The 55,777-nt window shown below is 69.6% G+C and carries 61 protein-coding genes, 3 tRNA genes and 1 riboswitch (2 of these 65 only partly in view); of the genes, 61 read left to right on the forward strand and 3 right to left on the reverse strand.

Annotated elements, in window-relative coordinates; genetic code table 11:
- The 56 genes from ACTWLT_RS02435 to truA form a co-directional block, all read left to right on the forward strand.
- Positions 1 to 2,336, forward strand: the 3' portion of a protein-coding gene (locus tag ACTWLT_RS02435; protein ID WP_445316956.1) for a putative bifunctional diguanylate cyclase/phosphodiesterase. It extends 193 nt beyond the left edge of the window; 2,336 of the gene's 2,529 nt are visible here — the last part of the coding sequence; its start codon lies beyond the left edge, outside the window; its stop codon occupies positions 2,334 to 2,336.
- Positions 2,337 to 2,429: 93 nt separating this feature from the next.
- Positions 2,430 to 2,502, forward strand: a tRNA-Thr gene (locus ACTWLT_RS02440).
- A gap of 24 nt (positions 2,503 to 2,526) precedes the next feature.
- Positions 2,527 to 2,599, forward strand: a tRNA-Met gene (locus ACTWLT_RS02445).
- 132 nt (positions 2,600 to 2,731) lie between these two features.
- Entirely contained in the window at positions 2,732 to 2,899 is a 168-nt protein-coding gene (rpmG, locus tag ACTWLT_RS02450; protein WP_007073056.1) for a 50S ribosomal protein L33, read from the forward strand.
- Between the two features lie 127 nt (positions 2,900 to 3,026).
- Positions 3,027 to 3,473, forward strand: coding sequence for an FAS1-like dehydratase domain-containing protein (locus ACTWLT_RS02455; protein WP_445316957.1), 447 nt, complete (start codon positions 3,027 to 3,029; stop codon positions 3,471 to 3,473).
- 1 nt (position 3,474) lies between these two features.
- Positions 3,475 to 3,867 carry a MaoC family dehydratase gene (locus ACTWLT_RS02460; protein WP_252418858.1) on the forward strand — a complete coding sequence of 131 codons (393 nt, stop codon included), beginning with the start codon at positions 3,475 to 3,477 and terminating at the stop codon, positions 3,865 to 3,867.
- Positions 3,868 to 3,996: 129 nt separating this feature from the next.
- A tRNA-Trp gene (locus ACTWLT_RS02465) sits at positions 3,997 to 4,069 on the forward strand.
- 212 nt (positions 4,070 to 4,281) lie between these two features.
- Positions 4,282 to 4,674: a preprotein translocase subunit SecE gene (gene secE / locus ACTWLT_RS02470; protein ID WP_252418859.1), complete on the forward strand. Its 393-nt coding sequence runs from the start codon at positions 4,282 to 4,284 to the stop codon at positions 4,672 to 4,674.
- A 41-nt stretch (positions 4,675 to 4,715) separates the two neighbouring features.
- Positions 4,716 to 5,438 carry a transcription termination/antitermination protein NusG gene (gene nusG, locus ACTWLT_RS02475; protein ID WP_252418860.1) on the forward strand — a complete coding sequence of 241 codons (723 nt, stop codon included), beginning with the start codon at positions 4,716 to 4,718 and terminating at the stop codon, positions 5,436 to 5,438.
- Between the two features lie 187 nt (positions 5,439 to 5,625).
- The gene (gene rplK, locus ACTWLT_RS02480) at positions 5,626 to 6,057 is read left to right on the forward strand and encodes a 50S ribosomal protein L11 (protein ID WP_053653970.1); all 432 of its coding nucleotides are present in this window, start codon (positions 5,626 to 5,628) and stop codon (positions 6,055 to 6,057) included.
- Positions 6,058 to 6,135: 78 nt separating this feature from the next.
- Complete coding sequence (gene rplA / locus ACTWLT_RS02485) at positions 6,136 to 6,852, forward strand: 50S ribosomal protein L1 (protein WP_074314628.1); 717 nt, start codon at positions 6,136 to 6,138, stop codon at positions 6,850 to 6,852.
- Between the two features lie 80 nt (positions 6,853 to 6,932).
- The gene (locus ACTWLT_RS02490; protein WP_445316958.1) at positions 6,933 to 7,736 is read left to right on the forward strand and encodes an ABC transporter ATP-binding protein; all 804 of its coding nucleotides are present in this window, start codon (positions 6,933 to 6,935) and stop codon (positions 7,734 to 7,736) included.
- On the forward strand, positions 7,733 to 8,422 hold the full coding sequence (locus ACTWLT_RS02495; RefSeq protein ID WP_445316959.1) for a hypothetical protein: 690 nt from the start codon (positions 7,733 to 7,735) through the stop codon (positions 8,420 to 8,422). Before ACTWLT_RS02490 ends, ACTWLT_RS02495 begins: the two co-directional genes overlap by 4 nt.
- Positions 8,423 to 8,767: 345 nt before the next feature.
- Entirely contained in the window at positions 8,768 to 9,313 is a 546-nt protein-coding gene (rplJ, locus tag ACTWLT_RS02500; protein WP_074314622.1) for a 50S ribosomal protein L10, read from the forward strand.
- Between the two features lie 54 nt (positions 9,314 to 9,367).
- Positions 9,368 to 9,751: a 50S ribosomal protein L7/L12 gene (gene rplL / locus ACTWLT_RS02505; protein ID WP_007465324.1), complete on the forward strand. Its 384-nt coding sequence runs from the start codon at positions 9,368 to 9,370 to the stop codon at positions 9,749 to 9,751.
- 571 nt (positions 9,752 to 10,322) lie between these two features.
- The gene (gene rpoB, locus ACTWLT_RS02510; protein ID WP_252418863.1) at positions 10,323 to 13,754 is read left to right on the forward strand and encodes a DNA-directed RNA polymerase subunit beta; all 3,432 of its coding nucleotides are present in this window, start codon (positions 10,323 to 10,325) and stop codon (positions 13,752 to 13,754) included.
- A gap of 80 nt (positions 13,755 to 13,834) precedes the next feature.
- The gene (locus ACTWLT_RS02515; RefSeq protein ID WP_252418864.1) at positions 13,835 to 17,725 is read left to right on the forward strand and encodes a DNA-directed RNA polymerase subunit beta'; all 3,891 of its coding nucleotides are present in this window, start codon (positions 13,835 to 13,837) and stop codon (positions 17,723 to 17,725) included.
- 93 nt (positions 17,726 to 17,818) lie between these two features.
- On the forward strand, positions 17,819 to 18,187 hold the full coding sequence (locus ACTWLT_RS02520) for a hypothetical protein (protein ID WP_445316960.1): 369 nt from the start codon (positions 17,819 to 17,821) through the stop codon (positions 18,185 to 18,187).
- 611 nt (positions 18,188 to 18,798) lie between these two features.
- Positions 18,799 to 19,179: a hypothetical protein gene (locus ACTWLT_RS02525; RefSeq protein ID WP_445317048.1), complete on the forward strand. Its 381-nt coding sequence runs from the start codon at positions 18,799 to 18,801 to the stop codon at positions 19,177 to 19,179.
- 520 nt (positions 19,180 to 19,699) lie between these two features.
- The gene (gene rpsL, locus ACTWLT_RS02530; protein WP_014440718.1) at positions 19,700 to 20,074 is read left to right on the forward strand and encodes a 30S ribosomal protein S12; all 375 of its coding nucleotides are present in this window, start codon (positions 19,700 to 19,702) and stop codon (positions 20,072 to 20,074) included.
- A 1-nt stretch (position 20,075) separates the two neighbouring features.
- Positions 20,076 to 20,546 (forward strand): 30S ribosomal protein S7, encoded by a 471-nt coding sequence (rpsG, locus tag ACTWLT_RS02535; RefSeq protein ID WP_030489583.1) that lies wholly within the window; start codon positions 20,076 to 20,078, stop codon positions 20,544 to 20,546.
- Between the two features lie 76 nt (positions 20,547 to 20,622).
- Positions 20,623 to 22,719 (forward strand): elongation factor G, encoded by a 2,097-nt coding sequence (gene fusA / locus ACTWLT_RS02540; protein ID WP_308209584.1) that lies wholly within the window; start codon positions 20,623 to 20,625, stop codon positions 22,717 to 22,719.
- Positions 22,720 to 22,932: 213 nt separating this feature from the next.
- Positions 22,933 to 24,126, forward strand: coding sequence for an elongation factor Tu (gene tuf, locus ACTWLT_RS02545; protein ID WP_252418866.1), 1,194 nt, complete (start codon positions 22,933 to 22,935; stop codon positions 24,124 to 24,126).
- A 350-nt stretch (positions 24,127 to 24,476) separates the two neighbouring features.
- A complete protein-coding gene (rpsJ, locus tag ACTWLT_RS02550) occupies positions 24,477 to 24,785 on the forward strand; it encodes a 30S ribosomal protein S10 (RefSeq protein WP_007073037.1) in 309 nt (102 codons plus the stop codon).
- Between the two features lie 11 nt (positions 24,786 to 24,796).
- Positions 24,797 to 25,462, forward strand: coding sequence for a 50S ribosomal protein L3 (rplC, locus tag ACTWLT_RS02555; protein WP_252418867.1), 666 nt, complete (start codon positions 24,797 to 24,799; stop codon positions 25,460 to 25,462).
- A complete protein-coding gene (rplD, locus tag ACTWLT_RS02560; protein WP_053653946.1) occupies positions 25,459 to 26,109 on the forward strand; it encodes a 50S ribosomal protein L4 in 651 nt (216 codons plus the stop codon). Before rplC ends, rplD begins: the two co-directional genes overlap by 4 nt.
- On the forward strand, positions 26,106 to 26,408 hold the full coding sequence (gene rplW, locus ACTWLT_RS02565; RefSeq protein ID WP_007465304.1) for a 50S ribosomal protein L23: 303 nt from the start codon (positions 26,106 to 26,108) through the stop codon (positions 26,406 to 26,408). Before rplD ends, rplW begins: the two co-directional genes overlap by 4 nt.
- 12 nt (positions 26,409 to 26,420) lie before the next feature.
- On the forward strand, positions 26,421 to 27,260 hold the full coding sequence (gene rplB / locus ACTWLT_RS02570; RefSeq protein WP_252418868.1) for a 50S ribosomal protein L2: 840 nt from the start codon (positions 26,421 to 26,423) through the stop codon (positions 27,258 to 27,260).
- A gap of 12 nt (positions 27,261 to 27,272) precedes the next feature.
- Positions 27,273 to 27,554 carry a 30S ribosomal protein S19 gene (gene rpsS, locus ACTWLT_RS02575; protein WP_007465299.1) on the forward strand — a complete coding sequence of 94 codons (282 nt, stop codon included), beginning with the start codon at positions 27,273 to 27,275 and terminating at the stop codon, positions 27,552 to 27,554.
- A 41-nt stretch (positions 27,555 to 27,595) separates the two neighbouring features.
- Positions 27,596 to 28,054 (forward strand): 50S ribosomal protein L22, encoded by a 459-nt coding sequence (gene rplV / locus ACTWLT_RS02580; protein WP_007465297.1) that lies wholly within the window; start codon positions 27,596 to 27,598, stop codon positions 28,052 to 28,054.
- Positions 28,054 to 28,926, forward strand: coding sequence for a 30S ribosomal protein S3 (rpsC, locus tag ACTWLT_RS02585; RefSeq protein WP_109817184.1), 873 nt, complete (start codon positions 28,054 to 28,056; stop codon positions 28,924 to 28,926). Before rplV ends, rpsC begins: the two co-directional genes overlap by 1 nt.
- Positions 28,927 to 28,929: 3 nt before the next feature.
- Positions 28,930 to 29,355, forward strand: coding sequence for a 50S ribosomal protein L16 (gene rplP, locus ACTWLT_RS02590; RefSeq protein WP_007465292.1), 426 nt, complete (start codon positions 28,930 to 28,932; stop codon positions 29,353 to 29,355).
- Positions 29,355 to 29,591: a 50S ribosomal protein L29 gene (gene rpmC / locus ACTWLT_RS02595; protein ID WP_007465283.1), complete on the forward strand. Its 237-nt coding sequence runs from the start codon at positions 29,355 to 29,357 to the stop codon at positions 29,589 to 29,591. The genes rplP and rpmC overlap by 1 nt, the downstream gene beginning before the upstream one ends.
- Entirely contained in the window at positions 29,588 to 29,866 is a 279-nt protein-coding gene (gene rpsQ / locus ACTWLT_RS02600; protein ID WP_252418869.1) for a 30S ribosomal protein S17, read from the forward strand. Before rpmC ends, rpsQ begins: the two co-directional genes overlap by 4 nt.
- Before the next feature lie 101 nt (positions 29,867 to 29,967).
- Positions 29,968 to 30,336 carry a 50S ribosomal protein L14 gene (gene rplN, locus ACTWLT_RS02605; protein WP_015619002.1) on the forward strand — a complete coding sequence of 123 codons (369 nt, stop codon included), beginning with the start codon at positions 29,968 to 29,970 and terminating at the stop codon, positions 30,334 to 30,336.
- Entirely contained in the window at positions 30,333 to 30,653 is a 321-nt protein-coding gene (rplX, locus tag ACTWLT_RS02610) for a 50S ribosomal protein L24 (RefSeq protein ID WP_204942100.1), read from the forward strand. The genes rplN and rplX overlap by 4 nt, the downstream gene beginning before the upstream one ends.
- Entirely contained in the window at positions 30,653 to 31,219 is a 567-nt protein-coding gene (gene rplE, locus ACTWLT_RS02615) for a 50S ribosomal protein L5 (protein WP_074314595.1), read from the forward strand. Before rplX ends, rplE begins: the two co-directional genes overlap by 1 nt.
- Before the next feature lies 1 nt (position 31,220).
- Entirely contained in the window at positions 31,221 to 31,406 is a 186-nt protein-coding gene (locus tag ACTWLT_RS02620) for a type Z 30S ribosomal protein S14 (RefSeq protein ID WP_007465272.1), read from the forward strand.
- 116 nt (positions 31,407 to 31,522) lie between these two features.
- On the forward strand, positions 31,523 to 31,930 hold the full coding sequence (gene rpsH, locus ACTWLT_RS02625) for a 30S ribosomal protein S8 (protein ID WP_007465270.1): 408 nt from the start codon (positions 31,523 to 31,525) through the stop codon (positions 31,928 to 31,930).
- A gap of 16 nt (positions 31,931 to 31,946) precedes the next feature.
- Complete coding sequence (gene rplF / locus ACTWLT_RS02630) at positions 31,947 to 32,489, forward strand: 50S ribosomal protein L6 (RefSeq protein ID WP_124860508.1); 543 nt, start codon at positions 31,947 to 31,949, stop codon at positions 32,487 to 32,489.
- Positions 32,486 to 32,875, forward strand: a complete 390-nt coding sequence (gene rplR / locus ACTWLT_RS02635) for a 50S ribosomal protein L18 (RefSeq protein ID WP_030329901.1) — start codon at positions 32,486 to 32,488, stop codon at positions 32,873 to 32,875. The genes rplF and rplR overlap by 4 nt, the downstream gene beginning before the upstream one ends.
- 33 nt (positions 32,876 to 32,908) lie before the next feature.
- Positions 32,909 to 33,523 carry a 30S ribosomal protein S5 gene (rpsE, locus tag ACTWLT_RS02640; RefSeq protein WP_074314587.1) on the forward strand — a complete coding sequence of 205 codons (615 nt, stop codon included), beginning with the start codon at positions 32,909 to 32,911 and terminating at the stop codon, positions 33,521 to 33,523.
- A complete protein-coding gene (rpmD, locus tag ACTWLT_RS02645) occupies positions 33,523 to 33,705 on the forward strand; it encodes a 50S ribosomal protein L30 (protein ID WP_074314584.1) in 183 nt (60 codons plus the stop codon). The genes rpsE and rpmD overlap by 1 nt, the downstream gene beginning before the upstream one ends.
- Positions 33,705 to 34,148: a 50S ribosomal protein L15 gene (rplO, locus tag ACTWLT_RS02650; RefSeq protein ID WP_252418870.1), complete on the forward strand. Its 444-nt coding sequence runs from the start codon at positions 33,705 to 33,707 to the stop codon at positions 34,146 to 34,148. Before rpmD ends, rplO begins: the two co-directional genes overlap by 1 nt.
- Positions 34,149 to 34,382: 234 nt before the next feature.
- Positions 34,383 to 35,711 (forward strand): preprotein translocase subunit SecY, encoded by a 1,329-nt coding sequence (gene secY, locus ACTWLT_RS02655; RefSeq protein WP_252418871.1) that lies wholly within the window; start codon positions 34,383 to 34,385, stop codon positions 35,709 to 35,711.
- Positions 35,712 to 36,365: an adenylate kinase gene (locus ACTWLT_RS02660; protein WP_030329911.1), complete on the forward strand. Its 654-nt coding sequence runs from the start codon at positions 35,712 to 35,714 to the stop codon at positions 36,363 to 36,365.
- Positions 36,366 to 36,448: 83 nt separating this feature from the next.
- Positions 36,449 to 37,300: a type I methionyl aminopeptidase gene (gene map, locus ACTWLT_RS02665; protein WP_252418872.1), complete on the forward strand. Its 852-nt coding sequence runs from the start codon at positions 36,449 to 36,451 to the stop codon at positions 37,298 to 37,300.
- 92 nt (positions 37,301 to 37,392) lie between these two features.
- Positions 37,393 to 37,968: a DUF1707 SHOCT-like domain-containing protein gene (locus ACTWLT_RS02670; protein WP_445316961.1), complete on the forward strand. Its 576-nt coding sequence runs from the start codon at positions 37,393 to 37,395 to the stop codon at positions 37,966 to 37,968.
- 301 nt (positions 37,969 to 38,269) lie between these two features.
- Positions 38,270 to 38,491, forward strand: a complete 222-nt coding sequence (gene infA, locus ACTWLT_RS02675; RefSeq protein WP_007073013.1) for a translation initiation factor IF-1 — start codon at positions 38,270 to 38,272, stop codon at positions 38,489 to 38,491.
- Between the two features lie 91 nt (positions 38,492 to 38,582).
- Positions 38,583 to 38,696 (forward strand): 50S ribosomal protein L36, encoded by a 114-nt coding sequence (rpmJ, locus tag ACTWLT_RS02680; RefSeq protein WP_043965539.1) that lies wholly within the window; start codon positions 38,583 to 38,585, stop codon positions 38,694 to 38,696.
- Positions 38,697 to 38,961: 265 nt separating this feature from the next.
- Positions 38,962 to 39,342 (forward strand): 30S ribosomal protein S13, encoded by a 381-nt coding sequence (rpsM, locus tag ACTWLT_RS02685; RefSeq protein ID WP_007465236.1) that lies wholly within the window; start codon positions 38,962 to 38,964, stop codon positions 39,340 to 39,342.
- A gap of 86 nt (positions 39,343 to 39,428) precedes the next feature.
- Positions 39,429 to 39,836 carry a 30S ribosomal protein S11 gene (gene rpsK / locus ACTWLT_RS02690; protein WP_030329919.1) on the forward strand — a complete coding sequence of 136 codons (408 nt, stop codon included), beginning with the start codon at positions 39,429 to 39,431 and terminating at the stop codon, positions 39,834 to 39,836.
- A 13-nt stretch (positions 39,837 to 39,849) separates the two neighbouring features.
- Positions 39,850 to 40,476, forward strand: coding sequence for a 30S ribosomal protein S4 (rpsD, locus tag ACTWLT_RS02695; protein ID WP_179781028.1), 627 nt, complete (start codon positions 39,850 to 39,852; stop codon positions 40,474 to 40,476).
- 99 nt (positions 40,477 to 40,575) lie between these two features.
- Positions 40,576 to 41,598, forward strand: coding sequence for a DNA-directed RNA polymerase subunit alpha (locus ACTWLT_RS02700; RefSeq protein ID WP_089018953.1), 1,023 nt, complete (start codon positions 40,576 to 40,578; stop codon positions 41,596 to 41,598).
- Positions 41,599 to 41,632: 34 nt separating this feature from the next.
- Positions 41,633 to 42,193, forward strand: a complete 561-nt coding sequence (gene rplQ / locus ACTWLT_RS02705; RefSeq protein WP_445316962.1) for a 50S ribosomal protein L17 — start codon at positions 41,633 to 41,635, stop codon at positions 42,191 to 42,193.
- 70 nt (positions 42,194 to 42,263) lie between these two features.
- Positions 42,264 to 43,094: a tRNA pseudouridine(38-40) synthase TruA gene (gene truA, locus ACTWLT_RS02710; RefSeq protein WP_445316963.1), complete on the forward strand. Its 831-nt coding sequence runs from the start codon at positions 42,264 to 42,266 to the stop codon at positions 43,092 to 43,094.
- Positions 43,095 to 43,168: 74 nt separating this feature from the next.
- On the opposite strand, the gene ACTWLT_RS02715 is transcribed toward truA, so the two are convergent.
- Entirely contained in the window at positions 43,169 to 44,269 is a 1,101-nt protein-coding gene (locus tag ACTWLT_RS02715) for a hypothetical protein (RefSeq protein WP_445316964.1), read from the reverse strand.
- A 101-nt stretch (positions 44,270 to 44,370) separates the two neighbouring features.
- On the opposite strand from ACTWLT_RS02715, the gene ACTWLT_RS02720 reads away from it, so the two are divergent.
- The 3 genes from ACTWLT_RS02720 to ACTWLT_RS02730 all read left to right on the forward strand — a co-directional run bounded on the left by ACTWLT_RS02720 (position 44,371) and on the right by ACTWLT_RS02730 (position 47,726).
- The gene (locus tag ACTWLT_RS02720; RefSeq protein ID WP_445316965.1) at positions 44,371 to 44,976 is read left to right on the forward strand and encodes a class I SAM-dependent methyltransferase; all 606 of its coding nucleotides are present in this window, start codon (positions 44,371 to 44,373) and stop codon (positions 44,974 to 44,976) included.
- Positions 44,977 to 45,016: 40 nt separating this feature from the next.
- A complete protein-coding gene (locus ACTWLT_RS02725) occupies positions 45,017 to 46,696 on the forward strand; it encodes an ABC-F family ATP-binding cassette domain-containing protein (RefSeq protein ID WP_445316966.1) in 1,680 nt (559 codons plus the stop codon).
- A gap of 67 nt (positions 46,697 to 46,763) precedes the next feature.
- On the forward strand, positions 46,764 to 47,726 hold the full coding sequence (locus ACTWLT_RS02730) for an aldo/keto reductase (protein WP_445316967.1): 963 nt from the start codon (positions 46,764 to 46,766) through the stop codon (positions 47,724 to 47,726).
- Positions 47,727 to 47,846: 120 nt separating this feature from the next.
- Here ACTWLT_RS02730 and ACTWLT_RS02735 read toward each other — a convergent pair whose 3' ends face one another.
- Together ACTWLT_RS02735 and ACTWLT_RS02740 are read right to left on the reverse strand one after the other, a co-directional pair.
- Complete coding sequence (locus tag ACTWLT_RS02735; protein WP_445316968.1) at positions 47,847 to 48,377, reverse strand: hypothetical protein; 531 nt, start codon at positions 48,375 to 48,377, stop codon at positions 47,847 to 47,849.
- A 71-nt stretch (positions 48,378 to 48,448) separates the two neighbouring features.
- Positions 48,449 to 54,295: a ThuA domain-containing protein gene (locus tag ACTWLT_RS02740; RefSeq protein ID WP_445316969.1), complete on the reverse strand. Its 5,847-nt coding sequence runs from the start codon at positions 54,293 to 54,295 to the stop codon at positions 48,449 to 48,451.
- Between the two features lie 311 nt (positions 54,296 to 54,606).
- A riboswitch (TPP riboswitch) is annotated at positions 54,607 to 54,716 on the forward strand.
- Here ACTWLT_RS02740 and thiE point away from each other — a divergent pair.
- A complete protein-coding gene (gene thiE, locus ACTWLT_RS02745; RefSeq protein ID WP_445316970.1) occupies positions 54,711 to 55,337 on the forward strand; it encodes a thiamine phosphate synthase in 627 nt (208 codons plus the stop codon). (Overlaps the previous riboswitch by 6 nt.)
- Positions 55,331 to 55,777: the 5' portion of a glycine oxidase ThiO gene (gene thiO, locus ACTWLT_RS02750; protein WP_445316971.1), read on the forward strand. It continues 753 nt past the right edge of the window; 447 of the gene's 1,200 nt are visible here — the first part of the coding sequence; it begins with the start codon at positions 55,331 to 55,333; the stop codon falls past the right edge of the window. The genes thiE and thiO overlap by 7 nt, the downstream gene beginning before the upstream one ends.

A 55,777-nucleotide genomic window follows, 5' to 3' on the forward strand; every position in this document is an offset into this window, starting at 1 on the left:
TCGTCCGTCGCCAGTCCGTCGGTGTGACGCTCACCGAGATCCCTCTCGTGGTGGCGCTGTTCTTCCTGCCACCACTGACCGTGGTCCTGATCTACACGCTCGCCTCGCTGATCTGGAGCGCCTCGCAGCGCTTCCCGCCGGCGAAGTTCTGGTTCAACGTCGCGAAGGCCGCGGCGGCCACGTCGCTGGCCAGCCTGCTCCTTCTGCAACTGCCACCGTTGCAGGGTGTGGGCCCGGGGACGTGGGGCAGCCTCTTCCTCGCGGTCAACACCATCACCCTGGTCAGTCTCGTCTCCGTCGTCGGCGTGCACGTGCTGCTGCAGGGCTGGCAGGCTGGCCGGGAGGCTCTGCGGACCACCCCGTCGGTGTTCCTCACCACCTCGATCAACGCCTCGGTCGGTCTGCTCGTCCTGATCGCGCTGGAAGCGACCTGGTGGTCCGCGTTGCTGCTGGCGGCCCTCTTCGCCGCCCTCGCCCTGGTCTACCGGTCCTACGCCCAGTTCTTCCGGCAGCACCGCACCCTGACCGGGATGTACGACCTGGCCCGGCTGATCACGACCAGCGGCGCCGACGGCTCCCTCGCCGACGTCCTGCTCGACCGTGTCCGTGCCCTCATGCAGGCGGAGTCCGCCACCCTCTGGCTGCCCGCCCAGGGCCGGCACCCGGAGGTGCTGTTGACCGCCCGGGTCGACACGCCGGGGCTGCTCGACGTCGCGCCGACCCCGGCGATCCTGCGGGAGCGGGCGCGGGACCTGGCGAAGACGTTGTCGATGGGGCGTCTGCTGGGCGACGAGAGCGCCCTTCGCGGCGAGATCAGCGCCCGCCAGATCAAGGACGTCATCGTGGTGCCGTTGCGCTCCGGGCAGGCGGTGATCGGCACCCTGGAGGTGGCCAACCGGCTCAGCGACATCGGCCACTTCGCCCCCGGCGACATCCCCATCTTCGAGACCGTGGCCGCGCACGCGGCGGTCGCGCTGGAGAATTCCCGGCTGGTCGACCGGCTACGGCACGACGCGTACCACGACGCGCTGACCCGGCTGCCCAACCGCCGCCGCATCACCGGGGCGCTGGACGAGTCGGTCAAGATCGCCGCGCCCGGCGAGGTGGTGGCGCTGCTGCTGTTCGACGTGGACGGGTTGCGCCAGGTCAACGAGTCCCTCGGCCACGCGGCCGGGGACAAGGTCCTCGCCGAGGTCGCCAACCGGTTGCGGGCCAGCGCGCCGTCGTCGGCCCTGGTGGGCCGGGTCGGCGGCGACGAGTTCCTGGTGACGCTGCGGTTGGAGAGCGCCGACGCGGCGCTGGAGTTGGCCGGCCAGTTGCGCGACCAGATCCGCGACGAGATGGTCTTCGACGCCCTCACCCTCGATGTGGACACTGCCGTCGGGGTGGCCGTACACCCGGATCACGGCAGCGACGCGGCGACCCTGCTGCTCCGGGTCGACCTGGCCGCCACGGCCGCCAAGTCGGTGCCGGGCAGCGTGCAACTGTTCAACCCGGCGCTGGAGTCCCGGTCGCTGCGCCGGCTGGGCCTCGCCGGCGACCTGCGCCGGGCGTTGGACCAGGACGAGCTGGAGGTCTACTTCCAGCCCAAGGTGACGCTGCGGGAGCGTCGGCTGGTCGGTGTCGAGTGCCTGGCCCGGTGGGAGCACCCGACGCACGGCACGGTCGCCCCGGAGGACTTCGTCGCGGTGGCGGAGCACACCGGCCAGTTGAGCCGGCTCACCGAGGTGGTGCTCCGGGAGGGGCTGCGGCGTAGCCGGGACTGGGCCCAGGCCGACCATCCGCTGCCCGTCGCCGTCAACCTGTCCGCGCGGACGCTCACCGACCAGCATTTCCCGGACCGGGTGCAGGAGCTGCTGACCGAGTACGGGGTGCCGGCGCAGAGCCTCACCCTGGAGATCACCGAGGCGGGGGTGCTGGACGGCACCGACCGGCCCATTCCAACCCTGCACCGGCTGCGCGATCTCGGCGTCCGGCTGTCGGTGGACGACTTCGGCACCGGTGACTCGTCGCTGGCGCACCTGCGGCGGCTGCCGGTGCACGAGGTGAAGGTGGACCGCTCCTTCGTGCAGGGCATGGCGACCGACCCGGGGGACCTGGCGATCGTCAACGCGGTGGTGACCCTGTCCCAGCAGTTCGGCCTGGCCGTGGTCGCCGAGGGCGTGGAGAGCGAGCTGACCCTGGAGCTGCTCCAGGACATCGGCTGCGAGATCGGTCAGGGCTTCCTGTTCAGCCGGCCCCTGCCGTACGAGCGGCTGGCCGCGTGGTTCGGCGCCCAGGCCGACCCCGAAACGATCTCCGGTTCGGAGCTTCCGCGCCTTCGTGTCGTGCCCTGAGCTGGGCCTAGACGATCACCGGGGATCCGATTTCACCTGCCGAGCCCGGCCGTGTACTCTTACTTCTGCGCGCCCCACGGGGAGATCGCGCAGGCCCCCTTAGCTCAGTCGGCAGAGCGTCTCCATGGTAAGGAGAAGGTCTACGGTTCGATTCCGTAAGGGGGCTCGAGGGTTCAGCTGGACCCACCGCGGCGGTGTAGCTCAGATGGTAGAGCAAGCGGCTCATAATCGCTGTGTCGCCGGTTCAAGTCCGGCCACCGCTACTCTCGTCTTCCGGGCTTCAGTTCGGTGGTCGTGGGGATGGGCGCCACTGGCGCCCACTTTGCATGTCCGCGCAGTCAGCGACTAGGCTGACGCGTCGTAGTTGTTTCCGTTAGCGAGGAAGGCACTCCGCCGTGGCGAAGGCTACCGATGTCCGGCCGAAGATCACTTTGGCGTGTGTGGAGTGCAAGGAGCGCAACTACATCACGCGCAAGAACCGTCGTAACGACCCCGACCGCATCGAGCTGAAGAAGTTCTGCCCGCGCGACGGTCGGCACACGGTCCACCGCGAGACCCGCTGACCTGCGGCCGGCTCCACAGCCGGCCCTTTGTCGAAGCTTTCCGATCGCCGATCTGACCGGGCTGGCACGGCTTAACCGCCGCCGACCGAGCAGATCGGCGATTGTGTTGTCCGTGTAGGTTCGCGGCATGTCTCTGGACCCTTCCTTCGTCGGCCGGACGTATCCGCCGACCGCCCCCTACCAGGTGGGCCGAGAAAAGATCCGGGAGTTCGCCACCGCCATCGGCGCCACCGACCCGGCTCACCACGACCCGGCGGCCGCGCAGGCGTTGGGGCACCCGGACGTGGTCGCTCCGCCGACCTTCCCGGTGGTCATCACGATGGCCGCGAGCCGCCAGATCGCCGAGGACCCGGCGCTCGGTGTCGACTACAGCCGCGTGGTGCACGGTGATCAGCGTTTCGCGTACACCCGGCCGGTGGTCGCCGGTGACGAGCTGGTCTGTGTCAGCACCATCGAGGACGTCAGCAACCGCGGTGGGCACGGCTTCCTGACCACCCGCACCGACGTCAGCACCGTCGCCGGCGAGCCCGTCGTCGCCGTCTGGTCCAAGATCGTCGTACGCGGGGAGGCGTGAGATGGAGCTGCCAGCCAAGACGTTCCAGGTGACCCGCGCGGACCTGGTCCGCTACGCCGGCGCCTCGGGGGACTTCAACCCGATCCACTGGAGCGACCGGTTCGCCACCAAGGTGGGCCTGCCCGGGGTGATCGCGCACGGCATGTTCACCATGGCGCTGGTCGGGCGTGCGGTCACCGAGTGGGCCGGTGCGCCCGACGCGGTGGTCGAGTACGGCGTGCGGTTCACCCGGCCGGTCGTGGTGCCCGACGACGACCAGGGGACCGAGATCGAGGTCACCGCCGTGGTCCGCGAGGTGACCGAGGACGGCCTCACCCGGCTCGACGTGACCGCGACGTGCCTGGGCGAGAAGGTGCTCGCGCAGGCCCGCGCGACCATCCGCACGACACGCTGAATTCTCCCCGCCGCGCGTGGCGGGGAGACCGGTTGGGAAAGTCGGGCGGGTACCCGTACACTGGTCCGCCGTGGGGCAAGTGACCCCTGCTCGGTCGTCTGTGGCCGCGTGGGGCGAGTGTTGCCGCACAGGGGTGTAGCTCAATTGGCAGAGCAGCGGTCTCCAAAACCGCAGGCTGCAGGTTCAAGTCCTGTCACCCCTGCGCCTCAGGCCTGACCGTTCCCGTGGGTCGCGCCGCCGAGTTGGTGGCGTCCGGCCCGTGGTGGTGGCATTGGCGGGGTGGTTCCGAGGCATCGGGCCCTCCGGTTGATCCACCGGCCGCGGCCCGTCGCGGGACGGTTGGTCCGGCCGGCGTGACCAGCGCCGCGTACGCCGCCCGGCGTGCGACCCGAGATTCCCGCGACGGAGGGCGAAGTGGCCGACAACAAGCGGCGCGGCGAGGACGCCGGCGACGATCGTCTGGACGACGAGGTCGTCGACGAGGTAGCCGACGACGACGCCACCAGCGCGGACGAGCCGGTCTCCCGGGGGGGCACCGCGACGCGGTCCCGTGCCCGGGCGGAGTCGGCGGACAGCCGCCCGACCACCCGGTCGGAAACCGGTCGGGTGGGCGTGTTCGGCCGCATCGCCCGGTTTTTCCGCGAGGTCGTGGCGGAACTGCGTAAGGTCATCTGGCCGACGCGCAAGGAGTTGCTGACCTACACCGCGGTGGTGGTGACGTTCGTCGCGGTGATGCTGACGATCGTGGGTGTGCTGGATTACGGCTTCGCGAGGGTCGTGCTGTTTGTCTTCGGCAACTCCAGCTGACCGGCTGCCTCCAGAGCCGATAGTGACGGAAGTGAGCGAGCGTGCCTGAGTACGACGAGACCGCCGGACCGGTGGACGAGCAGTCCACGGTCGCGACGGCGGCTGGTGACGAGTCGGTTGAGGCCGCCAGCGAGCCGGAGTTCCCAACGAGCGAGCCCGCGCCGGACGAGGAGTACGACCCGGTCGCCGAGCTGAGGCAGAAGCTGCGCTACGCGCCGGGCGACTGGTACGTGGTGCACTCCTACGCCGGCTACGAGAACAAGGTCAAGACCAACCTCGAGACCCGGATCACGAGCCTCGACATGGAGGACTTCATCTACCAGGTCGAGGTGCCGACCCGGGAAGAAGTCGAGGTCAAGAACGGCAAGCGGTCCCAGATCCAGGCCAAGGTCTTCCCGGGCTACATCCTGGTCCGGATGGAGCTGACCGCCGAGTCCTACTCGTGTGTCCGCAACACCCCGGGCGTGACCGGCTTCGTCGGCGCGACCGACCGGGCCGACCGGCCCGCGCCGCTCTCCCTCGACGAGGTGCTGAAGTGGCTGGCGCCGGCCGTCGAGACCGAGCAGAAGAAGGCGAAGCCCGAGATCAAGGTCCTCGACTTCGAGGTGGGCGACTCGGTCACCGTCACCGACGGCGCGTTCGCGTCGCTGCCGGCGACGATCAGCGAGATCAACGCCGACCAGCAGAAGCTCAAGGTGCTGGTGTCGATCTTCGGCCGGGAGACTCCGGTGGAGCTCAACTTCAACCAGGTCGCCAAGATCTGACCGGTCGTCGGCGGCGGGCTCGGCCCGCCGCCGACGTCGGCGTACGCCCTCCCGCTCGACCTCGGCGGACGAGTGGGCTGCGGCCTGCGCTACTCTTGAACGTCGCCGCTGTCGCATCGCGCTGACCGTGCGCGCCTCGAGAACGGCGTCAGCCGCATTTTCCCAGCTCCAAGCCCCAGGAAGTGACATGCCTCCGAAGAAGAAGCTCGTCAAGACGTTCACGCTTCAGCTGCCGGCGGGCCAGGCCACGCCGGCGCCGCCGGTCGGCCCCGCGCTCGGCCAGCACGGCGTGAACATCATGGAGTTCTGCAAGTCCTACAACGCGCAGACCGAGTCCCAGCGGGGCGACATCGTCCCCGCCGAGATCAGCGTGTACGAGGACCGGTCCTTCACCTTCGTGCTGAAGACCCCGCCCGCCGCCCGGCTGCTGATCAAGGCTGCCGGTGTGCAGAAGGGCTCGGGCGTTCCGCAGAGCGAGAAGGTCGGCTCGGTCAGCCGCGCCCAGCTGCGTGAGATCGCCGAGAAGAAGATGGCCGACCTCAACGCCAACGACCTGGACCAGGCCGAGAAGATCATCGCCGGCACCGCCCGGTCGATGGGCATCACCGTCAACGACTGACGTCGGCCCCGGCCTTCGACCCAACCGTGGGAGGGCTCGCGCCGAGCGGCCCGCCAGAGACCACAGGAGTAATCAGCAATGCAGCGCAGCAAGAGCTACCGCAAGGCCGCCGACGTCATCGACCGGTCGAAGCTCTACACCCCCGCCGAGGCCGTGAAGCTGGCCAAGGAGACCACCAACGTCAAGTTCGACGCCACGGTCGAGGTCGCCATGCGCCTCGGCGTCGACCCCCGCAAGGCGGACCAGATGGTCCGCGGCACGGTCAACCTGCCGCACGGCACCGGTAAGACCGCCCGCGTGATCGTGTTCGCCGCCGGCGCGAAGGCCGACGAGGCTGCCGCGGCGGGTGCGGACGAGGTGGGCACCGACGAGCTGGTCGCCCGGATCCAGGGTGGTTGGCTCGACTTCGACGCGGCGATCGCCACGCCGGACCAGATGGCCAAGATCGGCCGGATCGCGCGGATCCTGGGCCCGCGCGGTCTCATGCCGAACCCGAAGACCGGCACGGTGACCATGGACGTCACCAAGGCGGTGCAGGACATCAAGGGCGGCAAGATCACCTTCCGGGTGGACAAGCACTCCAACCTGCACCTGATCATCGGCAAGGCCTCCTTCTCGGAGAGCCAGCTGGTGGACAACTACGCCGCGGTGCTCGACGAGGTGCTGCGTGCCAAGCCGTCCGCGGCGAAGGGCAAGTACCTCCGCAAGGTCATCCTGACCACGACGATGGGCCCCGGCGTGCCGGTCGACCCGAACCTGGTCAAGAACCTCACCGAGGAGTCGGCCGAGGCCTGAGCCGACACTCCGCTCCGCCGGGGCGCCGCCACGACTGTGGCGGCGCCCCGGTGCGTCTGAGATGTGGCAGGCTCGACCGCATGCGGCTGGAGAACGTCTGGTTGCGGTACCACCGGCGTGGGCCGTGGGTGCTGCGGGGCGTGGACGTGCGGATCGGTCCGGGCGAGGTGGCGGTCGTGCTGGGCCGCAACGGGGTGGGCAAGTCGACGCTGCTCCAGGTGGCCGCCGGGGTGCTGCGACCGGCCCGGGGCCGGGTCGCCGACCGGCCGGGGCGGGTGGGCTGGGTGCCGGAGCGTTTCCCGGCCGACCAACCCTTCACCGTGGCCCGCTACCTGACCGGGATGGCCCGCGTGGCCGGCCTGGACGGTCCGGCGGCCGACGCGGCCGTGACGGCCTGGACCGACCGGCTCGGGCTGGCCGCGTTCCGCGCGGTTCGCCTGCCGGAGCTGTCCAAGGGCACCGCGCAGAAGGTGGGCCTCGCCCAGGCGATGCTGCGTCCGCCGGGCCTGCTGGTGCTCGACGAGCCGTGGGAGGGCCTGGACGCCACCACCCGCGAGCTGGTTCCCGAGCTGATCGACGAGGTGCTGACCGCCGGCGGCGCGGTCCTGGTCAGTGACCACCGCGGCGAGACGGTCCGGCTTCCGGGCGCGCGCCGCTGGACGGTGGCCGACGGCACGGTGACCGAGGAGACGTCGGCACCGGACGAGGCGATCGCTGTGGTCGAGGTCGCGGTGCCGGCCGCGCGGGTCGCCGGCACCGTCGCCCGGTTGCGCGCCGAGGGCCATCAGGTCCTTCGGGTACGCCCCGACGCGTCGTCGAACAAGCCGCAGGCCGTGGACGGCGCCGGTGCGGTCGTCGAACAAGCGGCGGGGGAGACCCGGTGAGCGCCCTGATCCGGCTGCGACTGGCCGGTTTCCTGCGAACGGGGCGGGCGCTGGCACCGCTGCTCGCCGGTCTCGTCGTCCTCGGCACCCTGTACGGCGGCGGCCGGGCCCAGCCGGCCGAGGCGTACGGCGTCTCCGCGGTGGTGCTCTTCCCGGTGCTCGCCTGGCAGACCAAGATCCTGCTCGACGTCGAACCGGACGTGCAGCGCCGGCTGGCCCAGGTGGCGGTCGGGGTGGCCCGGGAGCGGTTGGCCGGGCTGCTCGCCGCCGGCGTGGCGGCGCTGGTCGCGGTGGCCGTCGCGCTGGTCTTCCCGTGGCTGGTCGGCGGGGTCACCGGCCCGGTCGACCCGACGGACCGGTCGGTGCCGGTGGGCGTGGCGCTGGGGGTGTGGGCGCATCTGCTGGCCGTACCGGCGGCGGTGGCCCTCGGTGCTCTGGCCAGCCGGGCGTCCGTGGGCGGCGCGGGGTACGGCGTCGCGGTCCTGGCCCTCGGGGGCGTCGGCGCGGTGGTTCTCGGCCTGGCCGGCTCGGTGGTCCCCTGGCTGGCTCCGCCGATCATGGCCACGGCCCGGACCACCGCGGGCGACGCGGCCGCACTCACCCTGCTCGGCCTCACGGCCTGGGCGGTGGCCTGGAGCGCCGCCGCGTTCGGCGGCTACCTGTGGCGGCGGCGGGCCCAGGGCTGAGGGGTCGCGGCCGCCCGTTGGTGGCCTGGCTCACAGCGGGCGATTTGGTGCTGGTCACGGGGTCGCGTACTCTTCAACCGTCATCCGTGTTCTCATGGATGAGGAACCACCCAGAGACCGCTGGTCACCGTGCTTCGGCACGGTCGAAGGTCCCGCGACAACGGGCGACCCGCGTAGGGCGGCAAGCGTAACTCGGCAGTGAGCATGGTCCGCCGACCGTGACGATCCGCCGGCCCTCGCCCCGTGCGCCCTGCGCCGGGGCTTTTTCGTTGTCGTGCTGCCTCCGCCCCCGCTCCGGCTTCGGTCGTGACGGGGACCAGCCTCGAGTAACGAGAGAGGAGGGACATGGCGGACAAGCCGATCCGGGCCGACAAGGCCACGGCCGTCGCTGAGCTGACCGAGAGCTTCCGCAACGCGGGCGCCACCGTGCTGACCGAGTACCGCGGTCTGACGGTTTCCCAGCTCACCCAGCTGCGGCGCTCACTCGGCGCCGAGACCAGCTACACGGTCGCGAAGAACACGCTGGCGAAGCGTGCTGCGACGGACGCGGGCATCAACGGCCTCGACGAGCTGTTCACCGGTCCTACCGCGCTGACTTTCGTTTCGGGCGACGTCGTCGAGGCGGCGAAGGGGCTTCGCGACTTCGCGAAGGCCAACCCGAAGCTCGTCATCAAGGGCGGTGTCTTCGAGGGCAAGGCCATTTCCGCGGCCGAGGTCACGAAGCTCGCTGACCTGGAGTCCCGCGAGGTGCTGCTGGCCAAGCTGGCCGGCGCGATGAAGGGCAACCTGAGCAAGGCCGCGGCCCTGTTCCAGGCTCCGTTGTCGAAGACCGCCCGTCTGGCGGCTGCCCTGCAGGACAAGCGCGAGAAGGAGAGCGCCGAGGCGGCCTGAGGCCGTCCGAGCGCACCAGTTCTTACTTATTAGTTTCAGGAAAGGACGCCAGACATGGCGAAGCTCAGCACCGACGAGCTGCTCGACGCGTTCAAGGAGATGACGCTGATCGAGCTCTCCGAGTTCGTGAAGCAGTTCGAGGACACCTTCGAGGTCACCGCCGCCGCTCCGGTTGCCGTTGCCGCCGCGGGTGGGGCTCCGGCCGCCGCCGAGGCCGAGCCGGAGAAGGACGAGTTCGACGTCGTCCTCGAGGCTGACGGTGGCAAGAAGATCCAGGTCATCAAGGTCGTGCGTGAGCTGACCGGCCTGGGCCTCAAGGAGGCCAAGGACGCGGTTGAGTCCGCGCCGAAGGCCATCCTGGAGAAGGTCAACAAGGAGACCGCCGAGAAGGCCAAGGCCAAGCTCGAGGGTGAGGGCGCCAAGGTCACCCTCAAGTGACCTGACGCTCCACCAGCGCGTGCCCTGCTCGTCGAGCGGCGACACGATCGCGTCGCGGCGGGCGGTGATCCGACACGGATCGCCGCCCGCCGTGTTGGTGGATCCGGTGACGGCCGTCCTGAGCTGGGCGCGGAGGACCCTCGTCGAGGCTCCGGACGAGCCTGGTGGGTCGCTCTCCGGTGGGAAAGAAGGGACGACCCGGATACCGGCCCTTGACGCGGCCCCGGGCTGCCAGGCACGCTGACACCAGCAAGACACCGCGCTTGCGACGGCCACGACGTGGGTAATGACAGCGGCGGCACCATCGGCCGCAGCAACCCGAGCGGCCCAGCGGGAACGTTGCGTTCCGAGCGGCCCGGCAGACCCCGGTTTTCGGGGGCCGAGGCGCGTTCCGCAAACGACCTGCGGGGTGGGCTGGACAGCGGTTAGCCTCTCGGCTACACTGCTAGTTTGCGCTGCCTTCCGACTTGACCCCTGCTCGGAAATGTCCGTTTACGGATATTTCTGGTGGGGTCATTGGAGTGCACGCGTACCAGCCGTTCTGCAGCACCGGTCCTCGGAAGGACGCATCTTGGCAGCTTCCCGCCCTGCGAAGACCAGTCGTACGTCGAGCGCATTCGCTCCCCGCCGAGTTTCATTCGGCAGGATCACCGAACACCTCGAGGTCCCCAACCTCCTCGCCATTCAGAACGAGTCCTTCGACTGGCTCGTCGGCAACGAGGCTTGGCAGGGCCGGTCGGCGGACGACCCGCACGCACGCTCGGGTCTCGCGGAGATCCTTGAAGAGATCAGTCCCATTGAGGACTTCTCCGGCACCATGTCGCTCTCCTTCTCGGCGCCGCGCTTCGACGAGGTCAAGGCCTCGATCGAGGAGTGCAAGGAGAAGGACCTGACCTACTGCGCTCCGCTCTTCGTGACCGCGGAGTTCACCAACAACACCACTGGCGAGATCAAGAGCCAGACGGTGTTCATGGGTGACTTCCCGATGATGACGCCCAAGGGCACCTTCGTCATCAACGGCACCGAGCGCGTCGTGGTCAGCCAGCTCGTCCGGTCCCCGGGCGTGTACTTCGACAAGCAGCCGGACAAGACCTCCGACCGCGACCTCTCCAGCGTCAAGGTCATCCCGAGCCGGGGTGCCTGGCTGGAGTTCGACATCGACAAGCGCGACACGGTCGGCGTACGCATCGACCGCAAGCGCCGGCAGGCCGTCACCGTCCTGCTCAAGGCCGTCGGATGGTCGGCCGAGCGGATCCGTGAGCGGTTCGGTTGGTCCGAGCTGATGATGACCACGCTCGAGAAGGACCACATCGCCGGCCAGGACGAGGCCCTGCTCGATATCTACCGCAAGCTCCGCCCTGGCGAGCCGCCGACGCGCGAGAACGCCCAGACCCTGCTCGACAACCTCTTCTTCAACCCGAAGAGGTACGACGTCGCCAAGGTCGGGCGCTACAAGTTCAACAAGAAGCTCGAAGTCGACGTGCCGATCACCACCGGCACGCTGACCGAGGACGACATCGTCGCCACCGTGGAGTACCTCTGCCGGCTGCACGCCGGTGAGGAGGGCTACGAGGCCGACGACATCGACCACTTCGGCAACCGGCGCCTGCGCACCGTGGGCGAGCTGATCCAGAACCAGGTTCGGGTCGGCCTGTCCCGGATGGAGCGGGTCGTCCGCGAGCGGATGACCACGCAGGACGTCGAGGCGATCACCCCGCAGACCCTGATCAACATCCGCCCGGTGGTGGCGGCGATCAAGGAGTTCTTCGGGACGTCGCAGCTGTCCCAGTTCATGGACCAGACCAACCCGCTGGCGGGCCTGACCCACCGGCGCCGGCTGAGCGCGCTCGGCCCGGGTGGTCTGTCCCGGGAGCGGGCCGGCTTCGAGGTCCGCGACGTGCACCCGTCCCACTACGGCCGGATGTGCCCGATCGAGACGCCGGAAGGCCCGAACATCGGCCTCATCGGCGCGCTGTCCACCTTCGCCCGGGTCAACCCGTTCGGCTTCATCGAGACGCCGTACCGGAAGGTCATCGAGGGTCGGGTCACCGACCAGATCGACTACCTGACCGCGGACGAGGAGGACCGGTTCGTCAAGGCCCAGGCCAACGCGCCGCTGCGGGCCGACGGCACCTTCGCCGAGGAGCGGGTCCTGTGTCGTCGTAAGGGCGGCGAGACCGAGGACGTCGTCCCCGGTGCCGTCGACTACATGGACGTGTCGCCGCGGCAGATGACCTCGGTCGCGACCGCCATGATCCCGTTCCTCGAGCACGACGACGCCAACCGGGCACTGATGGGCGCGAACATGCAGCGCCAGGCGGTGCCGCTGGTCAAGGCCGAGGCGCCGCTGGTGGGTACGGGCATGGAGTACCGGGCCGCGGTCGACGCTGGCGACGTGGTGGTCGCCGAGGTCGGCGGTGTGATCGAGGATCTCTGCGCCGACTACGTCACCATCCACCAGGACGACGGCCACCGCCGGACGTACCTGCTGCACAAGTTCCGCCGCTCCAACGCCGGCTCCTGCGTCAACCAGAAGCCGGTCGTCTTCGAGGGCGACCGCGTCGAGGCCGGTCAGGTCATCGCCGACGGTCCCTGCACCGACGAGGGCGAGATGGCGCTCGGGCGCAACCTGCTCGTGGCGTTCATGTGCTGGGAGGGCCACAACTACGAGGACGCGATCATCCTGTCGCAGCGCCTCGTGCAGCAGGACGTGCTCACCTCGATCCACATCGAGGAGCACGAGGTCGACGCCCGGGACACCAAGCTCGGCCCGGAGGAGATCACCCGCGACATCCCGAACGTCAGCGAGGAAATGCTCGCCGACCTCGACGAGCGCGGGATCATCCGGATCGGTGCCGAGGTCGTCCCCGGCGACATCCTGGTCGGCAAGGTCACGCCGAAGGGCGAGACCGAGCTGACCCCGGAGGAGCGGCTGCTTCGCGCGATCTTCGGTGAGAAGGCGCGTGAGGTCCGGGACACCTCGCTGAAGGTGCCGCACGGCGAGACCGGCACGGTCATCGGTGTGCGTACCTTCTCCCGCGAGGACGGCGACGAGCTGCCCCCGGGCGTCAACGAGCTGGTCCGGGTGTACGTCGCCCAGAAGCGGAAGATCCAGGACGGCGACAAGCTCGCCGGCCGGCACGGTAACAAGGGCGTCATCTCCAAGATCCTGCCGATCGAGGACATGCCGTTCCTTGAGGACGGCACGCCCGTCGACATCGTGCTCAACCCGCTGGGTGTGCCGAGCCGGATGAACATCGGCCAGGTGCTGGAGACCCACCTCGGGTGGGTGGCCAAGACCGGTTGGAAGGTCGAGGGCGACGACGCGTCCTGGAAGAAGCAGCTGCGTTCGATCGACGCGCACGAGTCCGAGGGGGACACGAACGTGGCCACCCCGGTCTTCGACGGCGCCCGCGAGGAGGAGATCGCTGGTCTGCTCTCGTCGACCCTGCCCAACCGGGACGGCAACCAGCTGATCGGCGCCAGCGGCAAGGCGCAGCTGTTCGACGGTCGCTCCGGCGAGCCGCTGCCGGACCCGATCGCGGTCGGCTACATCTACATCCTGAAGCTCAACCACCTGGTCGACGACAAGATCCACGCACGGTCGACCGGCCCGTACTCGATGATCACGCAGCAGCCGCTGGGTGGTAAGGCGCAGTTCGGTGGTCAGCGCTTCGGTGAGATGGAGTGCTGGGCGATGCAGGCGTACGGCGCCGCGTACGCCCTGCAGGAGCTGCTCACGATCAAGTCCGACGACGTGCTCGGCCGCGTGAAGGTCTACGAGGCCATCGTCAAGGGCGAGAACATCCCGGAGCCGGGCATCCCGGAGTCGTTCAAGGTGCTGCTCAAGGAGCTGCAGTCGCTGTGCCTCAACGTTGAGGTGCTGTCCAGCGACGGCGTGGCCCTGGAGATGCGCGAGACCGACGACGAGGTGTTCCGGGCCGCCGAGGAGCTGGGCATCGACCTGTCCCGGCGCGAGCCGAGCTCGGTCGAAGAGGTCTGAGGTGAGCGGTCGGGGGCCGGCTTGCCGGCCCCCGACCTCGCCCGAGAATTAGCAGTACAGACGACGACATAGGGGACATAGTGCTCGACGTCAACTTCTTCGACGAGCTGCGCATTGGTCTCGCCACCGCCGACGACATCCGTCAGTGGTCGCACGGCGAGGTCAAGAAGCCTGAGACGATCAACTACCGCACCCTGAAGCCGGAGAAGGACGGGCTCTTCTGCGAGAAGATCTTCGGTCCGCAGCGGGACTGGGAGTGCTACTGCGGTAAGTACAAGCGGGTCCGGTTCAAGGGCATCATCTGCGAGCGCTGCGGCGTCGAGGTGACTCGCTCCAAGGTCCGTCGTGAGCGGATGGGTCACATCGAGCTGGCCGCTCCGGTGACCCACATCTGGTACTTCAAGGGCGTGCCGAGCCGGCTGGGTTACCTGCTGGACCTCGCCCCCAAGGACCTCGAAAAGATCATCTACTTCGCCTCGTACGTCGTGACGAGCGTGGACGCGGAGTCGCGTCACCGTGACCTCTCGACGATCGAGAACGAGATCCTGGCCGAGAAGCGGCAGTCCGAGAACAGCCGCGACTCGGAGATCGAGAAGCGGGCCGCCAAGCTCGAGGCCGACCTGGCCGAGCTGGAGGCCGAGGGTGCCAAGGCGGACGTCCGGCGCAAGGTCAAGGAGGGCGGAGAGCGCGAGATGCGCCAGATCCGCGACCGGGCCCAGCGCGAGATCGACCGCCTGGACGAGGTGCTGGACACCTTCCGCAAGCTGGAGCCGAAGCAGCTGGTCACCGACGAGCTGCTCTACCGCGAGCTGCGCGACCGGTTCGGTGAGTACTTCACCGGTTCCATGGGCGCCGAGGCGATCAAGGCGCTGGTCCAGAACATGGACCTCGACGCCGAGGCCGAGAGCCTGCGGGAGACCATCCGGTCCGGCAAGGGCCAGCGGAAGATCCGGGCGCTCAAGCGGCTCAAGGTCGTGGCGGCGTTCCTGAACACCCGCAACTCGCCGCTCGGCATGGTGCTGGACTGCGTCCCGGTCATCCCGCCGGACCTGCGCCCGATGGTGCAGCTCGACGGTGGCCGCTTCGCGACCTCGGACCTGAACGACCTGTACCGCCGCGTGATCAACCGGAACAACCGCCTCAAGCGACTGATCGACCTCGGCGCGCCCGAGATCATCGTCAACAACGAGAAGCGGATGCTCCAGGAGGCCGTCGACGCGCTGTTCGACAACGGCCGCCGTGGCCGGCCGGTCACCGGTCCGGGTAACCGTCCGCTCAAGTCGCTGTCCGACATGCTCAAGGGCAAGCAGGGCCGGTTCCGGCAGAACCTGCTCGGCAAGCGCGTCGACTACTCCGGCCGTTCGGTCATCGTGGTCGGCCCGAAGCTGAAGCTGCACCAGTGTGGTCTGCCCAAGCAGATGGCGCTGGAGCTGTTCAAGCCCTTCGTGATGAAGCGGCTGGTCGACCTCAACCACGCGCAGAACATCAAGTCCGCCAAGCGGATGGTCGAGCGTCAGCGCCCGGTCGTGTGGGACGTGCTGGAAGAGGTCATCGGCGAGCACCCGGTGCTGCTCAACCGGGCGCCGACCCTGCACCGCCTGGGCATCCAGGCCTTCGAGCCGCAGCTGGTCGAGGGCAAGGCGATCCAGATCCACCCGCTCGTCTGCACGGCGTTCAACGCCGACTTCGACGGTGACCAGATGGCGGTGCACGTGCCGCTGTCCGCCGAGGCCCAGGCCGAGGCGCGGATCCTGATGCTGTCGTCGAACAACATCCTCAAGCCGGCCGACGGCAAGCCGGTCACCATGCCCACCCAGGACATGGTCATCGGCCTCTACCACCTCACCCACTTCACCCCTGGTGAGAAGGGCGAGGGCCGGGCGTTCAGCTCGGACGCCGAGGCGCGGATGGCGTTCGACAACGGCGAGCTGCACCTGCAGGCGCCGGTGCGGATCCGGCTGCGTGGCGTGGTCGGTGTCGACAACGGCGCCGGTGCCGAGCCGTGGACCGCTCCGGAGGGCTGGGTCGAGGGTGACCCGCTGACCGTGGACACGACCCTGGGTCGGGTGCTGTTCAACGAGACGCTGCCGCAGGGCTACCGCTTCGTGAACTACGAGATCCGCAAGGGTCAGCTCTCGGCGATCGTCAACGACCTCGCCGAGCGCTTCCCCAAGGTGGCGCTGGCCGCCACCCTGGACGGGCTCAAGGAGGCCGGTTTCCACTGGGCGACCTGGTCGGGCGTCACCATCGGCATGGAGGACGTCATCGCTCCTCCGCGCAAGGCGGAGATCCTGGCCAAGTACGAGAAGGAAGCCGACCGGATCGACAAGCAGTACCAGCGTGGTCTGATGACCGCCGAGGAGCGTCGCGGCGAGCTCATCGAGATCTGGACCAAGGCGACCAACGAGGTCGCCAAGGAGATGGACACCGCGCTTCCGCAGGAGAACCCACTGTGGAAGATGATCAACTCGGGTGCCCGCGGTAACCTGCTGCAGCTCCGGCAGATCGCGGCGATCCGTGGTCTGGTGGCCAACCCGAAGGGCGAGATCATCCCGCGGCCGATCAAGGCCAGCTACCGGGAGGGTCTGTCCGTGCTGGAGTACTTCATCTCCACGCACGGTGCCCGTAAGGGTCTCGCCGACACCGCGCTGCGGACCGCCGACTCGGGTTACCTGACCCGTCGTCTGGTGGACGTCTCGCAGGACGTGATCATCCGCGAGGAGGACTGCGGCACCGACCGGGCGATCCCGATGCAGATCGGCGAGCGCCTGGAGGGCGGCAAGCTGGTCGTGCACGAGCACGCCGAGACCAGCGTGCACGCCCGTACCCTGGCCGACGACATCAAGGGGCCGGACGGCACCGTGGTCGCCGAGCGGGGTCAGGACATCAACTCCATCGGGGTCGACAAGATCGTCGCCGCCGGTGTGGAGACGGTCCGGGTGCGCAGCGTGCTCACCTGCGAGTCGAAGCTGGGTGTCTGCGGTGCCTGCTACGGGCGTTCGCTGCCGACCGGCAAGACCGTGGACGTCGGCGAGGCGGTCGGCATCATCGCCGCCCAGTCGATCGGTGAGCCGGGTACGCAGCTGACGATGCGTACCTTCCACACCGGTGGTGTCGCGGGTGAGGACATCACCCAGGGTCTGCCGCGTGTCCAGGAAATCTTCGAGGCCCGGGTCCCGAAGGGTAAGGCGCCCATCGCCGACACCCCGGGTCGGATCCGGATCGAGGACGGCGAGCGCTCGCGGAAGATCATCGTGGTTCCGGACGACGGCAGCGAGGAGATCGTCTACGACAAGATCTCCAAGCGGGTCCGGCTGCGGACCCACGACGGCGGTCACGTCGAGGTCGGCGAGAAGCTCACCGAGGGCACCATCGACCCGCACGAGCTGCTGCGGATCCTCGGCCCGCGCGCGGTCCAGGTCCACCTGACTCAGGAGGTCCAGGAGGTCTACCGCTCGCAGGGTGTGCTCATCCACGACAAGCACATCGAGATCATCATCCGCCAGATGCTCAAGCGGGTGACGGTCATCGACTCCGGCTCGACCGAGTTCCTGCCGGGTGTGCTGGTCGACCGGGCGCTGTTCGAGTCGGAGAACCGCCGGCTCGTCTCGGAGGGCGGCGAGCCCGCCGCCGGCCGTCCGGTGCTGATGGGTATCACCAAGGCCTCGCTGGCCACCGACTCCTGGCTCTCGGCGGCCTCCTTCCAGGAGACCACCCGGGTGCTGACCGACGCTGCGATCAACTCGCGCAGCGACTCGCTGGTCGGCCTCAAGGAGAACGTGATCATCGGAAAGCTCATCCCGGCCGGTACCGGTATCAGCAAGTACCGCAACGTCCGGGTGGAGCCGACCGAGGAGGCCAAGGCCAAGGTCTACTCCATGACCGGTTACCCGGAGACCGACTACGGGTTCGGGCCGGCCAGCGGGCAGGCCGTGCCGCTGGACGACTTCGACTTCGGGTCGTACCGCTAAGCACCAACCGCACGACGAGGCCCCCGGCACCGCCGGGGGCCTCGTCGCGTCCGGACCGGCCCACCCGGGGGCCGGGTTCGGCATGATGGAGGCATGACGACCGCACCCGGGCAGGTGTCCGTGGCGCAGCAGGCCCTGCGTCACCCGCTGGATCCCGACCCCGCCCGCGCCACGAAGGCGCGGGCGGTCTTCGCGCTGGGACTGCTCGGCCTGCTGACCGGCCTGTTCATCGGGGGAGTCGTGCCCGCCACCGTGGCGCTCCAGTTGGCCCGGCAGGCGCGCCGGGAGGCGTACGCCTCGGGGGGTTTCCTGACCGGTGGCGCCTGGCTGCGGCGGGGGGAGCGGATGGCCTGGGCCGGTCTGGTGCTGGTCGCGGTCAGCGTGGTGACCGTGGTGGTGATCGGCGTGGTCCGGCTTGCCGGCTCGCCGTTCGGCCACGACTACCCCTCGAACATGGACTGAGCCGCCCGCAGCCGCGCCCGGCGCGGACGGCGGCGTGCCCGGCGGTAGCCTGGCCGGTGTCCGCCGCGTGGCGGTGACGGCCCTGTCGACAGGAGGACCTCGTGACGGAACCGGCGCGGCCCCCGGACGAACCGGCCGGGCATCCTGACGCGCCGGACCCGGCCCCGGGGGCGTCCGAGCCGAGCGGCTGGGCACGGCCCGACCCGAGCACGCAGCCGGCGGCCCTCCCCGACCCGAGTGCGCAGCAGGCTTCCTCGCCCCAGTGGGGTGCCCCGGCCACGCCCGGCTGGGGCGCGCCACCGCCCTCCGCGCCACCGCCCGGTTGGGGCACACCACCACCTCCGGCACCGCAGTCCGGCTGGGGCGCGCCGCCACCTTCCGCGCCGCAGTCCGGTTGGGGCGGCGCCACCCCCTCCGGTCCCGGCCAGCCGTACCCGGTCTCCGGGGCGCCCACGCCGTCGCCGCACGGCTGGGGCCAGCCGTCATCCGGCCCGATGGGTGGGTACGGCGCACCGGCGGGCTGGGGACAGCCGCCGGCGGGTCACGCCCCCGCCTGGGGCCCGGCGCCGGTGCCGCCGCCCACCGACGATCAGCGGCGGCCGCCGAAGCGGGTGGATCAGGTGCCTGGCACGCCGTTCGGCGTGGTGTACCTGGACGTGCCACCGGTGACCTCCGGGCTGGCGGTCGGGGCGCTGGTGGCCGGGATCGCGTCGATCCTGGTCGCGCTGTTGGTGATCTGCTTCGGCGTGGCCTTCGCGACCAACGGCGGGGCCTGGGCGTCCGGGGCGTTCGCCGTGCTCGGCGTCCTGGCCGGGGTTGCGGCGGTCGTCGCCGGCCTGCTGGCCCGGCGGCAGATCCGCCGGCCGGCCCCACCACCCGCGGTCCTCTTCACCGGTCGGGGCCTGGCGGTGGCGGGGATCAGCTGCGGTGCGGCGGGAGCGCTGCTCAGCCTGCTGGGCCTGGGCCTCGCGCTGCTGATCTCCCTGGCGTGAGGCTGGTCACCTGTCGTGTCCGGCCGGGCCCGGGTCGACGCAGGTGGTGAGGCGGGCCGCGGTCGCCCTGCATGGGGGCGACGGGTGGTCCGGCGGGGAAGCCGGTACACTTGTGTTCGTAGGTGCCCATCGCGGGCGACGGGGCAGGACGAGATCCGGCTGGCGAGTGTGAGACTTCGCCAGGCCATTCCGTTTTGACCTGGGCGGCTGTGGTAGGTACTCTTTCCCCTTGTGCCCGGGCGTGCCCGGGCAACTCGTGCGTGCGCTGGATCCGGAGTCCGGACGGCGGCACGACAAGCCAGAGATCCGGGGCGGGGCGACCCGCGTGCCGGTGACAGAACCCGGTACGCCTGCGAAAGCGTTCGCACCGGGACCGTGAGCTGGGCGACACGCCCGACCGCGGGTGCCGGGACCTCCGCAAGGTGGCCCTGGTCGGAATGTAGGAGAGCCGGTCATCAGGCCGGCTAACGAGCAGACGGCGCGGCCGCAGGACTGCGGCCGAAGGGAGCGGAGAAACCCGGTGCCCACGATCCAGCAGCTGGTCCGAAAGGGCCGCCAGGCGAAGACGAGCAAGACCAAGACCCCGGCGCTGAAGGGTTCCCCTCAGCGGCGCGGCGTGTGCACCCGCGTGTACACCACCACCCCCAAGAAGCCGAACTCGGCGCTGCGCAAGGTCGCTCGTGTGAAGCTCAGCAGCCAGATCGAGGTGACGGCCTACATCCCGGGCGTCGGTCACAACCTGCAGGAGCACTCGATCGTGCTCGTTCGCGGCGGCCGGGTGAAGGACCTCCCCGGCGTGCGTTACAAGATCGTCCGCGGCTCGCTGGACACCCAGGGTGTCCGCAACCGCAAGCAGGCGCGCAGCCGTTACGGCGCGAAGAAGGAGAAGAGCTGACATGCCGCGTAAGGGACCCGCTCCGCGGCGGCCACTGGTCGCTGACCCGGTGTACAACTCGCCGCTGGTCACCCAGCTGGTGAACAAGATCCTGCTGCGCGGCAAGCGTCAGCTCGCCGAGACCATCGTGTACGCGGCCCTCGAGGGCTGCCGCGAGAAGTCCGGCACCGACCCGGTCGTCACCCTCAAGCGGGCGATGGACAACGTCAAGCCGACCCTCGAGGTGCGCAGCCGTCGTGTCGGTGGCGCCACCTACCAGGTTCCGGTCGAGGTTCGCCCCACCCGGGCGACCACGCTGGGCCTGCGTTGGCTGGTCACCTACTCCCGCGCCCGGCGTGAGAAGACCATGGTCGAGCGGCTGATGAACGAGCTGCTGGACGCGAGCAACGGCCTCGGTGCCGCCGTCAAGCGGCGCGAGGACACGCACAAGATGGCCGAGTCCAACAAGGCCTTCGCGCACTACCGCTGGTAACACCCTGGTTCCGGCGCCCTCCGGGGCGCCGGAACCGCAACCAGTTGAGTCGAGACGACGATAAGTAGGGATTGAAGTGGCCGCCGCAGACGCGCTCGCCAACGTACGCAACATCGGCATCATGGCGCACATCGATGCCGGTAAGACCACGACCACCGAGCGGATCCTGTTCTACACCGGCATCACGTACAAGATCGGTGAGGTCCACGAGGGCGCTGCCGTCATGGACTGGATGGAGCAGGAGCAGGAGCGTGGCATCACCATCACCTCCGCTGCTACCAAGTGTGAGTGGAAGGGCCACACGATCCAGATCATCGACACGCCCGGCCACGTCGACTTCACGGTCGAGGTCGAGCGGTCGCTGCGGGTACTGGACGGTGCGGTCGCGGTCTACGACGGTGTCGCCGGCGTGGAGCCGCAGACGGAGAACGTCTGGCGGCAGGCCGACAAGTACAACGTCCCGCGGATGTGCTTCGTCAACAAGCTCGACCGGACCGGCGCCGACTTCTTCCGCTGCGTGCAGATGATGATCGACCGGCTCAACGCCACCCCGCTGGTGCTCCAGATCCCGATCGGGCTCGAGGGCGACCACATCGGCGTCGTCGACCTGATCGGCATGCGCGCTCTCACCTGGCGTGGGGAGACCCAGAAGGGTGAGGACTACGCGATCGAGGAGATCCCGGCCGACCTGGCCGACTCCGCGGCCGAGTGGCGCGAGAAGCTGATGGAGACCCTGGCCGACGTCGACGACGCCGTGATGGAGAAGTACCTGGAAGGCGAGGAGGTCTCCCCCGAGGAGATCAAGGCCGCCATCCGGCGTGCCACCATCGCCGGCAAGGCCAACCCGGTGCTGTGCGGCTCGGCGTTCAAGAACAAGGGCGTCCAGCCGATGCTCGACGCCGTGGTCGACTTCCTGCCGTCGCCGCTGGACGTTCCGGCGATCGAGGGTACGGCCACCGACGGCGAGACCCCGCTGCTGCGCAAGCCGTCCAAGTCGGAGCCCTTCTCCGGCCTGGCCTTCAAGATCCAGACCGACAAGCACCTTGGCAAGCTCACCTACGTCCGGGTCTACTCCGGCGTGGTCGAGACCGGCACCCAGGTGGTCAACTCCACCAAGGACCGCAAGGAGCGCATCGGCAAGATCTACCAGATGCACGCCAACAAGCGGGAAGAGCGCAGCTCGGCCCAGGCTGGCGACATCATCGCGGTGCAGGGTCTCAAGCAGACCACCACCGGTGACACGCTGTCCGACCCGGCGAACCCGGTCATCCTGGAGTCGATGACCTTCCCGGAGCCGGTCATCGAGGTCGCCATCGAGCCGAAGACCAAGGCCGACCAGGAGAAGCTCAGCACCGCCATCCAGCGGCTGGCCGAGGAGGACCCGACCTTCCGCGTCAAGCTGGACGAGGAGACCGGTCAGACGGTCATCTCCGGCATGGGCGAGCTGCACCTGGACATCCTGGTCGACCGGATGCGCCGCGAGTTCAACGTCGAGGCCAACATCGGTAAGCCGCAGGTGGCGTACCGCGAGACCATCCGCCGCAAGGTGGACAAGGTCGAGTACACCCACAAGAAGCAGACCGGTGGTTCCGGCCAGTACGCGCGGGTCATCGTGAGCGTCGAGCCGCTGCCGCTGGACAACGACTCGCCGACCTACGAGTTCGCGAACGCCGTCAGCGGTGGCCGCATCCCCCGGGAGTTCATCCCGTCGGTGGACGCGGGTGCGCAGGACGCCATGCAGTACGGCATCCTCGCCGGCTTCCCGCTGGTCGGTGTGAAGCTGACCCTGCTGGACGGTCAGTACCACGAGGTCGACTCGTCGGAAATGGCATTCAAGATCGCCGGCTCGATGGTGATGAAGGACGCGGCCCGCAAGGCCGACCCGGCGTTGCTCGAGCCGATGATGGCCGTTGAGGTCACCACTCCTGAGGAGAACATGGGTGACGTCATCGGCGACCTCAACTCCCGCCGCGGCCTGATCCAGGCGATGGAGGAGCGCAGTGGCGCCCGCATCGTCAAGGCTCTGGTGCCGTTGTCGGAGATGTTCGGCTACGTCGGCGACCTGCGGTCGAAGACCCAGGGCCGGGCTAGCTACAGCATGCAGTTCGACTCCTACGCCGAGGTTCCGCAGAGCGTCGCGAAGGAGATCATCGCCAAGGCAACGGGCGAGTAACGTCCCTGAGCAGGTGATTCGTGGTTGGTCGCGGGCAGGTTCGCCCGCCCGCGGCCACCACGATCGGGTTGCGTGAGACCGGGCCTGTAGGCTTCATCGCCGCAGAACCCACAAAAGCTCTCCGGCCGTTCGGCCGGAAAGGCTGTCGACAGAGTCCTAAGCGCCGACCGGCGCGCCGGGCGTACGAACCAAGAAGTCCACAGGAGGACACCAGTGGCGAAGGCGAAGTTCGAGCGGACTAAGCCGCACGTCAACATCGGCACCATTGGTCACATCGACCACGGTAAGACGACGCTGACGGCGGCCATCACCAAGGTCCTGCACGACCAGTTCCCGGACCTGAACCCTTACACGCCGTTCGACGAGATCGACAAGGCGCCGGAGGAGAAGGCCCGCGGCATCACGATCTCGATCGCGCACGTCGAGTACCAGACCGAGGCGCGGCACTACGCGCACGTCGACTGCCCCGGCCACGCGGACTACATCAAGAACATGATCACCGGTGCCGCGCAGATGGACGGCGCGATCCTGGTGGTCGCGGCGACCGACGGCCCGATGCCGCAGACCCGCGAGCACGTGCTGCTGGCCCGTCAGGTTGGTGTGCCGTACATCGTCGTGGCGCTCAACAAGAGCGACATGGTCGACGACGAGGAGCTCCTGGAGCTCGTCGAGCTCGAGGTGCGCGAGCTGCTCTCCTCGCAGGAGTACCCGGGTGACGACCTGCCGGTCGTTCGGGTTTCGGCGCTGAAGGCCCTCGAGGGTGACCCCGAGTGGACCGGCAAGCTCCTGGACCTGATGACCGCGGTCGACACCGCGATCCCGCAGCCGGAGCGCGAGACCGAGAAGCCGTTCCTCATGCCGATCGAGGACGTCTTCACGATCACCGGTCGTGGCACCGTCGTCACCGGTCGCGCCGAGCGCGGCATCCTCAAGCCGAACGAGGAGGTGGAGATCGTCGGTATCCGCGAGAAGTCGCAGAAGACGGTCTGCACCGGTATCGAGATGTTCCGCAAGCTGCTCGACGAGGCCCGCGCGGGCGAGAACGTCGGTCTGCTGCTGCGTGGCATCAAGCGCGAGGACGTCGAGCGCGGCATGGTGGTCGTCAAGCCGGGCACCACGACCCCGCACACGGAGTTCGAGGCGACGGTCTACATCCTCTCCAAGGAGGAGGGCGGCCGGCACACCCCGTTCTTCCAGAACTACCGTCCGCAGTTCTACTTCCGGACCACGGACGTCACCGGTGTCGTCACCCTCCCCGAGGGCACCGAGATGGTCATGCCGGGTGACAACACCACCATGACGGTGAAGCTGATCCAGCCCATCGCCATGGAGGAGAACCTCAAGTTCGCGATCCGCGAGGGTGGCCGCACCGTCGGCGCCGGGTTCGTCACCAAGATCATCAAGTGAGCTAGGTAACCCCGATTAGACCCGCCGCCGGTCGTGCGGCATACTAGTCAGGTTGCGTAACGACAGTTCGTCGCCTGTGTTCGGCTTTCGCTGAACCTCCGGGTGGCGAGACAGTCGAGCGTGGGGTGGTTGGCGGCCCAGTCGCCAACCACCCTCGCACGGCGTTCAGGTCGCGTTACTGCGATCGGCGCCTTGACCCACCGCGCGGTCAGCACCGCTCCGGAGTCCCGGGGCGGAGCCCGGCCCGAGGGCGCGACACGCCCGACCGCGGGGGTCGGCGAAGTGGGCCTGTGCCAGCCGGTACAGGCGCCCGCAACACAGCGGCATCGAGAGAAGGAACAGAAGCCACCATGGCGGGACAGAAGATCCGCATCCGGCTCAAGGCCTATGACCACGAGGTCGTCGACTCCTCGGCTCGGAAGATCGTCGAGACGGTGACGCGCACCGGGGCGCAGGTCGCGGGCCCGGTGCCGCTGCCCACGGAGATCAACCGTTTCTGCGTTATCCGCTCGCCGCACAAGTACAAGGACTCGCGCGAGCACTTCGAGATGCGCACGCACAAGCGGCTGATCGACATCATCGACCCGACCCCGAAGACGGTCGACTCGCTCATGCGCCTCGACCTGCCGGCTGGCGTCGACATCGAGATCAAGCTGTAGGGACCGGACAAATGGACAGGCAAGTCAAGGGGATCCTGGGCGCCAAGCTCGGCATGACCCAGGTCTGGGACAACAACCGTGTTGTTCCCGTGACCGTGGTCGAGGCCGGCCCGTGCGTCATCAGTCAGGTTCGTAGCGCCGAGAAGGACGGTTACTCCGCGGTCCAGCTGGCGTACGGCAACATCGACCCGCGCAAGGTCAAGAAGCCGATCAGCGGGCACTACGCGAAGGCGGACGTGGCGCCGCGCCGGCACATCGTCGAGCTGCGCACCACCGACGCCGGCGAGTACTCGCTCGGCCAGGAGGTCACGGTCGAGGAGTTCCCGGCGGGCGTGACGATCGACGTCACCGGCAAGACCAAGGGCAAGGGCTACGCCGGCCCGATGAAGCGGCACGGCTTCCACGGTCTGCGCGCCAGCCACGGTGTCGAGCGCAAGCACCGCTCGCCCGGTTCCATCGGCGCCTGCGCCACTCCGGGTCGTGTCTTCAAGGGCACCCGGATGGCCGGCCGGATGGGTGGCGTGCGGTACACCGTGCAGAACCTCACCGTCCAGGCGGTCGACACCGAGAACAACCTCCTGCTCGTCCGTGGTGCCATTCCTGGTCCCAAGGGCGCGCTGGTTCTGGTCCGTACCGCGGCCAAGAGCAAGGTGAAGAAGGGCGGTGCGGCCAAGTGACCACCGTTGACGTGCGCACCGTCGAAGGCAGCACCAGCGGCTCCGTCGAGCTGCCGGCTGACATCTTCGACGTGCAGGCCAACGTCGCGCTGATGCACCAGGTCGTGGTGGCCCAGCTCGCGGCGGCCCGACAGGGCACGCACAAGACCAAGACCCGCGGCGAGGTCGCCGGCGGCGGCAAGAAGCCGTACAAGCAGAAGGGCACCGGTCGCGCCCGGCAGGGCTCGATCCGCGCGCCGCAGTTCGCCGGCGGTGGCGTGGTGCACGGTCCCGTGCCGCGCGACTACAGCCAGCGGACCCCGAAGAAGATGAAGGCCGCCGCTCTGCGGGGCGCCCTCTCCGACCGGGCCCGCGCCGGGCAGGTGCACGTCGTCGAGGCGTTCGTCTCGGGCGAGAAGCCGTCGACCAAGGCGGCTCTGGCCACGCTGACCAAGCTCACCGAGGCCCGTCGGGTCCTGGTCGTGCTGAGCAGCACCGACGAGCTGAACTGGGTGTCGCTGCGCAACGAGCCGCGCGTGCACCTGATCGAGTCCGGCCAGCTGAACACGTACGACGTGCTGGTGGCCGACGACGTGGTCTTCACCAAGGACGCCCTGGACGAGTTCCTGGGCGTGCCCGCCGAGACCACCGAGGAGGGTGGCAAGTGAGCACGATCGCCGACCCGCGCGACATCATCGTGGCGCCGGTCGTCTCGGAGAAGAGCTACAGCGAGCTGAACCGGAACTGGTACACCTTCCTGGTGCACCCGGACGCGAACAAGACCGAGATCAAGATCGCTATCCAGCAGATCTTCAACGTCCGCGTCCTGACGGTCAACACGCTCAACCGCCAGGGCAAGCGCAAGCGCACCAAGACCGGCTTCGGTCAGCGCAAGGCGACCAAGCGGGCGATCGTGAAGCTGGCTGACGGTGACCGTATCGAGGCCTTCGGCGGCCCGGTCAGCTGAGGGGTGTAGACAATGGCTATCCGTAAGTACAAGCCGACGACGCCGGGCCGACGTGGCTCGAGTGTCGCCGACTTCGCCGAGATCACCCGGTCCACGCCGGAGAAGTCGCTGCTGGCTCCGCTGCCGAAGAAGGGCGGGCGTAACGCCCACGGCCGGATCACCACGCGGCACCACGGTGGCGGTCACAAGCGCCAGTACCGTCTGATCGACTTCAAGCGGGTCGACAAGGACGGCGTGCCGGCGAAGGTCGCTCACATCGAGTACGACCCGAACCGCACGGCGCGCATCGCGCTGCTGCACTACGCCGACGGCGAGAAGCGGTACATCCTCGCGCCGAAGGACATGAAGCAGGGCGACCGCGTCGAGTCCGGTCCGGGCGCCGACATCAAGCCCGGCAACAACCTGCCGCTGCGCAACATCCCGGTCGGTACCACGATCCACAACGTGGAGCTGCGTCCGGGTGGCGGGGCCAAGCTGGCCCGGTCCGCCGGCGTCGGCATCCAGCTGCTCGGCCGTGAGGGCGCGTACGCGACCCTGCGTATGCCGTCCGGCGAGATCCGGCGGGTGGACGTGCGCTGCCGCGCGAGCGTCGGCGAGATCGGCAACGCCGACCAGTCGAACATCAACTGGGGCAAGGCCGGCCGTATGCGGTGGAAGGGCAAGCGCCCGACCGTCCGTGGTGTCGCCATGAACCCGGTCGACCACCCGCACGGTGGTGGTGAGGGTAAGACCTCCGGTGGTCGCCACCCGGTCAACCCGCAGGGTAAGCCCGAGGGCCGCACCCGCCGTAAGGGCCAGCCGAGTGACAAGCTGATCGTCCGCCGTCGCTACGCCACGCGTAAGCGCGGCTGAGGGAGTTAAGACATGCCTCGCAGCCTGAAGAAGGGCCCGTTCGTAGACGACCACCTGCTCAAGAAGGTGGAAGTCCAGAACGACAAGGGCTCGAAGAACGTGATCAAGACCTGGTCGCGGCGCTCGACGATCATCCCGGAGATGCTCGGGCACACGATCGCGGTGCACGACGGACGCAAGCACGTCCCGGTGTTCGTGACCGAGGCGATGGTCGGGCACAAGCTCGGCGAGTTCGCGCTGACCCGCACGTTCAAGGGTCACGAGAAGGACGACCGGAAGAGCCGTCGGCGCTGACGCCGCGGGCATACGGATAGAGGGAACAAGGGGTTACAGCGATGCCAGGAAAGGGCGACGCTCCGGTGCTTCCGGGCGCGCGGGCGGTTGCGCGGCACGTGCGCATCTCGCCGATGAAGGCGCGCCGGGTGGTCAACCTCGTCCGCGGCCTGCCCGCGAAGGAGGCTCTCACGGTGCTGCAGTTCGCGCCGCAGGCTGCGAGCGAGCAGGTGTACAAGGTGCTCGCTAGCGCGATCGCCAACGCGGAGAACAACGAGCGGCTGGACCCCGACGCGTTGCTCGTGAGCGAGGCGTTCGTGGACGAGGGCCCGACGATGAAGCGGTTCCAGCCGCGGGCGCAGGGCCGGGCGTACCGGATCCGCAAGCGCACCTGCCACATCACCGTGGCGGTCGAGGCGGTCGCGCCGGCAGCGCCGAGGAAGGCCGCGGCGAAGAAGGCCGCCCCGGCTACGGAGGCCGCACCGGCCGAAGCGCAGAGCAAGACGGAGGACGCCGAGTAATGGGTCAGAAGGTTCACCCCACTGGGTTCCGGCTCGGCATCTCGACCGACTGGAAGTCCCGCTGGTTCGCGGACAAGCTCTACAAGGACTACATCGGCGAGGATGTCAAGATCCGCCGGATGATGTCCAAGGGCCTGGAGCGCGCCGGCATTTCCAAGGTCGACATCGAGCGCACCCGCGACCGGGTCCGCGTCGACATCCACACCGCTCGGCCGGGCATCGTCATCGGCCGTAAGGGTGCGGAGGCCGACCGGATCCGCGGCGAGCTCGAGAAGCTCACCGGCAAGCAGGTGCAGCTGAACATCATCGAGGTGAAGAACCCCGAGTCGGACGCGCAGCTCGTCGCGCAGGGCGTGGCCGAGCAGCTGTCCAGCCGGGTCAGCTTCCGTCGGGCGATGCGCAAGGCCATGCAGTCCGCGATGAAGAACCCGGTCTGCAAGGGCATCCGGGTGCAGGTCTCGGGTCGTCTCGGCGGCGCCGAGATGAGCCGGACCGAGTTCTACCGCGAGGGCCGGGTTCCGCTGCACACGCTGCGGGCCAACATCGAGTACGGCTTCTTCGAGGCCCGTACCACCTTCGGCCGGATCGGCGTGAAGGTCTGGATCTACAAGGGCGACGCGGTTCCGGGCCGGGAGGCTCCGGCCGAGGCGGGTCCGTCCCGTCCGCGTCGTGGTGAGCGTGGGGACCGCCCGGAGCGGCCGCGCCGTGGTCGGTCCGGTTCGTCCGGCACGACTGCCGGTGGCACCGAGGCCGGCCGGGCCGCCGCGACCACCATCGCGCAGCAGGCCGAGACGCCGGCTGGCGAGCCGATCGACAGCTCCGCTGTCGCCGCGGCCGCCACGACTCCGGCAGAAACGCAGCAGGAGGGCTGACAGATGCTGATGCCGCGCAAGCCCCCGAAGGGCTTCCGCAAGCCGCACCACCCGGACCGCAGTGGCGCGTCCAAGGGTGGTAACCGGGTGGTGTTCGGCGAGTTCGGGATCCAGGCTCTCGAGCCGGCGTACGTGACCAACCGCCAGATCGAGTCGGCACGTATCGCGATGACCCGCCACATCAAGCGTGGTGGCAAGGTCTGGATCACGATCTTCCCGGACCAGGCCCTCACCAAGAAGCCCGCCGAGACCCGGATGGGTTCCGGTAAGGGCTCGCCCGAGTGGTGGGTCGCGAACGTCAAGCCGGGGCGGGTTCTCTTCGAGATGTCCTTCCCCAACGAGCAGATTGCGCGAGAGGCGATGCGTCGCGCGATCCACAAGCTCCCGATGAAGTGCCGCATTGTTACGCGCGAAGTGGGTGAATCCTGATGGCAGCGGGCGTTAAGGCGACCGAGCTGCGTGAGCTCTCCGAAGAGGAGCTGGTCACGAAGCTGCGGGAGGCCAAGGCGGAGCTGTTCAACCTCCGCGTGCAGGCCGCAACCGGGCAGCTGGACAACAACCGGCGGCTGCAGGTCATCCGTCGGGAGATCGCCCGGATCTACACGATCATGCGTGAGCGTGAGCTGGGGCTCTCGGCCGCGCCGACTGAGGTGACTGCATCATGACCGACGAGAACACGACCGCCGCCGTGCGGGCTCGCCGCAAGGTCCGTGAGGGCCTGGTGGTGAGCGACAAGATGGACAAGACCGTCGTGGTCGAGGTCGAGGACCGGGTCAGGCACGCGCTGTACGGCAAGATCATGCGCCGTACCCGCAAGCTGAAGGTGCACGACGAGCAGAACGCAGCCGGCATCGGCGACCGGGTCCTGATCATGGAGACCCGGCCGCTGAGCGCCACCAAGCGTTGGCGGATCGTGGAGATCCAGGAAAAGGCCAAGTAGCGAAGGCTCGAGCTCGCCCGGCGTTGCGTCGGGCGTTGGTTCCGCCAGGCTCCGGCCGGCCGCTACGGCGGCCGGAGAACCGGCAGACATAGGAGATAGACGTGATTCAGCAGGAGTCGCGACTGCGCGTCGCCGACAACACGGGTGCTCGGGAGATCCTGTGCATCCGGGTTCTCGGTGGCTCCGGTCGGCGCTACGCGAGCATCGGCGACGTCATCGTGGCCACCGTCAAGGACGCGATCCCGGGTGCCGGTGTCAAGAAGGGCGACGTCGTCAAGGCGGTCATCGTCCGCACCGCGAAGGAGAAGCGGCGGCCGGACGGCTCGTACATCCGCTTCGACGAGAACGCCGCCGTCATCATCAAGGACGGTGGGGACCCGCGCGGAACCCGCATCTTCGGCCCGGTGGGTCGGGAGCTGCGGGACAAGCGGTTCATGAAGATTATTTCCCTCGCGCCGGAGGTGTTGTGACCGTGAAGGTCAAGAAGGGCGACACGGTCGTCGTCATCGCCGGCAAGGACAAGGGTGCCAAGGGCAAGGTCATCGCGGCCTTCCCGCGGCAGGACAAGGTCCTGGTCGAGGGCGTGAACCGGGTCAAGAAGCACACCCGCATCAGCACCACCCAGCGTGGCGCCAAGACCGGCGGCATCGTCACCCAGGAGGCCCCGATCCACGTCTCGAACGTGCAGGTCCTGGACTCCGACGGCAAGCCGACCCGCGTCGGTTACCGGATCGACGACAACGGCCAGAAGGTCCGCATCGCGCGTAGCACCGGTAAGGACCTGTGATGACCACGGCTACCGAAAAGACCATGCCGCGCCTCAAGGAGCGGTACCGCAACGAGATCGTGGCCCAGCTGCGTGAGCAGCACAGCTACGGCAACCCCATGCAGGTGCCGCGGCTGGTCAAGATCGTCGTCAACATGGGTGTCGGCGAGGCTGCTCGCGACGCCAAGCTGATCGACGGCGCGGTCCGCGACCTCGCCACGATCACCGGCCAGAAGCCGCAGGTGCGGCGGGCGACCAAGTCCATCGCGCAGTTCAAGCTCCGCGAGGGCATGCCGATCGGTGCGAAGGTGACCCTTCGCGGCGACCGGATGTGGGAGTTCCTGGACCGGCTGCTGTCCATCGCGCTGCCGCGTATCCGCGACTTCCGCGGTCTGGACGGGCGCAAGCTCGACGGGCACGGCAACTACACGTTCGGTCTGACCGAACAGTCGGTGTTCCACGAGATCGACCAGGACCGGATCGATCGCCAGCGGGGCATGGACATCACGGTGGTCACCACCGCCACGACTGACGACGAGGGCCGGGCGCTGCTCAAGCTTCTGGGCTTCCCGTTCAAGGAGAACTGAGATGGCCAAGAAGGCGCTGATCATCAAGGCGGCCGCGAAGCCGAAGTTCTCGGTTCGCGCGTACACCCGCTGCCAGCGGTGCGGGCGTCCGAAGGCGGTCTACCGCAAGTTCGGTCTCTGCCGGGTGTGCATCCGGGAGATGGCCCACCGCGGTGAGCTGCCGGGCGTGTCCAAGGCTTCCTGGTAAGGGCGACCGCGTCCCGGCTGTCGGCCGGGAACTCCTGCACCGATTAGGTATTGCTCTTCGCCGTAGGCCCGGGGCTGATGCCCCGGGAACCCCGGCGAGAAAGGCTGACGAAATCCATGACGATGACCGACCCGATCGCAGACATGCTCACGCGTCTGCGTAACGCCAACCAGGCGTACCACGATCAGGTGAAGATGCCCTACTCCAAGATCAAGGCGAACATCGCCGAGGTCCTGAAGGCCGAGGGTTACATCGCCACCTGGTCGGTCGAGGAGCCCGAGGAGGGCGCCGTCGGCAAGCGACTGGTCGTCGAGCTGAAGTACGGCCAGAACCGCGAGCGGAGCCTGGCCGGCATCAAGCGCGTGTCCAAGCCCGGTCTCCGGGTGTACGCCAAGTCGGACGGGCTCCCGCGGGTGCTCGGTGGGCTGGGCGTGGCGATCATTTCGACGTCCCAGGGGCTGCTGACCGACCGGCAGGCCCGCAAGCGGAGTGTTGGCGGGGAAGTCCTCGCCTTCGTCTGGTAACGGGAGACAGGTAGAAATGTCGCGAATTGGACGTAAGTCGATCCCGGTACCAGCCGGCGTCGACATCACGATCGACGGGCAGACCGTCAAGGTCAAGGGCCCCAAGGGCCAGCTCCAGCACACCCTCGCCGAGCCGATCACGATCGAGCGGGCCGAGGACGGGCAGCTGAGCGTCAACCGCCCGAACGACGAGCGCAAGGCCAAGGAACTGCACGGCCTGAGCCGTACGCTGGTTGCCAACATGATCGTCGGGGTCACCGAGGGCTACCGCAAGAGCCTGGAGATCGCCGGCACCGGTTACCGGGTCACCGCCAAGGGTTCGGACCTCGAGTTCGCGCTCGGGTTCTCGCACCCGGTGGTCGTCCCCGCCCCGGCGGGCATCACCTTCACGGTGGAGCGGCCGACCCTGTTCCACGTGGCCGGCATCGACAAGCAGCAGGTCGGTGAGGTCGCCGCCAACATCCGGAAGATCCGTCCGCCGGAGCCCTACAAGGGCAAGGGCGTGAAGTACCAGGGCGAGGTCATCCGCCGCAAGGCCGGAAAGGCAGGTAAGAAGTGAGCGCCACGCTGCTCAAGCGCCGCCGCGGTGTCGCCGCCAAGCGCGCCGTCGGGCGTGCGCGTCGGCACTTCCGCGTCCGCAAGAACGTCAGCGGTACGGCCGAGCGTCCGCGCCTGGTCGTCACCCGTTCGCTGCGGCACATGGTCGCCCAGATCGTCGACGACACCAAGGGTCACACCCTGGCGTCGGCGTCGACCCTGGACGCCTCGCTGCGCGGTGCCGAGGGCGACAAGAGCGCCCTCGCCGGCAAGGTGGGCGCGCTGCTCGCCGAGCGGGCCAAGGCCGCCGGCGTCTCCAAGGTCGTCTTCGACCGCGGTGGCAACCGGTACGCGGGGCGTGTCGCCGCGCTTGCCGATGCCGCCCGCGAAGCCGGGCTCGAGTTCTAACAACCCCGTCACGAGAGATAAGGAAGGCTGCTGATGCCAGGTCAACAGCGCCGTGGCGGCGGGTCCGGTGGCAACGAGGGTGGTCGCCGCGACAACCGCCGTGAGGGCGGCCGCGGAAACGCGCCCGTCGAGAAGACCCCGCACCTTGAGCGGGTCGTCGCGATCAACCGCGTCGCCAAGGTCGTGAAGGGTGGTCGTCGCTTCAGCTTCACCGCCCTGGTGATCGTGGGCGACGGCGACGGCACGGTCGGCGTGGGCTACGGAAAGGCCAAGGAGGTGCCCGCGGCCATCGCCAAGGGTGTCGAGGAGGCCAAGAAGCACTTCTTCAAGGTCCCGCGGATCGGCCAGTCGATCCCGCACCCGGTGACGGGTGAGGACGCCGCTGGCGTGGTGCTGCTCAAGCCGGCCTCGGCCGGTACGGGTGTCATCGCCGGTGGTCCGGTGCGCGCCGTTCTGGAGTGCGCCGGGATCCACGACGTGCTCTCGAAGAGCCTCGGCTCGTCGAACCCGATCAACATCGTGCACGCCACCGTGGCGGCCCTGAAGGGGCTTGAGTCCCCCGAGCAGGTCGCTGCGCGTCGTGGCCTGCCGGTGGAGGACGTCGCGCCGGCCGCCATGCTGGCGTCGCGTGCGGGGGTGGCGCACTGATGGCACGTCTGAAGGTCACCCAGGTCCGATCCGGTATCGGGACCAAGCAGAACCAGCGTGACTCGCTGCGTTCGCTCGGCCTCAAGCGGATCAACGACGTGGTGGTCAAGGAGGACCGGCCCGAGATCCGTGGCATGATCTTCACTGTGAACCACCTCGTGAAGGTCGAGGAGGTCGAGTAATGACGATCAAGGTGCACCACCTGCGCCCGGCACCCGGTTCCAAGACCGCGAAGACCCGTGTGGGTCGCGGTGAGGGTTCCAAGGGCAAGACCGCTGGTCGCGGTACCAAGGGTTCCAAGGCCCGCAAGAACATCTCGGCGGCGTTCGAGGGTGGGCAGATGCCCATCCACATGCGCCTGCCGAAGATGAAGGGCTTCAAGAACAAGTTCAAGGTGGTCTTCCAGGTGGTCAACCTGGACCGGCTCGCCGAGCTGTTCCCGAACGGCGGCCAGGTTGGCCCGCTCGAGCTGGTCGAGGCCGGTGCGGTCCGCAAGGGCCACCCGGTCAAGGTCCTCGGCACCGGGGATCTCGGTGGGGTGGCGCTCCAGGTGTCGGCGCACGCGTTCAGCGCGTCGGCCAAGGAGAAGATCGCCGCTGCCGGTGGCTCCACCACCGAGCTGTAAGGCGTACGACCCATGGCGCCCGTCCAGTTGTGAGCAACTGGCGGGCGCCATGGTCTGCCTGGGGCGATATGCGCCCGGTAATATCGGAATCGGTTTATGTAGCCGGGCACATCTGCCCGGACCGGGATAGGGCTGTTAGAGTCCCATCCCAGCCATGGATTCCGGGCGCTCGCCCGGGATCCACCCCGACCCGCCAGGGATCACCGGCGGCCCGCCTCGCGCAGGAGGAAGAAGTTGCTGTCCGCCTTTCTCAGTGCGTTCCGTACGCCTGACCTGCGCAAGAAGCTGCTGTTCACAGTAGGCATCATCGCGGTCTACCGGCTGGGTGCCACGCTCCCCAGTCCGGGCGTCTCGTACGGCAACGTGCAGAAGTGCCTCGACACCCTCCAGGGTGAGTCGACGGGTGTGCTGAACCTGCTCAACCTCTTCTCCGGCGGAGCGCTGCTACAGCTCTCGGTCTTCGCGCTGGGCATCATGCCCTACATCACCGCGTCGATCATCCTGCAGCTGCTCACCGTCGTGATCCCGCGCCTGGAGCAGCTCCGCAAGGAGGGCCAGGCAGGCCAAGCCAAGATCACGCAGTACACCCGCTACCTGACCCTGGGTCTCGGCGTGCTGCAGGCCTCGGCGTTCGTGGCGTTGGCCCGCTCGGGGCAGCTCTTCCAGAACCGCTGCGACGAGTTCCCGATCATCCCCCGGGGCACCGGCATCCCGGACTGGCTGACCCTGGCCATCCTGGTGATGACCATGACCGCCGGCACCGGCATGGTCATGTGGCTCGGTGAGCTCATCACCGACCGGGGCGTCGGCAACGGCATGTCCGTCCTGATCTTCACCTCGATCGCCGCGCGGCTGCCCAGCGAGGGCTGGCAGATCAAGACCAGCAAGGGCTGGGACATGTTCGCCCTGGTCATCGCGCTGGTCCTGGTGGTCATCACCGCGGTCACGTTCATCGAGCAGGCGCAGCGCCGCATCCCGGTGCAGTACGCCAAGCGGATGATCGGCCGCCGGATGTACGGCGGCACCTCGACCTACATCCCGCTGAAGGTCAACCAGGCGGGTGTGATCCCGGTCATCTTCGGCTCGTCGCTGCTCTACCTGCCGCAGTTGGCCCTGCAGTTCTTCGACCAGACCGACCCGGGCAAGACCCAGGCGTGGATCCAGAACAACCTGGTCAACCCGAGTAGCCCGATCTACATCACGGTCTACTTCCTGATGATCATCTTCTTCACGTACTTCTACGTCTCGATCACGTTCAACCCGACCGAGGTCGCGGACAACATGAAGAAGTACGGCGGGTTCGTGCCGGGCATCCGCCCGGGCAAGCCGACCGCCGACTACCTGGACTTCATCCTCAGCCGGATCACCCTGCCGGGTGCGCTGTACCTCGGCGTCATCTCGATCCTGCCGAACTTCTTCTTCATCTGGCTGGACAACCAGCAGTACCAGAACTTCCCGTTCGGCGGCACCGCTGTGCTCATCATGGTCGGCGTCGGTCTGGAGACCGTGAAGCAGATCGAGAGCCAACTCATGCAGCGGAACTACGAAGGGTTCCTGCGGTAGATGAGACTCGTTCTGGTTGGCCCGCCGGGCGCGGGCAAGGGCACACAGGCCGAGTTCATCGCTGCCCACCTGTCGGTTCCCAAGATCTCGACCGGAGACATCTTCCGGTCGAACGTCACCCAGGGCACGCCGCTCGGCATCGAGGCGAAGCGGTACATGGACGCGGGCGAGCTGGTCCCGGACGAGGTGACCATCAACATGGTCCGGGACCGGCTGGCGGAGCCCGACGCCAGCGAGGGGTTTCTGCTCGACGGTTTCCCGCGGACCACTCCGCAGGCCGCCGCGCTGGACAAGCTCCTCGCCGACCTGGGCACCGCGCTGGATCTGGTCCTGGAGCTGGTGGTCGACGACGACGAGGTGATCCGGCGGCTCTCGGGCCGGCGCACCTGTCGGGGTTGCGGCAAGATCTGGCACGTCGAGTTCGACGCCACGACCCGGCCCGGGATCTGTGACCGGTGCGGCGCCGAGCTGTTCCAGCGCGACGACGACAAGCCCGAGACCATCGCCACCCGGCTGCGCGAGTACAGCGAGAAGACCGCGCCCCTGGTCGACTACTACGGCGCCCAGGGCAAGCTGGTCGGGATCGACGCCACCGGCCCGGTGGAGGACGTCACCACCCGGGCCATCGACGCGCTGCGGTCGTACGGCGGCTGAGGTCCGGCCCACGGCGGATAGAGTGCGAACAGCGGGGTACGTGCGACGTGCCCCGCTGTTCGGCAACGAAAGGTAATGGCTCCATGCGTCGTCCCCAGCTGGACATCCAGCTGAAGACCCCTGACCAGATCGAGAAGATGCGGGCCGCCGGGCTGGTGGTGGCAGAGGCGCTGCGCCGGATGCGCGAGGCGGTGGCGCCCGGTGTGAGCACCGCCGATCTGGACGCCATCGCCGAGTCGACCATCCGCGAGGCCGGTGGCGTCCCGTCGTTCAAGGGCTACCACGGCTTCCCGGCGTCGATCTGCTCCTCGGTCAACGAGCAGGTCGTGCACGCCATCCCGTCGCCAGGGCAGGTGCTCCGGGACGGTGACCTGATCTCGATCGACTGCGGCGCGGTGGTGAACGGGTGGCACGGCGACGCCGCGATCACCGTCGGCGTCGGCGACGTCGACCCCGCGCTGCTCAAGATGGCAGAGGTGGCGGAGGACGCGATGTGGGCCGGCATCGCCGCCGCCGCACGCGGCGCGGCCAGTGGCCGGGGACGGCTCACCGACATCTCCCACGCCGTGGAGACCGCGGTCCGCAAGGGTGGCCGGTACGGCATCGTCGACGGCTACGGCGGGCACGGCATCGGCACCGAGATGCACCAGGACCCGCACGTGCTCAACCACGGCCGGCCCGGCAAGGGCCCACGGCTGGTCCCCGGCATGGCACTGGCCATCGAGCCCATGATCACCATGGCGTCGCCGCGTACGGTCGAGCTGTCCGACGGCTGGACGGTGGTCACCCGGGACGGGTCGGTGGCGGCGCACGTCGAGCACTCGATGGCGCTGCTCCCCGACGGCGTCTGGGTGCTCACCGCGTTCGACGGGGGACGGGGCCGACTCGGCGACCTGGTCACCGCACGCCAGCCCGCCGCCTCGACCGCCCCCTGACCCGCCCTGCCTGACGCTGGGGCCGCCTGACGGGATGAGGGCGCGACGAGCGGGTGCGACGCCGTTGGCATGTCGGTGGCATGCTTGCCGGCATGGACGGGCGCGACGGGATGCGAGCCGCGGACGCGGACCGCGAGGCGGTTGCCGACCGGTTGCGGGTGGCCCTCGGCGAGGGGCGGCTGGACCTGCACGAGTACGACGAGCGGTTGCAGCGGGCCTACTCCGCCCGCACCTACGCCGAGTTGGACGCCCTGCTCACCGACCTGCCCCCGGAGCGCTCGTCGCTGGCGCCGGTCACCGCTCCGGGCACGCCGCCGGCCGGCTATCTGGGCGGCCAGCCCGTACCGGCGGCCGGCGGTGTCACCGCCCGCTGGCTGGCCGAGGTGTGGCTGCCGTACCTGAAGGTGATCGCCATCGTGGTGACCATCTGGGCGGTGACCTCGCTCCTCAGCCAGGACCTGCTCTACTTCTGGCCGGCCTGGGTGGCCGGGCCGTGGGGGGCCGTGCTGGCGGTGCGCACGGTCACAGGGCTGACCGGGGGAGAGCCGCGGCGCCAGGCGATCGAGCGCGAACGCCGGCGGGAGCGCAGGCGGGCGAAGCGGGCCCGGCGGCGCGAGTTGCGCGCTGGTGAACCGGACGAACGGGACGACCCGCGACCGGCCGGTTGACTCGCCGGACGGGGGGAGCCGGCCCTGCCGGCCCGGCCGGCGACGGTCTCGCGAAGATCATCGGGCACTCGGACGGGCGACCTGCGGCCGACACGACGGTGCGGTGGGTGGCCGGTTTGGCGGGCGCCCGCGGGCGGGCGTACACTTTCAGATCGGCGCACAGCGTCCACTCCGGCATGCCCACCCTGCGCTTCGGTGGGAGCTGGAGCCGCGGCTGGCGCGGGCTTCTGATTCTTGGTCAGTTTCCCGTGTAAGGCGTTGTGGGCCGCCCGGAGCAATCGACGTCAGGACAGCGGAGGACATGCCGAAAAAAGACGGAGCCATTGAGATCGAGGGTCGGGTCATCGAGCCCCTGCCGAACGCTATGTTCCGGGTGGAGCTCGCGAACGGCCACAAGGTGCTGGCTCACATCAGCGGCAAGATGCGGCAGCACTACATCCGCATCCTGCCGGAGGACCGGGTCGTCGTCGAACTCTCGCCGTACGACCTGACCCGCGGGCGCATCGTCTACCGCTACAAGTAGTCCTGACGGCGGCCGGGAAGTCCCGTGTCCGTCTTCGACGTCCGGTCTCGCGCCCTGCGCGTTCCCGGGCCAGATGGGAAGTAAGGCAACCGTGAAGGTCAAGCCGAGCGTCAAGAGGATCTGCAACAAGTGCCGGGTTATCCGCCGGCACGGCCGGGTCATGGTCATCTGCAGCGACCCGCGCCACAAGCAGCGCCAGGGCTGATTCAGTCCATCCGGCCGGACACGGCCGGGCGGCGTTGACCTGGGCAGATCCCCAGCGACACACACATCACACATGCTCGTCCCAGCCACGAGCGGTACGCGAGACGTACTTCTGCGTGGCTGACCCCCGGTCGGAGGCCGGGGCCCGCTCGGGCAGCGACCGTTCCCGGTCGCCGGCGCTGACAGCGTCGGAAAGACGGGACGGCCGGTAGCGGGATGGGACGGGTCCACACCTCCGCCACACATCACGAGGAGTACGCCCGCACATGGCACGTCTAGTCGGCGTGGATCTCCCCCGCGAGAAGCGGATGGAGATCGCGCTCACCTACATCTTCGGGGTCGGTCGTACCCGCGCCCTGGAGACACTCGCCGCCACCGGCATCTCGCCGGACAAGCGCGCTCGGGACCTCACGGACGAGGAGCTCGTACAGCTCCGCGACCACATCGAGGGCAACTACAAGGTTGAAGGCGACCTGCGCCGCGAGGTCGCCGCTGACATCCGCCGCAAGGTCGAGATCGGCTGCTACGCCGGCATCCGGCACCGCCGGGGCCTGCCCGTGCGTGGGCAGCGGACCAAGACCAACGCCCGGACCCGCAAGGGCCCGAAGCGGACCGTCGCCGGCAAGAAGAAGCCCGGCAAGAAGTAGTTCTTAACCGGATGACGGGGCGGCCGCCGCCGAGGTAGGCCAGGCCGCAACCCGATCCGGAAAGTCAACTAGGAGCGCACAGACTTATGCCACCGAAGGCTCGTGCCGGAGCCGCTGTCAAGAAGGTCCGGCGCAAGGAACGCAAGAACGTCGCCCACGGGCAGGCGCACATCAAGAGCACGTTCAACAACACCATCGTGTCCATCACGGACCCGACCGGTGCGGTCATCTCCTGGGCCTCCGCGGGCCAGGTGGGCTTCAAGGGCTCCCGCAAGTCGACTCCGTTCGCCGCGCAGCTGGCCGCCGAGGCCGCCGCGCGTCGGGCCATGGAGCACGGCATGCGCAAGGTCGACGTGTTCGTCAAGGGCCCCGGCTCCGGCCGGGAGACCGCCATCCGTTCGCTGCAGGCCGTGGGCCTCGAGGTCGGGCAGATCGCCGACGTCACCCCGCAGCCGCACAACGGGTGCCGTCCGCCGAAGCGTCGCCGGGTCTGAGAGGTAGAGAGAGATGGCTCGTTACACCGGTGCTGACTGCCGCCGTTGCCGGCGGGAGAAGATGAAGCTGTTCCTCAAGGGCAGCAAGTGCGATGGTCCGAAGTGCCCGTTCGAGTCCCGGCCGTTCCCGCCCGGGCAGCACGGCCGCGGCCGCACCAAGGAGACGGAGTACCTGCTCCAGCTCCGTGAGAAGCAGAAGGCCCGTCGTGTGTACGGCGTGCTGGAGAAGCAGTTCCGCGGTTACTACGAGGAAGCCGTTGGCAAGCAGGCCAAGACCGGTGAGGTCCTCCTGCAGATCCTCGAGTCGCGGCTGGACAACGTCGTCTACCGGGCCGGCTACGCCCACTCGCGGGACATGGCCCGCCAGCTGGTCAAGCACGGTCACTTCACGGTGAACGGCAAGAAGGTCGACATCCCGTCGTACCGGGTCAAGGAGCACGACATCATCGAGGTTCGGGGCAAGAGCAAGGAGCTCACCCCGTTCGTCGTTGCGCAGGCGCAGGCCGGTTCGCGGGCTGTGCCGGCCTGGCTGGAGGCCATTCCCAGCCAGATGAAGGTGCTCGTGCACTCCCTCCCGGCCCGGCAGGTCATCGACACGCAGGTCCAGGAGCAGCTGATCGTCGAGCTCTACTCCAAGTAGTCGGAGCTCGTTGCGGTGGCCCGCCCTCCGGGGCGGGCCACCGGAACAGTTTGTGTCGTGGACGTCAAATAGCGGGCGTCCCGGAAGAGAAGAGAAAACATGCTCATCAGCCAGCGACCCTCCCTCTCCGAGGAGTCGATCAACGAGACCCGGTCGCGGTTCGCCATCGAGCCGCTGGAGCCGGGCTTCGGCTACACCCTCGGCAACTCGCTGCGGCGCACGCTGCTGTCGTCGATCCCGGGTGCGGCGGTCACCTCGATCAAGATCGACGGCGTGCTGCACGAGTTCACCACGATCCCCGGTGTCAAGGAGGACGTGGTCGAGCTCGTCATGAACATCAAGGAGCTGTGCGTCAGCTCCGAGCACGACGAGCCGGTCAGCATGTACCTGCGCAAGCAGGGCCCGGGCGACGTGACCGCGGGTGACATCCAGCCCCCGGCCGGCGTCTCGGTGCACAACCCGGACCTGAAGCTCGCCACCCTCAACGGCAAGGGCCGGCTCGACATGGAGCTGACCGTCGAGCGGGGCCGGGGCTACGTGACGGCGGCGCAGAACAAGCAGTCCGGCGCCGAGATCGGCCGTATCCCGGTCGACTCGATCTACTCGCCGGTGCTCAAGGTGACCTACCGCGTCGAGGCGACCCGCGTCGAGCAGCGGACCGACTTCGACCGGCTGATCATCGACGTCGAGACCAAGCCGTCGATGGGCCCGCGGACCGCGCTGGCCTCCGCCGGTTCGACGCTGGTGGAGCTGTTCGGGCTGGCCCGGGAGCTGGACGAGACCGCCGAGGGCATCGACATCGGGCCGTCCCCGCAGGACGCCCAGCTGGCGGCGGACCTCGCTCTGCCGATCGAGGAGCTGGACCTCACCGTCCGCTCCTACAACTGCCTCAAGCGCGAGGGCATCAACACCGTTGGTGAGCTCATCGGGCGTACCGAGGCCGACCTCCTCGACATCCGCAACTTCGGTCAGAAGTCGATCGACGAGGTCAAGATGAAGCTCGCCGGGATGGGTCTGGGGCTGAAGGACTCTGCTCCGAACTTCGACCCGGCGCACGTCGTGGACACCTTCGGCGAGGCCGACTACGACACCGACGACTACCGCGAGACCGAGCAGCTCTAGTCCGCGCTGCCGCCACAACTGAGGAGCACCAAAAATGCCCACGCCCACCAAGGGCCCCCGCCTCGGCGGCAGCCCCTCGCACGAGCGGCTGATGCTGGCCAACCTGGCGACCGCGCTGTTCCAGCACGGGAAGATCCAGACCACCGAGACGAAGGCCCGGCGGCTGCGCCCGCTGGCCGAGCAGCTCATCACCAAGGCCAAGCGCGGTGACCTCGCCTCGCGGCGGCGGGTGCTGGGTGTCGTCAAGGACAAGGACGTCGTCTACGCCCTGTTCGACCAGATCGCTCCGCGTTACTCCAACCGCCCCGGCGGTTACACCCGGATCGTGAAGACCGGTCCGCGCAAGGGTGACAACGCTCCGATGGCCATCATCGAGCTGGTGGAGGAGCTTCAGGTCGCCGAGCCGAAGGCGAACAAGAAGACCGCCGCCCGCAAGGCCGCGCAGCAGGACAAGGTCGAGGCGCTCGCCCCCGACGAGGAGACCCCGCAGTCGGCCCCGGCCGACCAGGACTCCGAGCCGCCGGTGTCGGCGTCCGGTGACACCGACGAGGCGCGCGAGGACAGCGACCTCGCCACCGAGGAGAAGAAGGCCTGATCTAGGGCTTCGTTCGGGCCCGGCACCCCTCGTGGGGGTGTCGGGCCCGATTCGTGACTGGAGGTACGAGGTGGACGAGCGGATCCGGCTCCGGCTGGACGTCTCGTACGACGGCACCGGCTTCTCCGGCTGGGCCGCCCAGCCGACCCGGCGCACCGTGGCCGGGGTGCTCGTCGAGACCCTGGACCTGGTGCTCGGTGCCGGTACGGCCACCGGGTTGACCGTGGCTGGGCGGACCGATGCCGGCGTGCACGCCACCGGGCAGGTCTGCCACCTGGACCTTCCCGTCGACGTGTGGCGGCGGCACGAGCAGCGGCTGCTGCGCCGGCTGGCCCGGTTGCTCCCCACCGACGTGCGGGTGCGGGCGATGACCGAGATGCCGGCCGACTTCGACGCCCGGTTCTCGGCGACCTTCCGGCGCTACGAGTACCGGGTCACCGACGCGCGGTACGGCGCCGAGCCGCTGCGCCGGCACGAGGTGCTGGCCTGGCCGAAGCCGCTGGATCTGGCCGCGCTGAACGCCGCGGCGGCCGGCCTGGTCGGTGAGCACGACTTCGCCGCGTACTGCCGGCGCAAGGAGAACGCGACCACCCTGCGCGAGGTGACCCGGCTGGACTGGCGCCGCGACCCGGACGGTGTGCTGGTCGCCACCGTGCAGGCGGACGCGTTCTGCCAGGCCATGGTGCGCAGCCTCGTGGGGGCGATGCTGGTGGCCGGGGACGGCCGCCGCCCGGTGGAGTGGCCGGGCAGCCTGCTCACCCGGCGGGAGCGGTCCAGTGAGGTGACCGTCGCCCCGGCGCACGGGCTGACCCTGGTCGAGGTCGGTTACCCGGCCGACCCGGCCGAGTACGCCCGCCGCGCCGACCTCACCCGCCGGCTACGGGTCCCGGTCGAGGGCTGACACACCGACCGGGTCCGGGCGAGAGCTGGTCGCCGACGGCCGGTCCCGGTCGAGCGATGGTCGCCGACGGCCGGTCAGTTGCCCGGCAGTTCACCGTCGCCGGTGTCGCCGCTCTGGGCTCCGCTGCTCTCCGTCGGCCCCGCGGTCGGTTGCCCGGCCGTGCCGCCGTCGGCCCGCTTCTGCAGCACACCCCGGCTGAGGTGCTGCTCGATCATGTCGAACAGGATCTCCCGGATCTTGGCGTCCCCGGACTTGACCGCCGCGCCGTCCGCGCGGACCACCAGCGCGTACGCCAGATAGTGGCCGCGAACCTGCCACCCGACCCGCGCCGGGGCGGTGGCGATGACGTCACTGCCGTCGCCTTCGCTGCCGACGAGGCCCCGGAAACGGCCCTGCCGCTCGTCGAGCATCTGCCGGACCCGGTCCCGGGCGCGTTCCGCGCTGACCTTGTCGGTGAGGTTGAACAGGCCGGTGGTGACCAGGTGGTCGCCGTCGGGGGTCCGCAGGGTGGCCCGGACCACCTGGTTGCAGCCGAGCCGGATCAGCAGGTCGGCCACCTCGTCGGTGGCGGCGACGGCGCAACTGCCGCTGGAGTGCGTCTTGAGGACCTGGTAGCCCGGCTGGCCGTCGGTGAGCTTCAGCTCCTTGCCGGGGAAGACCTCCTTGGCGGTGAGCGGAGCCTGGTCGGTGTCCCGGGAGTCGAGGTCCTGCCGCTCGTCGGGCGTGGGCGCGACGGCGTTGGGCTGGAAGGTGGGCGTGGCCTGCGGCTGCGGGTCGCGATCCGCCAGCAGCGCGGCGGCGCCCAGACCGCAGAGCGCGAGCAGAACCAGCACGGCCGCGCCACCGATCAGCACCTGCCAGAGTCGACCGCCGGTACGCCCCGGTGTCGGTTCGATCGGCTGCGCCGAGGTGTAGACCTGGTCGCGCGGCGCGGCGGGCGGGATGTCGGCACGAGCCGGCGGGACGTCTTCTCGGGCCGGCGGGAGGTCGGCACGGGCCGGCGGCGGTTGGGACGACGGCAGCGCGATCTGGTTCGGTCGACGCAGCGATGGGGTGGGGAAGCGCGACGGAGAGGGCCCGGCGGGCGGGGGCGTGCCGCCGCGCACGGCCAGGTCGGACCCGGGCTCCGGGTACTCCTCGAAAACGTCCTCATCGGACTCGTACCGATACACCATGTCGCCCAGAGTAGGAGCCATTGTCCCTTTAGGGGGTAATAACGGGAAATGTGTGCGTGGGCCGTGTCGTGGCCTGCCCGGGCCGGTGCGAGAATTGCCGCGTGACCGGCGACCACTACTTCACCGCTCAGCCCGCCAGCGATGCCCCGGCGCGCGAGGTCGAGTTCTCCGTGGCCGGCCGCGACTACCGGCTCGCCTCGGCCGGCGGCGTCTTCTCCGCCAGCCGACTCGACCCGGGCACCGCCGTGCTCCTGCGCAAGGCCGAGCTGCCCACCGCCGACACCACCGGCGACCTGCTCGACCTCGGCTGCGGGTTCGGGCCGATCGCCTCCGTGCTGGCCGACGCGGCGCCGTCGAGCACCGTCTGGGCGGTCGACGTCAACGCCCGCGCCCGCGAGCTGACCGCGGTCAACGCGGCCCGGGTCGGCGCCGCCGACCGGGTCCGGGTCAGCGCGCCGGACGACGTGCCGGCCGAGATCCGCTTCGCCCAGCTCTGGTCCAACCCGCCGATCCGGATCGGCAAGGAGGGGCTGCACGACCTGCTGCTGCGCTGGCTGCCCCGGCTCGCCCCGGACGGCGTCGGTTGGCTGGTGGTCGCCCGGCACCTCGGCGGCGACTCGCTGCACCGGTGGCTCATCGACCAGGGTTGGCAGGTCGAGCGGTGCGCCAGCCAGAAGGGCTTCCGGGTGCTGCGGGTCACCCGGTAATTGGATGTCCCCCCGGCCCGCGCTGGGGCAGGATCCCGGCGTGGGATACGTGGACGTGGCAGCGGTCGGGCACATCCTGCCCGACGGTCGGGAACTCTTCGCCGACGTGTCGTTCCGGGTCGGTGAGGGCAGCAAGGTCGCCCTTGTCGGGCCGAACGGCGCGGGTAAGACGACGTTGCTGCGGATGGTCGCCGGCGACCTGCCGGTGCGTACCGGCGCCGTCGCGCGGGCCGGCGGACTGGGCGTGATGCGCCAGTTCATCGGCATGATCGGGGACGAGTCGACGCTGGCCGACCTGGCGCTGTCGCTGGCCCCGCCGCCGCTGCGCGAGGCCGGTCGCCGGCTCGGCGAGACCGAGGCGGCCATGCGGGCGGCCGAGGTCCGCGGCAAGTACAGCACCGCCGCCGGCAAGGCCCAGCTGGCGTACGCCGACGCGCTGGGCGCCTGGGGCGAGGCCGGCGGGTACGACGCCGAGGTGCTCTTCGACACCGTCGCCACCATCGTGCTCGACCAGCCCTGGGACGGTGTCCGGGACCGGCCGGTCCGCACCCTCTCCGGTGGACAGCAGAAGCGCTTCGCGCTGGAGTTGCTGCTGCGCGGCCCCGACGAGGTGCTGCTGCTCGACGAGCCGGACAACTTCCTCGACGTGCCCGGCAAGCGCTGGCTGGAGGCGCGCCTGCGCGAGTCGACCAAGTCGGTGCTCTACGTCTCGCACGACCGCGAACTGCTGGCCCAGACCGCCGACCGGGTGGTCGCCGTGGAGGGCGGCAGCGCCTGGGTGCACCCGGGTGGCTTCGCCAGCTGGTACGAGGCGCGGGTGGCCCGGCACGCCCGCCTCGACGAGCTGCGCCGCCGCTGGGACGAGGAACATCAGAAGCTGCGCGAGCTGATGCTGATGTACAAGCAGAAGGCGGCGTACAACGACGGGCTGGCCTCGCGGTACCAGGCCGCGCAGACCCGGCTGCGCAAGTTCGAGGAGGCCGGGCCGCCGCCCGTACCGCCGAAGGACCAGGACATCCGGATGCGGCTGACCGGCGGGCGGACCGGCAAGCGCGCGGTCGTCTGCGAGCAGCTGGAGCTCGACGGCCTGACCTACCCCTTCGACCTGGAGATCTGGTACGGCGACCGGGTGGCGGTGCTCGGTGCCAACGGCACCGGCAAGTCGCACTTCCTGCGGCTGCTGGCCCGCGGTGGCACCGACCCGGACCCGGCCAACGGGCCGGTCGACGGCGCGGGCGCGCTCGCGCCGGTGGCGCACGACGGCACGGCGCGACTCGGCGCACGCGTGCGCCCCGGGCACTTCTCCCAGACCCACGACCGGCCGGAGCTGATGTCGAAGACGCTGGTCGAGATCCTCTGGCGGGGTGACGAGCACCGGACCGGGATGGACCGGCACGCGGCGATGGGGGTGCTCAGCCGCTACGAGCTGGCCGCGCAGGGCGACCAGCGCTTCGGCACCCTCTCCGGCGGGCAGCAGGCCCGTTTCCTGGTGCTGCTGCTGGAGCTGTCCGGGGCGACCCTGCTGCTGCTGGACGAGCCGACCGACAACCTCGACCTGGCCAGCGCCGAGGCGCTGGAGGCGGGGCTGAACGCGTTCGAGGGGACCGTGATCGCGGTTACCCACGACCGTTGGTTCACGCGCTCCTTCGACCGGTTCGTGCTGTTCCGGGGTGACAGCGAGGTGGTGGAGACACCGGAGCCGGTCTGGGACGTCGGCTGAGCGAAGGGACGGGCCGCTCTGCGCACGGCAGGAGTTGACAGGTGGCCCGTCCCTGCTCAGGCATAGGGTGGATCTCGTGACTGAGATGACCTATCGCCGGCTGGGCGACTCCGGGCTCGTGGTGTCCGTCGTCGGGATCGGCTGCAACAACTTCGGCCGCAAGCTCGACCTCGACGGCACCCAGGCGGTGGTGGACGCCGCCCTGGATGCCGGGATCACCCTCTTCGACACCGCCGACATCTACGGCGAGCCGCAGGGCGGCTCCGAGGAACTGCTCGGGCAGGCGCTCAAGGGACGCCGGGACGACGTGGTGGTGGCCACCAAGTTCGGCATGGACATGAACGGCCTGAACGGGCCGGACTTCGGCGCCCGGGGATCGCGGCGCTACATCGCCCGCGCGGTCGAGGCGTCGCTGCGCCGGCTCGGCACCGACTACATCGACCTCTACCAGGTGCACGAGCCCGACCCGGGCACCCCGATCGACGAGACGCTGGCGGCCCTGGACGACCTGGTCCGCGACGGCAAGGTGCGCTACCTGGGCAACTCCAACTTCACCGGCTGGCAGATCGCCGACGCGGACTGGGTCGCCTCGTCCAACGGCCGGGCACGGTTCATCAGCGCGCAGAACCACTACAACCTGCTGCAGCGGTCCGTGGAGACCGAGGTGATCCCGGCGTGCGAGCGGTTCGGGCTCGGCATGCTGCCGTTCTTTCCGCTCGCCAACGGCCTGCTCACCGGCAAGTACCGGCGCGGCGCGCAGCCGCCGGCCGGCAGCCGGCTCTCCGGCGGCGGGCGGTACGCGGAGCGCTTCGCCGCCGCCGACTGGGACACCATCGAGGCGATCGAGGCGTACGCGGCCGAGCGAGGGTTGACCATGCTCCAGGTGGCGATCGGTGGGCTGGCCGCCCAGCCGGCGGTGAGCTCGGTGATCGCCGGCGCCACCACGCCCGAGCAGGTGCACGCCAACGCCGCCGCCGGCACCTGGGAGCCCACGGACGAGGACCTGGCGGCGCTGCGCGCCATCCTCTGACGACCGCGTCGCCGGGCGGCTGTACCCGCCGCGGGAGTCGCGCCGGAAACAACGGAGGGCCGGACCGTGCGGGACGGTCCGGCCCTCTGTCGTGGCGGGGCGTCGCAGCGCCCCGGGTGGTCAACTTGTTCGGCGTCGGCTGAACAGCATGGGCACCGCCACCGCCAGCGCGGTCAGCACCAGGGCGGCCAGTGCGACCGGCCACCACCACGTGCCTTCCTCCGCCCGGTCGGCCGGGGCCGGTGCCGTCACGGCGACCGGTGCGGGCGCCGGAGGTGACTGCGCCGGCCGTGCCTGGATCTCGGCGGCGGCCTGACCGGCGTTCGGCGCCGGGGCCTTCACCGTCACCCGCCACGTGCCGGGGGAGAGCACGGGGCCGCTGCTGTAGAAGCCCTGTCCCTCGGGTTGCGGTTCCAGTTGGACCGGGCCGAGCCGCCGCCCCTCCGGGCCGGTGCCCGTGAGGGTCAACCGCACCGGCTTGTCCAGCCGGTGCCCGTCGGCGTACGTGGCCTGCACGGTCACCCCGTCGGCCCCGTCGCCGGCCACGGTCAGCTTGAGCTTGCCGGTGTGCGCCTCGGCCGGCGCGGCGGCGGACAGGACCAGGGCCAGTCCGACGAGCAGGGCGGCGAACCCCTTGCGGATACGCGTCACGGACCTCTCCTCACTGCGGATGAGGGAGGCCCCTCCCCGGCGCCGGAGCGTCGGGGAGGGGCCTCGTCGGATCAGAGCTGGCGACCGGGGGCGAGCCGGGTGGCGTCGCCACCGAGCCGACCGGTGCCCTTGACGGGCTCGCCGTCGTTCGCCTTCACCCCGGCCTTGCTGGCCGCGCCGCCGAGCCGGACGATCATGGCGTCGGCGTCCCGGACGAGGACGTCCCGGATCTCGGCCTCGGACACCAGGGCGGCGTTCGTGGCGAGGGTCCGGAAATCGGTGAGCTGCTTGACCGCCTTCGTGTCGTTGCCCGACGCCTCGGCCTTCCGAGCCGCGTCGAGCTTCGCCGTCAACTGCTTGTGCGCGTTGGCCGACAGCCGCGACGTCGCCTTGAACCGGTCCAGCAGGTTCTGCATGTCCCGGAACGAGGTGGTGACGAAGAACCGGACCTCCGAGGTGGTCGTGTTGCCCGCCTTGTCGGTCGCGGTCACGGTCAGCTCGTGCAGGCCGAGCGGCAGCTCGTACATGGCCTGCAGGGTGCCGCTGGCGTACGGCCGGCCGTCCAGGTCGCCGACCACGCTCGCGATGCCCGAGGTCGGGTCGACGGCCTGCCAGGACACCCGGAGGTCCTGACTGTCCCCGTAGAGCTGGCCGTCGGCGATCCCGGACACCAGCAGCGTCGGCTTGGTGCCGTCGATGCGCAGCACCGCCGACTTGAGCGTCTCGGCGTTGCCCGCCTTGTCGGTGGCCCGGAACAGCAGCTCGTGCTGCCCGTCACCGGTCACCTCGACCGGCGTCGTGTACGGCGTCCACGCGCCACCGTCCAGCGACCACTCCACCGCCTTGACCCCGGAACCGGCATCGGTCGAGGTCAGCACGACGGGGATCGTCCCGTCGTGCCAGCCGGCGTCGTTCGCGGGAGCGAACGTCGCCGAGGTGACCGGCGCGGTGGCATCGATCTTGACCGTGACGGTCTTCGTCGACTCCACGTTGCCCGCCTCGTCGGTCGAGCGGAACCGCAGCTCGTGCTCGCCGTCGCCGCTGACCGCCACCGGAGCGGTGTAGTCCGTCCAGGTGGTGGCCCCGTCCAACTGGTACGCCGTCCCGGCCAACCCACTGCCGCCGGCCTCGTCGGCGCCGGTCAGCGTGACCGTCACCGGCCCCGTGTACCACCCGTCGGTCGGGGTGCCGGAGACCGCCGCCGTGGTCACCGGCGCGGTCGTGTCGGCCGCCTCGGTGCTGAGCCGGAAGTAGTCGAAACCGGCGGTCTTCGAGGCGGTCTGGTTGGCGCCGAGGGTGAACAGCCCGACCTTCGGGGTGGCCCCGACCGCGGCGTTGGTGAGCGCCGTCAACGCGGTCCAGGTCGTCCCGTCGGCCGAGTACGACGCGGTGAAGGTGTCGCCACTGCGGGCCAGCCGCAGGTACCACACCGCACCCGTCAGGTTCGCCGCCTCCGGCTGCGGGTTCTGGACCGCCCCGCCGATCTCGCTGCGGAACTCGATCCGCCGCGTCACCGGCTGACCGGCCTGGTTGTCCGCGATGTAGTCGAACTTCAGGTAGTTGTCGTCGTCGGCCTGCACGATGAGGCCGGCCTGCTGGTACTGCTCGTTCAGCAGGCTGCCGTCGACCTTCGTCTCCAGGGTCCAGTCGCCCGAGGGCGCGGTCTGGAGGATGAAGTTCTTCGGCCCGGTGTTGTCGCCGCCGTAGATGTCACCGTTGGGCACGTCGATGCGCAGCGCGCCACCGGTGACCCGGTAACCGTTCGGGTCCTCCCGCAGGATCGCGTTCCAGCGGCACTTGTCCAGCGTGCCACCGGTGAACTCGTCCGACGGGTCGACCGGGCCGGCCGGGGCGTCCGGCGTGACCTGGAACGAGTCGAAGGCCGCGTCGACCACCGGCGCCTCGGTCCCGCCGTTGAGGGCGAAGACCCCGATCCGCGGGTTGGTGATGCCGGCGAGCGCGGCCGAGCGGCCGGCCGGGGTGAAGGTCTGCCCGTCGGCCGAGACGGCCGCCGTCAGGTTCGTCCCGTCGCTGGTGATCCGCAGGTACACGGTGTCACCCGCCGGCGCGGCGACGCTGTCGGCAGCCTCGTTGCGAGGCGTGCCGGCCGTCTCCCGGATGAACTCCACCCGCCGGCTGCCGTTGTACAGCAGGTCCAGCTTGGCGTAGTTGTCGTCGTCGCCGTACACCAGCAGGCCGGCCTGCTGGTAGTTGGCCGTCACCGGCAGGGTGACCTTGGTGGTCATCTCCCAGGGGCCGGTCGGAGCCGCCTGGAGCACCAGGTTGGTGGCGTCGTTACGGGCGCCGTAGAGGTCACCCACCGCGGTGGGCAGCCGCAGCGCGCCACCGGAGACCGAGTAGAGCTGGTTCTCCCGCACCACGCTGGTCCACCGTGCCTTGTCGAGGCTGGTGCCGTTGAAGTCGTCCGAGCGCGCCCCGAAGCAGGACGTGTCCGGCGCGTCGACCCGTACCGGCACCGTGGCGTACGACTTGGCGCCCTTGCTGTCGGTCACCGTGAGGGTCGCGGTGAACGTGCCCGGGCTGGTGTACGTGTGGCTGGCGTCCACGGTGGTCGCCGTGCCGCCGTCACCGAAGTCCCAGGCGTACGTCAGCGGGGTGTCGCCCTCGGCGTCGGTGGCCGTGCCGTCGAACGCGACCGTGACCGGCGCGGTGCCGGTCGCCGGGCTGGCGGTGGCGCTCACCGTCGGCGGAGCGTTCTCGGTGACTCCTCGGCCGAGGAAGTCCATCCAGTTGACGTTGAGCAGCGACCCCGCGCCGCCGTTCGGGTCCCGGGCGACGAAGTACAGCGTGCCGCTTCCGGCGCCGGTCACCGGCGCGGTCACGTCCGTGTACGTCTGCCACCCGCCGGTGCCCGGCACGGTGGCCGTGGCGACCACCGGTCCGTCGACCGCTCCGACGCGGACCTCGATCCGGCCGCCGGAGACGGCCGATGCGGCCCGGAACCGGATGTCGGTGATGTTGGTCAGGTCCGCCGGGGCGAGCGACCACCAGTCGCCGTCCTCGATGAACCCGATGTTCTGGCCGCCACCGGCGGTGTCGGCGCTGGTCTCCCGCTGCACGCCCGGGTCCCCGCCGCCGGTGCTGACCGGCGCCCGCCCGGTGGCGGTGAAGAACTCGGCCTGCTTGCGCTTGGGCTGCAACTGCTCGATGGCCCGCCCGGTCAGCGGTCCGGCTCCGCCGTTGCCACCCTTGTCGGTGTACGTGGCCTCGAAGACCCCGAAGACGTTCGCCTCGGCGCCGTGCCCGGACGCCAGCGACGTCTGGACGGTGCCGGCGCAGCCGGTGTGCTGCTCCAGCGGGTGGGCGTGCTCGTCGTGACCGAGGAACACCTGGAGCTGCACCCGGTCGCAGTCGATCTGCCCGTCCTCCGGGTCGGTCACCTTGACCGTGTAGCGGACCTGGTCACCCCACTCGAAGAAACCGCCGTCCGGCGGGAACTCGATGGTCACCGTCGGTGCGGTGTTGCCCACGGTGACCGGGACGTTGGCGACCGCGGTACGGCCCTTCGGGTTGGTCACGGTGAGCTGGGCGGTGAAGTTGCCCGCCGTGGCGTAGGTGTGCGTCGGGTTCGCCTCGGTCGAGGTCTGCCCGTCGCCGAAGGTCCAGGCGTAGGTGAGCGTGCCACCGTCCGGGTCCCGCGAGCCGGCGCTGGAGAAGGTGACGGTCAACGGTGCCGCACCCGAGGTCGGGGTGGCGCTCGCCGCCGCGATCGGTGCGCGGTCGCCGGCGATGTAGTCGATCCGGTAGACGCCGGAGTTGTCGTTGTTGCCGCCGAAGCCGCTGCCCCACTCGATCAGGTACAGCGCTCCGTCCGGGCCGAACTCGAAGTCCATCGGCCGGATCATGCTCATGCCGGTGAGCAGCTGGTTGATGTCCACCAACGACTTGCCGTCGTCGGTCACCTGCATGGTGTACATCTTGTTCTGGTTCCACTCGCCCAGCAGCGCCTTGCCGTCGTAGTACGCCGGCCACTTCCGGTCGGAGTCGAGGTCCGCGTCGTACCGGTAGACCGGGCCGCCCATCGGGGCGCCACCGCCGCCGATCTCCGGGTACCGCGCGTCACCGGCGTAGCCGTAGTCGACGGTGGCCGGGATGGCCGGCGGGAGGTTGGTCAGGCCCGTGTTGTTGGGCGAGTTGTTCACCGGCGCCGCGCAGTCGAACTTCGCACCGCTCGGGCCGGAGGGGAAGGTGAAGTCGTTGTACGCCTCGTTGGTGCCGGTGCAGTACGGCCAGCCGTAGTTGCCCGGGGTGCCGACGATGTTCCACTCGACCAGGCCGCGGGGGCCCCGGGTCGGGTTGTCCGCGTTGGCGTCCGGCCCGTAGTCGGCGACGTAGAGGGTGTTGCTGCCCGGGTCGATGCCGATCCGGAACGGGTTGCGGAAGCCCATCGCGTAGATCTCGGGACGGGTCTTCTCGGTGCCCGACGGGAAGAGGTTGCCGGCCGGGACGGTGTACGTGCCGTCGTCCTCCGGGTGGATCCGGATCACCTTGCCGCGCAGGTCGTTGGTGTTGCCGGAGGTACGCTGCGCGTCGAAGTCCTGACGGCCCGGCCGCTCGTCGAGCGGCGCGTACGAGCTGGACTCGAACGGGTTGGTGTTGTCACCGGTGGCCAGGTAGAGGTTGCCGTTGCCGTCGAAGGCCATGCTGCCGCCGGCGTGGCAGCAGGTGTTGCGCTGCGTGTCGACCCGCAGCACCTGCTTCTCGCTGGCCGGGTCGATGGTGTCGCCGGTCACCGTGAACCGGGACAGCACGTTGCGCGCGATGCCGTCGTTCGGGGCGTAGTAGAGGTAGACCCACTTGTTGGTGGCGAAGTCCGGGTCCAGCCGGATGCCGATGAGGCCGTCCTCGTTGCCGGTGAAGACGTCGAGGTCGACGGCCGTGACGGTGTTGCCGGTGTCCGGCTTGACGATCTGCACCCGGCCGTCGCGCTCGACGTAGAAGACCCGCCCGTCCGGGGCGATGTCCAGCTCCATCGGGTTGCTGGTGTTGCTGTCCAGCGTCACCTTCTCGAAGCTGGCGGTCTTCGAGGCGCCGCAGTCGGCGTCGGCCACGCCCGCGGCGGTCCGGATGCCGCCGAGCAGGTGGCTGAGGAACTCCGGCTCCGCGTACGACTCGCGGGTGTGCCCGCCACCGGTGTACCAGGAGCGACCGCCGTCGAAGTCCTGGCACCAGGCGATCGGGTGGTCGGCACCCATCGCACCGGCGCCCGGGGTGTAGCTCTTCTCGTCCAGGCTGGCCAGCACGTGCACGTCCGGCCGCGGGTTGGTCTGGTAGTTGTACCACTCGTCGAACCGGGACCAGCGGTCCGGCAGTTCGCTGGTGGAGGGGTGGGCGTGGTCCTCCACCTTGACGGTGGCCTGCTGGTTGGCCGGGTGGTTGGCGAAGTACGCGCCGACCAGGTCGCCGTACCAGGCCCAGCTGTACTCGGTGTCCGAGGCGGCGTGGATGCCGACGTAGCCGCCCCCGGCGCGTACGTAGCGCTCGAACGCCGCCTGCTGCTCGGCGTTCAGCACGTCGCCCGTGGTGGAGAGCCAGATCACGGCCTTGTACCTGGCCAGGTTGGCGTCGGTGAACGCGCCGCCGTCCTCCGAGTTGTCCACAGTGAACCCGTTGGCGGCGCCGAGTTGCTGGATGGCGGCGACGCCGGTGGGGATGGAGTCGTGCCGGAAGCCGGCGGTCTTGGAGAAGACCAGGACGGAGAAGGGTTCGTCAGCGGCGGCCCTGGGCGCCTTCGGCACCACCTGGCTGACCGGGGTCGCGGCGTGCGCGTCTCGCGGCGGCACCTGCGCGGCGGCCGGTGCCGCCTGTGCGGGTGCTCCGAACAGGGTTGTCGAGGCGAGGGCGAGGGAGATGAGGGTCGCGGTGATGGGTACTCGGGCACGACGAGATGGGGACACGCCGCCTCCTATGTCTCGGTGGACAGGGATCGCGGGGGCCGGCTCGCCGAAGACCGTCCCAGATGGAGCTGGTGCGGGTGCCGTGCCAGGGCGCCCACGCCAGCATTTTTGTCGAATCGCTGAACAAATTAATTCTGCTGGATCAATGTCCGGCAAGATGCCGGCGGGTAACGGTTCTGCAACGGCAGGCGACATTCCGAACAGGACCGCATGAAGCGCCCAGCGGATCTCGTCGCGCGTCGGGATCGAGGCCCGTCGGTCCCGCCCACCCCAGCCTTGGCAGACCGGCGGAACTGTCGTACGGTGACACGCAAGTAACCCACGGGAGCCCGGTGTACCGGGCTGAGAGGGGGGCTGACAGCCCCCGACCGTCGAACCTGATCCGGGTAATGCCGGCGCAGGGAGGAGAGTTGCCGTGCCGTCCCTTGGGCGACTGCATCTGATCACCGACACCCGACCCGGGCGGGACCCGCTCACCGTGGTCCGGGCCGCCCTCACGGCAGCCCGCGCCGACCTGGTCGTGCAGGTCCGCGTCGAGGACTCCGCCACCGACCGCGAGGCGTACGACCTGGCCCGCCGGGTGCTGGCGCTCTGCGCGCCGTACGGGGCGAACTGTCTGGTCAATGATCGGCTGCACGTGGCGTTGGCGGTGGGCGCCGCCGGCGGGCACGTCGGGGCCGACGACCTGCCGGTCGCCGCCGCCCGCCGGGTGCTCGGCCCCACCGGCGTGCTGGGAGCCACCGCCCGCGCGCCGGAGACGGCGATCGAGGCGGTCACCGCCGGAGCCAGCTACCTGGGCGTCGGGCCGTGCCACGCCACCGACACCAAGTCCGGGCTGCCCGACCCGATCGGTCCGGCAGGGGTACGCGCGGTTACCGGCGCCGTCGACGTGCCCGTCATCGCGATCGGCGGGGTGACCGCCGCCCGGGTGGCCGCGCTACGGGACGCCGGGGCGTACGGGGTGGCGGTCGTCGGCGCGGTCTCCGCTGCCGCCGACCCGGCCCGGGCCACCACCGAGCTGCTCCGGGCGCTGACGTGCTGACCGGCCGGTCCCCGTCGACGTCATCGGACGACCGGGCCCGGCCGGACGTGGCGGTGGTGGGGGCGGGGCCGATCGGCCTGGCGGTCGCCTGGCGGTGCGCCGCCCGAGGGCTGCGGGTGGTCGTGCACGATCCGGCCCCCGGCTCGGGGGCGTCGGCCGTTGCGGCCGGCATGCTCTCCCCGGTCGCCGAGGCGTACTTCGGTGAACGGCAGCTCACCGCGTTGCTGCTGGCGTCCGCAGCGCTGTGGCCGGCGTTCGCCGCCGAGCTGACCGAGGCCACCGGCGCGGAGCTCGGCTACCGGACCGACGGCACCCTGGTGGTGGGGCTCACCGGCGACGACCTGGCCGAGGCGCGGCGGCTCTGGGCGTACCAACAGGAGTTGGGCCTGCCGGTGACGCCGCTGCGTCCCACCGAGCTGCGCGACCACGAGCCGGCGCTC

The sequence above is a fragment of the Micromonospora yongxingensis genome (assembly GCF_052601155.1).

Excerpts from the sequence above, each read along its gene's own strand:
- rplO (WP_252418870.1), top strand. The coding sequence starts at position 33,705 with ATGACGATCAAGGTGCACCACCTGCGCCCGGCACCCGGTTCCAAGACC.
- rpsE (WP_074314587.1), top strand. The coding sequence starts at position 32,909 with ATGCCAGGTCAACAGCGCCGTGGCGGCGGGTCCGGTGGCAACGAGGGT.
- infA (WP_007073013.1), top strand. The coding sequence starts at position 38,270 with ATGCCGAAAAAAGACGGAGCCATTGAGATCGAGGGTCGGGTCATCGAG.
- rplQ (WP_445316962.1), top strand. The coding sequence starts at position 41,633 with ATGCCCACGCCCACCAAGGGCCCCCGCCTCGGCGGCAGCCCCTCGCAC.
- ACTWLT_RS02520 (WP_445316960.1), top strand. The coding sequence starts at position 17,819 with ATGACGACCGCACCCGGGCAGGTGTCCGTGGCGCAGCAGGCCCTGCGT.
- rplF (WP_124860508.1), top strand. The coding sequence starts at position 31,947 with ATGTCGCGAATTGGACGTAAGTCGATCCCGGTACCAGCCGGCGTCGAC.
- rplB (WP_252418868.1), top strand. The coding sequence starts at position 26,421 with ATGGCTATCCGTAAGTACAAGCCGACGACGCCGGGCCGACGTGGCTCG.
- ACTWLT_RS02700 (WP_089018953.1), top strand. The coding sequence starts at position 40,576 with ATGCTCATCAGCCAGCGACCCTCCCTCTCCGAGGAGTCGATCAACGAG.
- rpmD (WP_074314584.1), top strand. The coding sequence starts at position 33,523 with ATGGCACGTCTGAAGGTCACCCAGGTCCGATCCGGTATCGGGACCAAG.
- rpsK (WP_030329919.1), top strand. The coding sequence starts at position 39,429 with ATGCCACCGAAGGCTCGTGCCGGAGCCGCTGTCAAGAAGGTCCGGCGC.
- ACTWLT_RS02455 (WP_445316957.1), top strand. The coding sequence starts at position 3,027 with ATGTCTCTGGACCCTTCCTTCGTCGGCCGGACGTATCCGCCGACCGCC.
- rpsS (WP_007465299.1), top strand. The coding sequence starts at position 27,273 with ATGCCTCGCAGCCTGAAGAAGGGCCCGTTCGTAGACGACCACCTGCTC.
- rpmC (WP_007465283.1), top strand. The coding sequence starts at position 29,355 with ATGGCAGCGGGCGTTAAGGCGACCGAGCTGCGTGAGCTCTCCGAAGAG.
- rplL (WP_007465324.1), top strand. The coding sequence starts at position 9,368 with ATGGCGAAGCTCAGCACCGACGAGCTGCTCGACGCGTTCAAGGAGATG.
- rplK (WP_053653970.1), top strand. The coding sequence starts at position 5,626 with ATGCCTCCGAAGAAGAAGCTCGTCAAGACGTTCACGCTTCAGCTGCCG.
- rplP (WP_007465292.1), top strand. The coding sequence starts at position 28,930 with ATGCTGATGCCGCGCAAGCCCCCGAAGGGCTTCCGCAAGCCGCACCAC.
- rpsG (WP_030489583.1), top strand. The coding sequence starts at position 20,076 with ATGCCGCGTAAGGGACCCGCTCCGCGGCGGCCACTGGTCGCTGACCCG.
- rplC (WP_252418867.1), top strand. The coding sequence starts at position 24,797 with ATGGACAGGCAAGTCAAGGGGATCCTGGGCGCCAAGCTCGGCATGACC.
- rpsH (WP_007465270.1), top strand. The coding sequence starts at position 31,523 with ATGACGATGACCGACCCGATCGCAGACATGCTCACGCGTCTGCGTAAC.
- rpsJ (WP_007073037.1), top strand. The coding sequence starts at position 24,477 with ATGGCGGGACAGAAGATCCGCATCCGGCTCAAGGCCTATGACCACGAG.
- rpsM (WP_007465236.1), top strand. The coding sequence starts at position 38,962 with ATGGCACGTCTAGTCGGCGTGGATCTCCCCCGCGAGAAGCGGATGGAG.
- ACTWLT_RS02715 (WP_445316964.1), bottom strand. The coding sequence starts at position 44,269 with ATGGTGTATCGGTACGAGTCCGATGAGGACGTTTTCGAGGAGTACCCG.
- map (WP_252418872.1), top strand. The coding sequence starts at position 36,449 with ATGCGTCGTCCCCAGCTGGACATCCAGCTGAAGACCCCTGACCAGATC.
- rpsC (WP_109817184.1), top strand. The coding sequence starts at position 28,054 with ATGGGTCAGAAGGTTCACCCCACTGGGTTCCGGCTCGGCATCTCGACC.
- rplJ (WP_074314622.1), top strand. The coding sequence starts at position 8,768 with ATGGCGGACAAGCCGATCCGGGCCGACAAGGCCACGGCCGTCGCTGAG.
- ACTWLT_RS02490 (WP_445316958.1), top strand. The coding sequence starts at position 6,933 with ATGCGGCTGGAGAACGTCTGGTTGCGGTACCACCGGCGTGGGCCGTGG.
- rpsD (WP_179781028.1), top strand. The coding sequence starts at position 39,850 with ATGGCTCGTTACACCGGTGCTGACTGCCGCCGTTGCCGGCGGGAGAAG.
- ACTWLT_RS02460 (WP_252418858.1), top strand. The coding sequence starts at position 3,475 with ATGGAGCTGCCAGCCAAGACGTTCCAGGTGACCCGCGCGGACCTGGTC.
- ACTWLT_RS02620 (WP_007465272.1), top strand. The coding sequence starts at position 31,221 with ATGGCCAAGAAGGCGCTGATCATCAAGGCGGCCGCGAAGCCGAAGTTC.
- rplV (WP_007465297.1), top strand. The coding sequence starts at position 27,596 with ATGCCAGGAAAGGGCGACGCTCCGGTGCTTCCGGGCGCGCGGGCGGTT.
- rpsQ (WP_252418869.1), top strand. The coding sequence starts at position 29,588 with ATGACCGACGAGAACACGACCGCCGCCGTGCGGGCTCGCCGCAAGGTC.
- rplA (WP_074314628.1), top strand. The coding sequence starts at position 6,136 with ATGCAGCGCAGCAAGAGCTACCGCAAGGCCGCCGACGTCATCGACCGG.
- ACTWLT_RS02660 (WP_030329911.1), top strand. The coding sequence starts at position 35,712 with ATGAGACTCGTTCTGGTTGGCCCGCCGGGCGCGGGCAAGGGCACACAG.
- rplE (WP_074314595.1), top strand. The coding sequence starts at position 30,653 with ATGACCACGGCTACCGAAAAGACCATGCCGCGCCTCAAGGAGCGGTAC.
- ACTWLT_RS02670 (WP_445316961.1), top strand. The coding sequence starts at position 37,393 with ATGGACGGGCGCGACGGGATGCGAGCCGCGGACGCGGACCGCGAGGCG.